This is a genomic window from Pseudonocardia oceani (assembly GCF_019263585.2).
Classification (GTDB): Bacteria; Actinomycetota; Actinomycetes; order Mycobacteriales; family Pseudonocardiaceae; genus Pseudonocardia; species Pseudonocardia oceani.
Map to the genome: position 1 here is coordinate 1,186,972 of NZ_JADQDF010000001.1, position 56,467 is coordinate 1,243,438.

At 75.6% G+C, this 56,467-nt stretch carries 55 protein-coding genes and 2 pseudogenes (2 of these 57 running past the window's edge); 27 read left to right on the top strand and 30 right to left on the bottom strand.

The window, feature by feature from the left end:
• On the bottom strand, positions 1-793 hold the 5' portion of the coding sequence (gene truB / locus I4I82_RS05955) for a tRNA pseudouridine(55) synthase TruB (RefSeq protein WP_226369894.1). It extends 104 nt beyond the left edge of the window; the window shows 793 of its 897 coding nt (coding positions 1-793); its start codon is at positions 791-793; its stop codon lies beyond the left edge, outside the window.
• Positions 794-856: 63 nt separating this feature from the next.
• Here truB and I4I82_RS05960 point away from each other — a divergent pair, with 63 nt between their 5' ends.
• Genes I4I82_RS05960 through I4I82_RS05975 form a run of 4 tightly spaced genes read left to right on the top strand, consistent with a single transcriptional unit; the run spans position 857 to position 5,747 of the window.
• Complete coding sequence (locus I4I82_RS05960) at positions 857-2,107, top strand: S8 family serine peptidase (RefSeq protein WP_218592471.1); 1,251 nt, start codon at positions 857-859, stop codon at positions 2,105-2,107.
• Positions 2,108-2,116: 9 nt separating this feature from the next.
• Positions 2,117-2,356, top strand: a complete 240-nt coding sequence (locus tag I4I82_RS05965) for a hypothetical protein (RefSeq protein ID WP_218592470.1) — start codon at positions 2,117-2,119, stop codon at positions 2,354-2,356.
• A gap of 32 nt (positions 2,357-2,388) precedes the next feature.
• Positions 2,389-4,008 (top strand): ABC transporter transmembrane domain-containing protein, encoded by a 1,620-nt coding sequence (locus I4I82_RS05970; RefSeq protein WP_218592469.1) that lies wholly within the window; start codon positions 2,389-2,391, stop codon positions 4,006-4,008.
• A complete protein-coding gene (locus I4I82_RS05975) occupies positions 4,005-5,747 on the top strand; it encodes an ABC transporter ATP-binding protein (protein WP_218592468.1) in 1,743 nt (580 codons plus the stop codon). Before I4I82_RS05970 ends, I4I82_RS05975 begins: the two co-directional genes overlap by 4 nt.
• Before the next feature lie 18 nt (positions 5,748-5,765).
• On the opposite strand, the gene I4I82_RS05980 is transcribed toward I4I82_RS05975, so the two are convergent.
• The 9 genes from I4I82_RS05980 to rimP form a co-directional block, all read right to left on the bottom strand.
• Positions 5,766-7,082 (bottom strand): MATE family efflux transporter, encoded by a 1,317-nt coding sequence (locus I4I82_RS05980; protein WP_226369895.1) that lies wholly within the window; start codon positions 7,080-7,082, stop codon positions 5,766-5,768.
• Positions 7,079-7,708, bottom strand: a complete 630-nt coding sequence (locus tag I4I82_RS05985) for a class I SAM-dependent methyltransferase (RefSeq protein ID WP_308112769.1) — start codon at positions 7,706-7,708, stop codon at positions 7,079-7,081. The genes I4I82_RS05980 and I4I82_RS05985 overlap by 4 nt, the downstream gene beginning before the upstream one ends.
• A 16-nt stretch (positions 7,709-7,724) precedes the next feature.
• On the bottom strand, positions 7,725-8,711 hold the full coding sequence (locus tag I4I82_RS05990) for a DHH family phosphoesterase (RefSeq protein ID WP_218592466.1): 987 nt from the start codon (positions 8,709-8,711) through the stop codon (positions 7,725-7,727).
• 117 nt (positions 8,712-8,828) lie between these two features.
• The gene (gene rbfA, locus I4I82_RS05995) at positions 8,829-9,278 is read right to left on the bottom strand and encodes a 30S ribosome-binding factor RbfA (protein ID WP_218595422.1); all 450 of its coding nucleotides are present in this window, start codon (positions 9,276-9,278) and stop codon (positions 8,829-8,831) included.
• 57 nt (positions 9,279-9,335) lie between these two features.
• Entirely contained in the window at positions 9,336-9,632 is a 297-nt protein-coding gene (locus I4I82_RS06000) for a DUF503 domain-containing protein (protein WP_218592464.1), read from the bottom strand.
• A gap of 62 nt (positions 9,633-9,694) precedes the next feature.
• On the bottom strand, positions 9,695-12,733 hold the full coding sequence (gene infB, locus I4I82_RS06005) for a translation initiation factor IF-2 (RefSeq protein WP_218595423.1): 3,039 nt from the start codon (positions 12,731-12,733) through the stop codon (positions 9,695-9,697).
• A gap of 93 nt (positions 12,734-12,826) precedes the next feature.
• On the bottom strand, positions 12,827-13,186 hold the full coding sequence (locus tag I4I82_RS06010; RefSeq protein ID WP_218594601.1) for a YlxR family protein: 360 nt from the start codon (positions 13,184-13,186) through the stop codon (positions 12,827-12,829).
• 50 nt (positions 13,187-13,236) lie between these two features.
• Positions 13,237-14,274 carry a transcription termination factor NusA gene (nusA, locus tag I4I82_RS06015; RefSeq protein ID WP_218595424.1) on the bottom strand — a complete coding sequence of 346 codons (1,038 nt, stop codon included), beginning with the start codon at positions 14,272-14,274 and terminating at the stop codon, positions 13,237-13,239.
• On the bottom strand, positions 14,271-14,828 hold the full coding sequence (gene rimP / locus I4I82_RS06020) for a ribosome maturation factor RimP (RefSeq protein ID WP_218594603.1): 558 nt from the start codon (positions 14,826-14,828) through the stop codon (positions 14,271-14,273). The genes nusA and rimP overlap by 4 nt, the downstream gene beginning before the upstream one ends.
• A gap of 189 nt (positions 14,829-15,017) precedes the next feature.
• Between rimP and I4I82_RS06025 the strand changes: the two genes are divergently transcribed.
• A complete protein-coding gene (locus tag I4I82_RS06025) occupies positions 15,018-15,500 on the top strand; it encodes a hypothetical protein (RefSeq protein WP_218595425.1) in 483 nt (160 codons plus the stop codon).
• On the top strand, positions 15,500-15,970 hold the full coding sequence (locus I4I82_RS06030) for a ferritin-like domain-containing protein (protein WP_218595426.1): 471 nt from the start codon (positions 15,500-15,502) through the stop codon (positions 15,968-15,970). Before I4I82_RS06025 ends, I4I82_RS06030 begins: the two co-directional genes overlap by 1 nt.
• Positions 15,971-16,178: 208 nt before the next feature.
• On the opposite strand, the gene I4I82_RS06035 is transcribed toward I4I82_RS06030, so the two are convergent.
• Positions 16,179-17,198: an aminotransferase class V-fold PLP-dependent enzyme gene (locus I4I82_RS06035; RefSeq protein ID WP_226369896.1), complete on the bottom strand. Its 1,020-nt coding sequence runs from the start codon at positions 17,196-17,198 to the stop codon at positions 16,179-16,181.
• A gap of 34 nt (positions 17,199-17,232) precedes the next feature.
• On the opposite strand from I4I82_RS06035, the gene I4I82_RS06040 reads away from it, so the two are divergent.
• Genes I4I82_RS06040 through I4I82_RS06050 form a run of 3 tightly spaced genes read left to right on the top strand, consistent with a single transcriptional unit; the run spans position 17,233 to position 20,928 of the window.
• Positions 17,233-17,643 (top strand): secondary thiamine-phosphate synthase enzyme YjbQ, encoded by a 411-nt coding sequence (locus I4I82_RS06040; protein ID WP_218595427.1) that lies wholly within the window; start codon positions 17,233-17,235, stop codon positions 17,641-17,643.
• Positions 17,644-17,685: 42 nt separating this feature from the next.
• Positions 17,686-19,110, top strand: a complete 1,425-nt coding sequence (locus I4I82_RS06045) for a hypothetical protein (protein ID WP_218595428.1) — start codon at positions 17,686-17,688, stop codon at positions 19,108-19,110.
• Positions 19,111-19,152: 42 nt separating this feature from the next.
• Positions 19,153-20,928: a serine/threonine-protein kinase gene (locus I4I82_RS06050; protein ID WP_226369897.1), complete on the top strand. Its 1,776-nt coding sequence runs from the start codon at positions 19,153-19,155 to the stop codon at positions 20,926-20,928.
• 6 nt (positions 20,929-20,934) lie between these two features.
• Here I4I82_RS06050 and I4I82_RS06055 read toward each other — a convergent pair whose 3' ends face one another.
• The gene (locus I4I82_RS06055; RefSeq protein ID WP_218594842.1) at positions 20,935-21,762 is read right to left on the bottom strand and encodes a protein kinase domain-containing protein; all 828 of its coding nucleotides are present in this window, start codon (positions 21,760-21,762) and stop codon (positions 20,935-20,937) included.
• Between the two features lie 6 nt (positions 21,763-21,768).
• The gene (locus tag I4I82_RS06060) at positions 21,769-23,097 is read right to left on the bottom strand and encodes an FHA domain-containing protein (protein ID WP_225920529.1); all 1,329 of its coding nucleotides are present in this window, start codon (positions 23,095-23,097) and stop codon (positions 21,769-21,771) included.
• Between the two features lie 184 nt (positions 23,098-23,281).
• Here I4I82_RS06060 and I4I82_RS06065 point away from each other — a divergent pair, with 184 nt between their 5' ends.
• Positions 23,282-25,108 carry a serine/threonine-protein kinase gene (locus I4I82_RS06065; RefSeq protein ID WP_226369898.1) on the top strand — a complete coding sequence of 609 codons (1,827 nt, stop codon included), beginning with the start codon at positions 23,282-23,284 and terminating at the stop codon, positions 25,106-25,108.
• 66 nt (positions 25,109-25,174) lie between these two features.
• Here the strand turns inward: I4I82_RS06065 and I4I82_RS06070 are convergent, their stop codons facing one another.
• A complete protein-coding gene (locus I4I82_RS06070) occupies positions 25,175-26,938 on the bottom strand; it encodes a proline--tRNA ligase (RefSeq protein ID WP_218595430.1) in 1,764 nt (587 codons plus the stop codon).
• A gap of 149 nt (positions 26,939-27,087) precedes the next feature.
• Between I4I82_RS06070 and I4I82_RS06075 the strand changes: the two genes are divergently transcribed.
• Both I4I82_RS06075 and I4I82_RS06080 read left to right on the top strand, forming a co-directional pair.
• Entirely contained in the window at positions 27,088-29,169 is a 2,082-nt protein-coding gene (locus tag I4I82_RS06075; protein ID WP_225921094.1) for a serine/threonine-protein kinase, read from the top strand.
• A gap of 13 nt (positions 29,170-29,182) precedes the next feature.
• A complete protein-coding gene (locus I4I82_RS06080) occupies positions 29,183-31,015 on the top strand; it encodes a serine/threonine-protein kinase (protein WP_218595432.1) in 1,833 nt (610 codons plus the stop codon).
• 241 nt (positions 31,016-31,256) lie between these two features.
• Here I4I82_RS06080 and metX read toward each other — a convergent pair whose 3' ends face one another.
• On the bottom strand, positions 31,257-32,393 hold the full coding sequence (gene metX / locus I4I82_RS06085; protein ID WP_218595433.1) for a homoserine O-acetyltransferase MetX: 1,137 nt from the start codon (positions 32,391-32,393) through the stop codon (positions 31,257-31,259).
• Positions 32,394-32,400: 7 nt separating this feature from the next.
• The gene (locus I4I82_RS06090) at positions 32,401-33,714 is read right to left on the bottom strand and encodes a bifunctional o-acetylhomoserine/o-acetylserine sulfhydrylase (RefSeq protein WP_218591348.1); all 1,314 of its coding nucleotides are present in this window, start codon (positions 33,712-33,714) and stop codon (positions 32,401-32,403) included.
• A gap of 180 nt (positions 33,715-33,894) precedes the next feature.
• Between I4I82_RS06090 and yaaA the strand changes: the two genes are divergently transcribed.
• On the top strand, positions 33,895-34,644 hold the full coding sequence (yaaA, locus tag I4I82_RS06095) for a peroxide stress protein YaaA (RefSeq protein WP_218595434.1): 750 nt from the start codon (positions 33,895-33,897) through the stop codon (positions 34,642-34,644).
• A gap of 54 nt (positions 34,645-34,698) precedes the next feature.
• Positions 34,699-35,730 (top strand): hypothetical protein, encoded by a 1,032-nt coding sequence (locus tag I4I82_RS06100; RefSeq protein WP_218595435.1) that lies wholly within the window; start codon positions 34,699-34,701, stop codon positions 35,728-35,730.
• Between the two features lie 6 nt (positions 35,731-35,736).
• Here the strand turns inward: I4I82_RS06100 and I4I82_RS06105 are convergent, their stop codons facing one another.
• Positions 35,737-36,660: an NADP-dependent oxidoreductase gene (locus tag I4I82_RS06105; protein WP_308112770.1), complete on the bottom strand. Its 924-nt coding sequence runs from the start codon at positions 36,658-36,660 to the stop codon at positions 35,737-35,739.
• Between the two features lie 251 nt (positions 36,661-36,911).
• On the opposite strand from I4I82_RS06105, the gene I4I82_RS06110 reads away from it, so the two are divergent.
• The 4 genes and pseudogenes from I4I82_RS06110 to I4I82_RS06125 all read left to right on the top strand — a co-directional run.
• Positions 36,912-37,853: a serine protein kinase RIO gene (locus I4I82_RS06110; RefSeq protein WP_218595436.1), complete on the top strand. Its 942-nt coding sequence runs from the start codon at positions 36,912-36,914 to the stop codon at positions 37,851-37,853.
• 372 nt (positions 37,854-38,225) lie between these two features.
• Positions 38,226-39,545, top strand: coding sequence for a DEAD/DEAH box helicase (locus I4I82_RS06115; RefSeq protein WP_218595437.1), 1,320 nt, complete (start codon positions 38,226-38,228; stop codon positions 39,543-39,545).
• Between the two features lie 113 nt (positions 39,546-39,658).
• On the top strand, positions 39,659-40,396 hold the full coding sequence (locus tag I4I82_RS06120; RefSeq protein ID WP_226369899.1) for an HNH endonuclease family protein: 738 nt from the start codon (positions 39,659-39,661) through the stop codon (positions 40,394-40,396).
• Positions 40,393-40,506 (top strand): annotated as a pseudogene (locus I4I82_RS06125) (RNA polymerase sigma factor SigJ); the annotation flags it as partial. The gene I4I82_RS06120 and the pseudogene I4I82_RS06125, both read left to right, overlap by 4 nt.
• An 18-nt stretch (positions 40,507-40,524) precedes the next feature.
• On the opposite strand, the pseudogene I4I82_RS34375 reads toward I4I82_RS06125, so the two are convergent.
• The 5 genes and pseudogenes from I4I82_RS34375 to I4I82_RS06145 form a co-directional block, all read right to left on the bottom strand.
• Positions 40,525-40,629: pseudogene (locus tag I4I82_RS34375) on the bottom strand (carboxymuconolactone decarboxylase family protein); the annotation flags it as partial.
• 40 nt (positions 40,630-40,669) lie between these two features.
• Positions 40,670-41,077, bottom strand: coding sequence for a YccF domain-containing protein (locus I4I82_RS06130; RefSeq protein WP_218591353.1), 408 nt, complete (start codon positions 41,075-41,077; stop codon positions 40,670-40,672).
• A gap of 25 nt (positions 41,078-41,102) precedes the next feature.
• Complete coding sequence (locus I4I82_RS06135; RefSeq protein ID WP_218591354.1) at positions 41,103-42,383, bottom strand: deoxyguanosinetriphosphate triphosphohydrolase; 1,281 nt, start codon at positions 42,381-42,383, stop codon at positions 41,103-41,105.
• A 20-nt stretch (positions 42,384-42,403) separates the two neighbouring features.
• Positions 42,404-43,102 carry a YdcF family protein gene (locus I4I82_RS06140; protein ID WP_218591355.1) on the bottom strand — a complete coding sequence of 233 codons (699 nt, stop codon included), beginning with the start codon at positions 43,100-43,102 and terminating at the stop codon, positions 42,404-42,406.
• Positions 43,099-44,103 carry an XdhC family protein gene (locus I4I82_RS06145; protein ID WP_226369900.1) on the bottom strand — a complete coding sequence of 335 codons (1,005 nt, stop codon included), beginning with the start codon at positions 44,101-44,103 and terminating at the stop codon, positions 43,099-43,101. The genes I4I82_RS06140 and I4I82_RS06145 overlap by 4 nt, the downstream gene beginning before the upstream one ends.
• Before the next feature lie 230 nt (positions 44,104-44,333).
• Here I4I82_RS06145 and I4I82_RS06150 point away from each other — a divergent pair, with 230 nt between their 5' ends.
• From I4I82_RS06150 to I4I82_RS06160, 3 genes are all read left to right on the top strand, one after another.
• Positions 44,334-45,695, top strand: coding sequence for a hemolysin family protein (locus I4I82_RS06150; RefSeq protein ID WP_218595438.1), 1,362 nt, complete (start codon positions 44,334-44,336; stop codon positions 45,693-45,695).
• Positions 45,692-46,690 (top strand): hemolysin family protein, encoded by a 999-nt coding sequence (locus I4I82_RS06155; RefSeq protein WP_218595439.1) that lies wholly within the window; start codon positions 45,692-45,694, stop codon positions 46,688-46,690. The genes I4I82_RS06150 and I4I82_RS06155 overlap by 4 nt, the downstream gene beginning before the upstream one ends.
• 77 nt (positions 46,691-46,767) lie before the next feature.
• On the top strand, positions 46,768-46,968 hold the full coding sequence (locus I4I82_RS06160; protein WP_218591358.1) for a hypothetical protein: 201 nt from the start codon (positions 46,768-46,770) through the stop codon (positions 46,966-46,968).
• A gap of 23 nt (positions 46,969-46,991) precedes the next feature.
• Here I4I82_RS06160 and I4I82_RS06165 read toward each other — a convergent pair whose 3' ends face one another.
• The 3 genes from I4I82_RS06165 to I4I82_RS06175 form a co-directional block, all read right to left on the bottom strand.
• Entirely contained in the window at positions 46,992-48,389 is a 1,398-nt protein-coding gene (locus I4I82_RS06165; protein WP_218591362.1) for a glycine--tRNA ligase, read from the bottom strand.
• A 257-nt stretch (positions 48,390-48,646) separates the two neighbouring features.
• The gene (locus tag I4I82_RS06170; RefSeq protein WP_218595440.1) at positions 48,647-49,558 is read right to left on the bottom strand and encodes a hypothetical protein; all 912 of its coding nucleotides are present in this window, start codon (positions 49,556-49,558) and stop codon (positions 48,647-48,649) included.
• A 478-nt stretch (positions 49,559-50,036) separates the two neighbouring features.
• A complete protein-coding gene (locus tag I4I82_RS06175; RefSeq protein WP_218595441.1) occupies positions 50,037-50,363 on the bottom strand; it encodes an antibiotic biosynthesis monooxygenase family protein in 327 nt (108 codons plus the stop codon).
• An 89-nt stretch (positions 50,364-50,452) separates the two neighbouring features.
• Here I4I82_RS06175 and I4I82_RS06180 point away from each other — a divergent pair, with 89 nt between their 5' ends.
• The 3 genes from I4I82_RS06180 (at position 50,453) to I4I82_RS06190 (ending at position 51,982) form a co-directional block, all read left to right on the top strand.
• Positions 50,453-50,800 carry an ArsR/SmtB family transcription factor gene (locus I4I82_RS06180; protein WP_218590502.1) on the top strand — a complete coding sequence of 116 codons (348 nt, stop codon included), beginning with the start codon at positions 50,453-50,455 and terminating at the stop codon, positions 50,798-50,800.
• Positions 50,797-51,225 carry a Fur family transcriptional regulator gene (locus I4I82_RS06185; RefSeq protein ID WP_226369901.1) on the top strand — a complete coding sequence of 143 codons (429 nt, stop codon included), beginning with the start codon at positions 50,797-50,799 and terminating at the stop codon, positions 51,223-51,225. The genes I4I82_RS06180 and I4I82_RS06185 overlap by 4 nt, the downstream gene beginning before the upstream one ends.
• Before the next feature lie 100 nt (positions 51,226-51,325).
• The gene (locus tag I4I82_RS06190) at positions 51,326-51,982 is read left to right on the top strand and encodes a hypothetical protein (protein WP_218590501.1); all 657 of its coding nucleotides are present in this window, start codon (positions 51,326-51,328) and stop codon (positions 51,980-51,982) included.
• 7 nt (positions 51,983-51,989) lie between these two features.
• Here I4I82_RS06190 and I4I82_RS06195 read toward each other — a convergent pair whose 3' ends face one another.
• Together I4I82_RS06195 and I4I82_RS06200 are read right to left on the bottom strand one after the other, a co-directional pair.
• Positions 51,990-52,373, bottom strand: a complete 384-nt coding sequence (locus I4I82_RS06195) for a hypothetical protein (protein ID WP_218590500.1) — start codon at positions 52,371-52,373, stop codon at positions 51,990-51,992.
• Complete coding sequence (locus I4I82_RS06200; protein ID WP_226369902.1) at positions 52,370-53,149, bottom strand: isoprenyl transferase; 780 nt, start codon at positions 53,147-53,149, stop codon at positions 52,370-52,372. Before I4I82_RS06200 ends, I4I82_RS06195 begins: the two co-directional genes overlap by 4 nt.
• Before the next feature lie 33 nt (positions 53,150-53,182).
• Between I4I82_RS06200 and I4I82_RS06205 the strand changes: the two genes are divergently transcribed.
• Positions 53,183-53,800: a class I SAM-dependent methyltransferase gene (locus tag I4I82_RS06205; protein WP_218590499.1), complete on the top strand. Its 618-nt coding sequence runs from the start codon at positions 53,183-53,185 to the stop codon at positions 53,798-53,800.
• On the top strand, positions 53,764-54,306 hold the full coding sequence (locus I4I82_RS06210) for a TrmH family RNA methyltransferase (protein ID WP_218595442.1): 543 nt from the start codon (positions 53,764-53,766) through the stop codon (positions 54,304-54,306). Before I4I82_RS06205 ends, I4I82_RS06210 begins: the two co-directional genes overlap by 37 nt.
• Before the next feature lie 76 nt (positions 54,307-54,382).
• Here the strand turns inward: I4I82_RS06210 and recO are convergent, their stop codons facing one another.
• On the bottom strand, positions 54,383-55,162 hold the full coding sequence (gene recO, locus I4I82_RS06215) for a DNA repair protein RecO (protein WP_218590497.1): 780 nt from the start codon (positions 55,160-55,162) through the stop codon (positions 54,383-54,385).
• 71 nt (positions 55,163-55,233) lie between these two features.
• Here recO and I4I82_RS06220 point away from each other — a divergent pair, with 71 nt between their 5' ends.
• On the top strand, positions 55,234-55,968 hold the full coding sequence (locus tag I4I82_RS06220; protein ID WP_218590496.1) for a HugZ family pyridoxamine 5'-phosphate oxidase: 735 nt from the start codon (positions 55,234-55,236) through the stop codon (positions 55,966-55,968).
• A 5-nt stretch (positions 55,969-55,973) separates the two neighbouring features.
• Here I4I82_RS06220 and I4I82_RS06225 read toward each other — a convergent pair whose 3' ends face one another.
• A complete protein-coding gene (locus tag I4I82_RS06225; protein WP_226369903.1) occupies positions 55,974-56,357 on the bottom strand; it encodes a PPOX class F420-dependent oxidoreductase in 384 nt (127 codons plus the stop codon).
• Positions 56,358-56,399: 42 nt separating this feature from the next.
• On the bottom strand, positions 56,400-56,467 hold the 3' portion of the coding sequence (gene era, locus I4I82_RS06230; RefSeq protein WP_218595444.1) for a GTPase Era. Its footprint extends 856 nt past the window's final position; the window shows 68 of its 924 coding nt (coding positions 857-924); its start codon lies off the right edge, out of view; its stop codon occupies positions 56,400-56,402.

A 56,467-nucleotide genomic window follows, 5' to 3' on the forward strand; every position in this document is an offset into this window, starting at 1 on the left:
TCCCGGCGCGGCCGTCGGCGGGCAGGGGGCGGCCGTGGCGGATGTCGGCGGTGGCGTCGTCGTCGAGGTCGCGGCGGGGGAAGGCGACGCAGACGGCGGCGTCCAGCGGCAGGGACAGGGTCGGGTCGGTCTCGAGCTGCTCGAGGGTCCGGGCGTGGCCCAGGTCGAACGGGCCGACGCGGGTGCGCCGCAGCGCGGTGAGGTGCCCGCCCACACCGCGGCCGTCGACGAGCAGGCCGGCGCCGAGGTCGCGGGCCAGGGCCCGCACGTAGGTGCCCGAGGTGCACTCGACGAGGACGTCGAGGTCGTCGCCTCGCCGGGCGAGCAGCGTGAACGCCGAGACCGTGACCGGCCGCGCCGCCAGCACGACCTCCTCCCCCGCCCGCACCCGCGCGTAGGCCCGCTGTCCGTCGACCTTGATCGCGCTGACCGAGCTCGGGACCTGCGCGATGTCACCGGTGAGCGCGGCGATCCCGGCCGCGATCGCCTCGTCGGTGACCGTCGACGCGTCGGCCGTCGAGACCGTCTCCCCCTCGGCGTCGTCGGTGGTCGTGGCCGCGCCGAGGCGGATCGTCGCGGTGTAGGCCTTCGTGTCGAGCGCGAGGTGCCCGAGCAGCTTGGTGCCGCGCCCGATCCCGCAGACCAGGACGCCGGTGGCCATCGGGTCGAGCGTGCCGGCGTGCCCGACCTTGCGCGTACGCAGGATCCGGCGCAGGCGGGCGACGACGTCGTGCGAGGTCAGGCCGCCGGGTTTGTCGACGACGACGAGCCCGGAGGGCGGTGCGGGGGTCACGCGCGCCGATTCTGCCCCGGTCCCGGCGGGACACCGGCGCCCGGGTGCGAAAGGGTCGTGGTCATGCAGCTGCGCACCGACGGTCCGACCTCCTGGCCCGACCAGCTGACGGGGCGACTGGTCCTCGTCCTGTCCGACGACCTCCACGCCGACCCCGACGCCGCCCGCGCCGCGCTCGCCGAGATGACCGGTGCCGCCGACGAGAGCTCCGAGGGCGGGCCGCCGGTGCTGTTCCCGCGGCTCGGGATCGCGGTGGTGCCGATCGAGTCGACCGACACCGACGCCGTCACGGCGATGATCGCCGACCGGCGCATCGTCGCGGCCGAGCCCGAGCGCGTGCACCACCTGCGCGGCGCGCTGTCGGAGGAGTACCTGCGCGGGTTCGCCGACGCCGCGGCGTTCCTGCACGCGCAGGCCGTGGACCTGCCCGTCGAGGAGGCGGCCGAGCCCGTCGCCGAGGACACCGACGAGCTGACGTGGGGCCTGCAGGTCACCCGCGCGGCCACCGTCCCGGAGACCGGCGCGGGCATCAGCGTCGCGATCCTCGACACCGGCCTCGACCTCGAGCACCCCGACTTCGCCGGCCGCGACGTCCTCGCCGAGTCCTTCGTCGAGGGCGAGACCGCGCAGGACGCCAACGGCCACGGCACGCACTGCGCCGGCACCTCGTGCGGCGCGCTGCTGCCCGGCACCGGGCGCCGCTACGGCGTGGCGCACGAGGCCCGGATCCTCGCCGGGAAGGTCCTGAGCGACGCCGGGTCGGGCACCGACGCGGAGATCCTGGCCGGCATGGCGTGGGCGATCGAGAACGGCGCACAGGTCATCTCGATGTCGCTGGGCGCCGACGTCGACGAGGTCTCCGCCGTGTACGAGACGGTCGGGCGGCGCGCGCTCGCCGCGGGCGTGCTCGTCATCGCCGCGGCGGGCAACAACGCCGACCGCGCGTCGGGCGACCCCGGGTTCGTCGGCATCCCGGCCAACAGCCCGTCGATCATGGCCGTGGCGGCGGTCGACAATGCGCTGGCGATCGCCTCGTTCTCCGCGCGCAGCTCGGGCGTCGAGGGCGGGCAGGTGGACGTCGCCGCGCCCGGCGTCGACGTCTACTCCTCGTGGCCGATGCCCGACCGCTACGACACGATCTCGGGCACCAGCATGGCGACGCCGCACGTCGCCGGCCTCGCGGCACTGTGGGCGCAGCGCACGGGAGCCCGCGGTGAGGCACTCTGGGGGGCGCTGGTGCGCGGCGCGGCCCGCCTGCCGCTCCCGTCCGACGACGTGGGCGCCGGGCTCGTGCAGGCACCGCCGGTGGTCTGAGGAGCAGCCATGACCGAGCACGTGACGATCTCCGTCGACGACGCCCACGTGGCGCGGATCCAGGAGGTGGCCGAGCGCCTGCGCGCCGCCGGGATGGACGTGCAGCAGGTGCTCGCCCCGCTCGGGGTGATCACCGGATCCATCGGCACCGGCGAGATGCGCGCCGCGCTCGGCGCGCTGGACGGCGTGGCGGCCGTCGAGCCGCGGCGCACCTTCGGCCCGCGGGCGCCGGGACCCGGTATCGGGTAGATCGTTCGCGGGGAGCGGTTAGCCTCCCCTGCGTGCCCCCACCCAGTGCCGGATCGGTCCTCCGCTCGGCCGCCGGGGGGCAGCGGCGCGGCCTGGCCGTGTCGTCGCTGCTCGTCGCCGGGCACCAGCTGTCCGAGGCGGCGGTACCGGTGGTGGTCGGCGCGGTCATCGACCTGGCCGTGTCGACCGGCGACGCGGGCGCGCTGCTGCTCTGGTCGGCCGTGGTCGCGGGCGTGTTCGTCGTGCTCGCCACCAGCGCCTACTACGGCTACTGGCTGGAGGTGCTGACCGGCAAGCGCGCCGCCCACGAGGTCCGCATGGACGTGACCGCGCGCGTGCTGCACCCGGCCGGCGGCGCCCCGGGCCGCTCGGGCGAGCTGGTCAGCCTGGCCGGCTCCGACGCCGACCGCACCGGCGAGGTCGCCTACGCCCTGGTCACGGCCGTGGCGGCGCTCGCCGCGCTGGCCGGCGGCGCGGTCGTGCTGCTGAGCAGCTCGGTGCTGCTCGGGCTCGTCGTGCTGGGCGGGGTGCCGGTGGTGCTCGTGGCGTCGCGGCTGCTGGCCCGCCCGCTCGTCGGACGCGCGGAGGCCGAGCAGGAGACCCTCGCCGCGGCCACCGGCGTCGCCACCGACCTGGTCACCGGCCTGCGGGTCGTCAAGGGCATCGGGGCCGAGGACGCCGCTGCGCAGACCTACCGCCGCGCCAGCCGCTCCGCCCTGGCCGCCCGGCTCGCCGCCGCGCGCTCCGAGGGCGTCTACACCGGTGCGACCGGCGTCCTGACCGGGCTGTTCCTGGTGCTCGTCGCCTGGGTCGGCGGCCGGCTCGCGCTCGCCGGGACGATCAGCGTCGGCGAGCTCGTGGCCGGCGTCGGGCTCGCGCAGTTCCTCATCGGCCCGCTGGAGCGGCTCACCGCCGTCGGGCCCCAGCTCGCCGGTGCGCGCGGCTCGGCCCGGCGGGTCGCGGCGCTGCTCGGCGCCCCACCCGCCGTCACCGAGGGCGACGCCCTGCTGCCCACCGACCCGCCCGGCGCCGTCGACGTCCGCGACGTCGCGGTCGCCGCGGGCGAGCACCTCGGGGTGGTCACGCTCGCCCCCGCCGACGCGGCGGCGCTGCTCGACATCCTGGCCCGCGACGTCGACGGGCCGGTCGCGCTCGACGGCACCGACCTGCGCGGCGTCGCCCTCGACGACGCCCGCCGCGTGCTGCTCGTGGCGCGCCACGACGCCGTCCTGTTCGAGGGCACCGTCCGCGCGACGATCGGCGCCGACCCGGCCGCGCTGGCCGCCGCCGGGGCCGACGAGGTGCTCGACGCCCTGCCCGGCGGCCTCGACGCCGAGCTGGGCGAGCGCGGCCGCACCCTCTCGGGTGGGCAGCGCCAGCGCCTGGCCCTGGCCCGCGCACTCGCCGCGGATCCGCCGGTGCTGGTGCTGCACGACCCGACCACCGCCGTCGACGCCGCCACCGAGGACCGCATCGCCGACGGCCTAGCCCGCCTGCGCGCCGGGCGCACCACCGTGGTGCTCACCTCCAGCCCCGCGCTGCTGGCCCGCTGCCACCGGGTGCTGCTCGTCGCGGACGGGGCCGTCGTCGCGTCGGGCACCCACGCCGACCTCGTCGACGACGAGCGCTACCGGAGGGCGGTGCTGTCATGACGGGTCCGGCCGTGACGGGTCCGGCGGTGAACCTCCTGCCGATCGCCACCGGCGCGCGCACCCGCGGCGCGGTCACCGGGCTCGTGCGCCCGTACCGGCTGCTGTCGGCCGCCACCGTGCTCACCCTCGTCGCCGCGGCCGTGGCGCTGCTCGCCGTGCCGCCGCTGCTGGGCCGGATCGTCGACGTCGCGATCGCCGGTGCCGGCTCCGTCGACGGCCCGGCGCTGGGGATCCTCGTCGCGCTCGTCCTGCGGGCGCTGCTGGCGGCCGTCGCCGGGGTGCTGGTGGCGCGACTGGGAGAGCAGGTGCTGGCCGGGCTGCGCGAGCGGGTCGTCGACCGGGCGCTGCAGGTCCGCCTCGCCGACGTCGAGCGGGCCGGGTCGGGCGACCTGCTCCAGCGCGTCGGCGGCGACATCTCGGTGATCTCCGAGGCCGTGCGCCAGGCGATCCCGATGCTGGTCATCGCCGGTCTCGACGTCGTGCTCACCCTCGTCGGCCTGGCCCTGCTCGACTGGCGCCTCGCACTGGCCGGGCTCGTCCCGCTGCCGATCTGGATCCTCGCGACGCGCTGGTACGCGCGCGTCTCCGGCCCGCTCTACGCCGCCGAGCGCGTGGCCGAGGGCGACCGCACGCAGTCGCTGCTCGCGGGCGTCGGCGGTGCGGCGACCGTGCGCGCCTACCGGCTGCGCGCCCCGCTCACGGCGCGGATCGACGGGCACTCGGCGCAGGCCGTGGCCGCGTCGATGCGGGCGATGACCGCGCAGTCCCGGTTCGGCGCGGTGCTCAACGGCGCCGAGATGACGGGCGTGCTCGCGATCCTCGTGGTCGGGTTCTGGCTGGTCCGGGCGGACGCGGTGACTGTCGGCGCGGCCACCGCGGCCGCGCTGTACTTCCTGCGCCTGTTCGACCCCATCGGCGCCGTGCTGTTCCTGCTCGACGAGGCGCAGTCGGCGGGCGCAGCGCTGGCGCGGCTCGTCGGCGTCACCGACATGCCGGTGCCGCCCGCCCCGCGGACGCCTCGCGAGCCGCGCGACGGCGGCGTCCGGCTCGTCGGCGTCCGGCACGCCTACGACGGCGGGCCCGAGGTGCTGCACGGCGTCGACCTGGAGATCGCGCCGGGCGAGCGCGTGGCGGTGGTCGGGCCCAGCGGCGCGGGCAAGACGACGCTCGGGGCCGTGCTGGCCGGCGTGCACGCGCCCACGGCCGGCACGGTCGAGATCGGCGGCGTGCCGCTCGCCGAGCTCGACCGGCCGCGGCGCCACGTCGCCGTCGTGACGCAGGAGGTGCACGTGTTCGCGGGGACCGTCGCCGACAACCTGCGCCTGGCCCGCCCGGACGCCACCGACGCGGAGCTCGTCGACGCGCTGGCCCGCGTCGGCGCCCCGCTCGCGCCCGGCGACGAGGTCGGTGACGGTGGCGGCGAGATCGGCGCCACGCAGGCCCAGCTGCTCGCGCTGGCCCGGCTGCTGCTGGCCGACCCGGCCGTCGCGGTGCTCGACGAGGCCACAGCGGAGGCGGGCAGCGCGGGCGCGCGGGTGCTGGAGGTCGCCGCCGACGCCGTGCTCGCCGGGCGCACGTCCGTCGTCGTCGCGCACCGGCTCACGCAGGCGCGGGCGGCCGACCGGATCGTCGTGCTCGACAAGGGCCGCGTCGTCGAGAGCGGCCCGCACGACGAGCTCGTGGAGCGCGGTGGCCCGTACGCGGAGCTGTGGAAGGCGTGGTCGAGCCCGCGGGGCTGAGTCCCCGGGCGGCCGCGCTCAACCCGGCCGCACCGCGCCCGTCACCACCCAACGGCCCGACCGCGTCCGCAGCCCCACGGCCACCAGTCGCAGCAGCATGAACACCGTCAGGCCGGTCCAGATCCCGGCGAGGCCCCACCCGAACACGAGCGACGCCCAGATCAGGGGCAGGAAGCCGAGCACCGCCGCGCCGAGCGTCGTGGTGCGCAGGAACGCGGCGTCCCCGGCGCCGAGCAGCACGCCGTCGAGGGCGAACACCACGCCCGCCACCGGCTGCATCGCCACGAAGAACCACCAGGCCACGGGCACCAGCGCGAGCACGGCGGCGTCGCCGGTGAACACCGGCGGCAAGACGCCGACGAGCGCGGCGAACAGCACCCCGAACCCGACGCCGAGCACCAACCCGTAGCGCGTGACCTGCCCGGCCAGCGCCCGCGCGCGCCCCGCACCTGCCGCGCCCGCCCCCAGCGCCGCACCGACCAGCGACTGCGCCGCGATCGCGACGGCGTCGAGGACGAGCGCCATGAAGAACCACAGCTGCAGCACGATCTGGTGCGCCGCGACGGCCGCCGCCCCGAACCGCGCGGCCACCGCGGCCGCCGAGAGGAAGCAGGCCTGGAACGCGAGGCTGCGGGCGATGAGGTCGCGGCCGAGCACGAGCTGCGCGCGCATCGTGGCGACGTGGGGCCGACCGAAGCCGCGCTCGCGGCGCAGCGCGAGCAGGAACAGCCCGGCGCCCAGCGCCTGCCCGGTGACGTTGGCCGCGGCCGATCCCGGCAGGCCCCACCCGACGCCGTGCACCAGCACCGGGCACAGCACGGCGGACAGGCCGTTGCCCGCGAGGACGTAGCGCAGCGGGCGGACGGTGTCCTGCACGCCGCGCATCCAGCCGTTGCCGGCGAGCGTGACGAGGATGAGCGGGGCGCCGAACAGCGCGATCCGCAGCCACGAGACGGCGGCGTCGGCGATCTCGCCGTCCCCCGAGAACGCCCCGGCCACCGGCCCCGCGACGACCTGCCCGACGACGAGCAGCGCCAGCCCCACGGCGAGCGCGAGCCACGTCGCCTGCCCTCCCTCGGCCACGGCGTCGGCCCGGCGCCCCGCCCCGTGCAGGCGGGCGGCGCGGGCGGTGGTGCCGTAGGACAGGAAGTTCAGCTGGCTCGTGACCTGCGCGAACAGCACCCCGGCGATGGCCAGCCCGGCCAGCGGGACGACGCCCAGACGCCCGACCACCGCGGTGTCGACGAGCAGGTAGAGCGGTTCGGCGGCGAGCACGGGCAGCGCCGGGGCCGCGAGGCGCAGCACCTCGCGGAGCGGGACGCGGTCGCCGCTCACCCGAGGGGGCGACGGCACACGTAGACGAAGGCGGGGGGCACGTTGCGCCACACCGTCGAGCTCACGAGCACCTCCTCGAACGCGCCGCGCAGCTTCGCCCGGAAGCGGTGCGCCGCGGGCAGCGCCATGCCCTGGACGTAGGCGAACGTCGTGAACGCGCCGGTGTCGCCGATCGCGCGGCCGATCTCGGCGAGCACCTCGCTCTGCACGGTGTCGTCGAACAGCGCCCACGGCAGCCCGCAGATGATCGCGTCGACGTGGTCGACGCCGTGCTCGGCCAGCAGCTTCCCCAGCTCGCGGGCGTCGCCGGGCACGACCTCCAGCCCGGGACGGGTGCGGCGCAGGTACGCGACCATGGCGGGGTCGAGCTCGACGGCCAGGTGGCGCCCGCCCGCGGGCAGCCGCTGCGCGATCACCGCGCTCACCGCGCCGGTGCCGGGCCCGAGCTCGACGACGACCGGGGCGCCCGCGCGCGGCACCACCGACGACAGCACCGCCGCCAGCCGCGCCGAGCTGGGCGCGACGGCGCCCATGGTCCCGGGACGGCGCAGGAAGGCGGAGAAGAAGGCGCCCAGGGCCTCCGACCGGGACGGTGCTGCGGACCGGGAGGGTGCGTCGGAGCTCACCGGTGCACCGTAACCGTCAGCCCACGCGGGCCGTGGCGGCCGGGGCGAGCGCGGCGCGCAGGGCGTCGAGGACCTCGTCGGCCGTGCCGTCGACGGTGGCCCCCGCGGCGGCGCTGTGGCCGCCGCCGCCGATGAGCCCCGCCGCCGCGGCGACGTCGACGGCGCCCTTGGAGCGCAGCGACACCGACCAGCGCCGGTCGCCGACCTGCTTGAGCGCCACGGCGACCTCGGCCTCGGCGGTGGTGCGGATGACGTCGACGATCCGGTCGACCTCCTCGGTGCGGAACCGCGCGACCTCGGCGGCCTCCACCCGGGTGTGCACCAGCCCCAGTCCCCCGGCCTCCGCGGGCTCCAGGACGCTGCGGGCCAGCACCGACCCGAGGGTGGCGAGCCAGTCGAACGGGTGGGTGTCCATGATCGGGCGGATGAGGCCCTCGGGGTCGACGCCCGCCTCGATCAGCTCGGCCGCCATGCGGTGCGCGTCGACGCCCGCGGTGCGGAAGCCGCGGGTGTCGGTGACCAGGCCCGCGTAGAGGCAGCGGGCCACGTCGACGTCGAGAGGGACGCTCATCGCCCGCAGCACGCGGCGGGCCAGCACGACGGTGGCCTCGGCGCCGGGGTCGAGCACGCGGACGTCGCCGAAGCCGGGGTTGGAGCGGTGGTGGTCGATCATCACGGTGGTGCCGGCGGCGTCGAGCAGGTGGCGCAGGCTGCCCAGCCGCGACGGCTCGGCGGCGTCGCAGGCGACCAGGAGCTCGGGCCGCTCCGGGATCTGCGACGGCGGGACGACCAGCCCGAGGACGTCGAGCGGGCGCAGCGTCTCGGGCACGGACTCGGGCGTCGCGAAGGAGACGCGGACGACCGCGCCGCGCCGGCGCAGCGCGATGCCGAGGGCGAGCGCGCTGCCCAGCGAGTCGGCGTCGGGCTGGACGTGCGCCAGCAGGGTCACGTCACGGGCGTCGGTGAGCAACGCGGCGGCCGAGCGGACGGGATCGGCGACCACGTGCGGTCCTTCCTGGTCCGGACAGATGTACAGCGACGGAGCGTAGCCGCGTTCACCCGATCTGACTGCACCTCACCACTCTTCCGGGTGGGTGATACCACTCTCCGTTGACATCCGTCACTCTTCGTCGTCGCGCTCCCGGGGCACGCGGTACGGGTCGGGGTCGCCCGCGGGCTGGGCCGTGGCGGCGAGCCGCGCGACCTCCGCGTCGGACTCGCGGGTGCGCGCGAGGAGCTCCTCCATGCGGCGGGACTCGGTGGGCACCACGTCGGCCACGAACGTCAGCGACGGCGTGCGCCGGACGCCGGTGCCCGCGCCCACGAGGGTGCGCAGCACGCCGGTGGCGCTGGTCAGCGCGGCGGCCACCCCCGCGGTGTCCGGGTCCTCGTCGACGGTGTCGCCGATGACCGTGTAGAAGACCGTGGCCTCCTGCAGGTCGCCCGTGACGCGGGTGTCGGTGATCGTCACCATCTTGAGCCGCGGGTCCTTGATCTCGCTCTCCAGCGCGGCGGCCACGATCTGCGAGATCCGCTTCGCGAGCCGCCGGGAGCGCGCCTGGTCCACCATCTGGGTACTCCTCCTGGGGGGTGGAAGGGCCGACGAGGCAGGCCCGGGGCTAGTGGGCTAGTCGTCGTCCGGGCCCAGCATCCGGTGCCGGGCCGAGAGCAGTTCGATCTCCGGACGGGCGGCGACGAGGCGCTCGCACCGCTCCAGGACCTCGGTGGCGTGGGCGTGGTCGGGTGCCACGACGGACACGCCGACCAGCGCGCGCCGGTGCAGGTCGAGGTGGCCCGCCTCGGCGGCGGCCACCTCGAAGCGCCGCCGCAGCTCGGCCACCAGGGGCCGGACCAGCGAGCGCTTCTCCTTGAGGGAGTGGACGTCCCCGAGGAGGACGTCCAGCTCCAGCACTCCTACGTACATGCCGCTCCGCGGCTCGTGAGCGGATACCGGTGCCGGAGCACCGGTATCCGCTCACGAGGGGGTCAGGCGCGGGGCTTCTCGCGCAGCTCGTAGGTCTCGATCATGTCGCCGTCCTTGACGTCGTTGAAGCTGCCGAGCGTCAGACCGCACTCGAAGCCCTCGCGGACCTCGACCACGTCGTCCTTCACGCGCCGCAGCGAGTTGATCGTCAGGTTCTCGGCCACCACGACGCTGTCGCGCAGCAGGCGGGCCTTGGCGTTGCGACGGATGATCCCGTCCATGACCAGGCAGCCGGCGATCGAGCCGAAGCGCGAGGAGCGGAAGACCTGGCGGACCTCCGCGTGGCCGAGGACGGCCTCCTCGTACTCGGGCTTGAGCAGGCCCTTGAGCGCCTGCTCGATCTCGTCGATCGCCTGGTAGATCACGGAGTAGTACCGGATCTCCACGCCCTCGCGGTTGGCCAGCTCGGTCGCCTTGCCCTCGGCCCGGACGTTGAAGCCCAGGACGATGACGTTGTCGGCGATGGCGAGGTTGACGTCGCCCTCGGTGATGCCACCGACACCGCGGTGGATCACGCGCAGCTCGACGTCGTCGCCGACCTCGATCTTCATGAGCGCGTCCTCGAGAGCCTCGACGGTTCCCGAGTTGTCACCCTTGATGATCAGGTTGAGCTGGTTGGTCTCCTTCAGCGCGGCGTCGAGGTCCTCGAGCGACACGCGCTTGCGACGGCTCGCCAGCTCGGCGTTGCGCTCGCGGGCGCGGCGCCGGTCGGCGATCTGCCGGGCCACGCGGTCCTCGTCGACGACGAGGAACGTGTCGCCCGCGCCGGGCACCGACGTGAAGCCGACGACCGCCACGGGACGCGACGGGTAGGCCTCGACGATGTCCTCGCCGTGCTCGTCGAACATCCGCCGGACCCGCCCGGAGGCGTCGCCCGCGACGATCGAGTCGCCGACGCGCAGCGTGCCGCGCTGGACCAGCACCGTGGCGACCGGACCGCGGCCGCGGTCGAGGTGGGCCTCGATCGCGACGCCCTGGGCCTCCATGTCCGGGTTGGCCCGGAGGTCCAGCGAGGCGTCCGCCGTGAGGAGGATGGCCTCGAGCAGCTGGTCGATGTTGGTGCCCTGCTTGGCGGAGATGTCGACGAACATCGTGTCGCCGCCGTACTCCTCGGCCACGAGGTTGTACTCGGTGAGCTGCTGCCGGATCTTGTCCGGGTTCGCGCCCTCCTTGTCGATCTTGTTGACCGCCACGACCACCGGCACGTCGGCCGCCTGGGCATGGTTGATGGCCTCCACCGTCTGCGGCATGACGCCGTCGTCGGCGGCGACCACGATCACCGCGATGTCCGTGGACTTCGCGCCTCGGGCACGCATGGCGGTGAACGCCTCGTGACCCGGGGTGTCGATGAAGGTGATCGGGCGCTCGTAGCCCTCCAGCTCGGTGACGACCTGGTAGGCGCCGATGTGCTGGGTGATGCCACCGGCCTCCCCGCCCATCACGTTCGCCTTGCGGATCGTGTCGAGCAGGCGCGTCTTTCCGTGGTCGACGTGACCCATGACCGTGACGACCGGGGGCCGCACGACCAGATCCTCCTCGCCGCCGGCGTCCTCGCCGTAGGAGATGGAGAAGCTGTCGAGCAGCTCGCGGTCCTCCTCCTCGGGGCTGACGACCTGCACGACGTAGTTCATCTCGCTGCCGAGCAGCTCGAGGATCTCGTCGGACACCGACTGCGTGTTGGTGACCATCTCACCGAGGTGGAACAGCACCTGCACGAGCGACGCCGGGTTGGCGCCGATCTTGTCGGCGAAGTCGGTCAGCGACGCGCCGCGGGCGAGCTTGATCGTCTCGCCGTTACCCCGGGGCAGGCGGACGCCGCCGGCCGACGGGGCCTGCATCGACTCGAACTCCTGGCGCTTCGCGCGCTTCGACTTGCGGCCCTTGCGCACCGGCCCACCGGGACGGCCGAACGCACCCGCGGCACCGCCGCGACCGCGCGGGCCACCGGGGCGACCGCCACCGCCACCGGGACGGAAACCGCCACCGGCGGGGGCACCGCCACCACCGGGACCGCCACCACCGGGACGGAAGCCACCGCCGCCGCCACCGGGACGACCGCCGGGACCGCCCGGGCGTCCGCCCGGACCACCGGGACGTCCACCGGGTCCACCGGGACCGCCGCGGCCACCGGGCGCGGGACGCCCACCTGCCGGACGCGCCGGCATCATGCCGGGGTTCGGGCGCGGGGGCATGTTGCCCGGGTTGGGCGGACGCGGCCCACCGGGACGGGGGCCGGCCGGACGGGGACCGCCCTGGCCGGGACCGCCGGGGCGGGGACCGCCCTGGCCGGGGGCCGGCCGGTCACCCTGTGCGGGCGGGCCGGACGGGGCGCCACCGGGCTGGGCCGGCGGGCCGGGGCGCGGCGCGGCCGGACGGGGCGGTGCCCCGGAGCCGACGCCGAACGGGTTGTTGCCGACGCGCGGCGTGCGCGGACCCGGGCGCGGACCCGAGGTCTTCGGCGGGACGACGGCGGAACCGGCGTCGGCCGCAGCGGGCTGGACCGGCTCGGGGCGGCCCTGGTCGGGACGCGCCTGCGGGCCGGGCCGATCGGCCTGCGGGGCCGGGGCGCGCTCGGCCACGGGGGCCTCGGCGCGGATCGGCTCCGGCTTCGCGGCCGGACCCGGACGCGGGCCGGGACGCGGGCCGCTCGGGCGCGCGGCGTCGCCGGTGCGCTCGGCGGCCGGGCGCTCGGGCTGGGCCGGGGCCGGGGTCGCCGGACGCGACGGAGCCTCGGGGGCCGCCGGAGCGGCCGCCTCGGCGGGGGCCGCCGGCGCGGGCGGACGGGGGCCGGGACGGGGTCCCGGGACGCCGCCGGACCGCGGGGGACCGGGAACGGCGGAGGGGGTGGACGCGCCACCACGGGGGCGACCGCCGCCGCTGCCGCCGGACACGGACTCCCGCAGCTTGCGGGCGACCGGGGCCTCGACGGTGGAGGACGGCGACTTCACGTACTCGCCGAGGTCCTGCAACTTGCTCAGGACCTGCTTGCTGGAGATGCCGAGCTCTTTCGCGAGCTCGTGCACACGGGCCTTGCCTGCCACTGCACTCCTTGTTACTCGGAGGCCGGCGGCTGGTCCCGCTCGACCTCGAACCTAGTGTCGAAGCACGTTCATGGTGCGATCTTCACGACTGGCTCATGACGGGTCGACCTTGCTCTCCTCGATGACGGACCCGGGTGTGTCCCGGGCCCCGGTGACTGCTCCGGCGCCGTCTAGATGCGTCCGGACCGCGGTGGTGTCCAGCGGTCCCGGGACGCGGAGCGCCCGCGGGAACGCCGAGCGCCGCTCGGCACGGTGGAGGCACTCCGGATCGGGGTGCAGCCAGGCACCTCGGCCGGGGAACCGTCGGCGCGGGTCCGGGACCAGGGCCCCGTGCTCCGCGACGACCCGCAGCAGATCGTCGGCCTGCGACCGCGTCCGGCATCCGACGCAGGTGCGGACCGGAGAGTTCTCCGGGGCGCGCCGTGCGGCGACCGGGCCCGGGTCGTGGGCCATTGCTGAGTGTAGCCCACCACCCGGGGGGTGGTCGCCACGGCGGGAGGCGCTCAGCCGACCGACTCCGACTCCGAGCCCGCCGGACGGGCCGGCGCGTCACCCGTGCCGCGGGGGTCGGCGTCGCTGCGGATGTCGATCCGCCAGCCGGTGAGACGGGCCGCGAGCCGCGCGTTCTGCCCCTCCTTGCCGATGGCGAGGGAGAGCTGGAAGTCGGGCACGACCACGCGCGCCGAACGCGTGGCGGCGTCGATCACCGTGACCGACACCACCTTCGACGGCGACAGCGCATTGCCCACGAAGGTGGCGGGATCCGGGTCCCAGTCGATGATGTCGATCTTCTCGCCGGCGAGCTCGCTCATCACGCCGCGCACGCGCTGCCCCATCGGGCCGATGCAGCTGCCCTTGGGGTTGACGCCGGGCACGGTCGAGCGGACCGCGATCTTGGAGCGGTGGCCCGCCTCGCGGGCGACGGCGACGATCTCGACCGTGCCGTCGACGAGCTCGGGCACCTCGAACGCGAACAGCTTGCGCACGAGGTTGGGGTGGGTGCGGCTCAGCGTGATCTGGGTGCCGCGCATCCCGCGCGTGACGCCGACGACGTAGCAGCGGATGCGCTCGCCGTGCTGGTAGGTCTCCCCCGGCACCTGCTCGGCCGCGGGCAGCACCCCCTCGGTCTGACCGCCCAGGGCGACGATGACGACGCCGCGGGCGTTGGCGCGGGCGTCGCGCGAGACGATGCCCGAGACGATCTCGCCCTCCTTGGTGGCGAACTCACCGTAGGTGCGCTCGTGCTCGGCGTCGCGCAGACGCTGCAGGATGACCTGCCGCGCGGTGGTGGCGGCGATCCGGCCGAAGCCCTCGGGGGTGTCGTCCCACTCACGGGGGGCGGCACCGTCCTCGCCCGGCTCCTGTGCCATGACGCGGACCAGGCCGGACTTGCGGTCGATGTCGACGCGGGCGTGCGGCTCGTGGCCGTCGGTGTGCTTGTACGCGGTGAGCAGCGCGGTCTCGATGGCCTCGATCACCGTCTCGAACGGGATGTCCTTGTCGCGCTCGATGGCGCGCAGGGCGGCGATGTCGACGTTCATGCCAGGTCCTCTTCGTCGTCTTCAGTTGTGTCGGCCCCGTCGGCCGCGTGGGCGGTGCCGCCCAGCTTCGTGATCTCCGCCGCGGGGGGCTTGCGGAACTCCACCTGCACGGCGGCGTGCGCGACGTCGGCGTAGCGCAGCTCGCGCAGCGCGCCGTCGACGAGCACGGTGACCGACTCCTCGCCGGCGTCGCCGACGCGCACCGTCAGGCTGTGGCCGTCGGCCGTGCGGACGAGCGCCTGCCGCAGGTGGGCGCGGCGCCAGTGCCGGGGCAGGGTGAGCGGGCGGTCGACGCCGGGCGAGGTGACCTCGAGGGTGTAGGACCCGGCGATCAGGTCCTCGTGCTCCTCGAGCTCCGCCGACGCCGCGCGGGAGACCCGCGCGATGTCGTCGAGGCCCACCCCGGCGTCGGCGTCCACCACCAGGCGGACGGTGTGCCGCCTGCCCACGGTGTGCACGTCGAGCTCGTCGAGCTCGAACCCCGCGGCGCGGACGACGGGCTCCAGCACGCCGTGCAGCGGGCTGCCCTGCTGCGCGGGGCGGTGGGTGGACATGCGCTCTCCTGATCGTCGGGTGCCCCGCACGGGGCGGGGGCCGTCGGCACGGCCGGACGGGCCCGCAAGGGTAGCGCGCCGCCGGCGACCCCACGGCCGCCAGCGCTCCGGCGGCGGGACGCCCCGGGCCGCCTGGCAGGATGGGTGCCCGCCCGGCCGAGGACCGGCCGCGGGCGCCGAGGAGGGGTCGTGCCAGGAGGGCTCGTGCGGGTCGACGCCGTGCCGCGCCGCCGGGTGCTCGCCGCGCTCGCGCTGGCCCCGGTCGCCCTGTCCCCCGTGGCGCTCACGGGGTGCGCCGCGGCCCGCGACGACGGTCCCGACCCGCTGATCGGCCTCGCCGACGCCGCCCGCTCGGACGCCGCGCTGGCCGCGGCCCTGGTCGCCGCCGACCCCGACCTGGCCGAGCGCGTGAACCCCCTCGTCGACGCCCGCACCGCGCACGCGGCCCGCCTCGACGCCGAGATCGCCCGCCTGGCCGGCGACACCGCGCCCGCCGCCGCCGGGCCCGCGCCGGCGGCCCCCGCCGTCACCGACCTGCCCGCCCTGCGCGCCGCCGTCACGGCGTCGGGACGGACGGCGGCTGAGGCCGTGCTGTCCCTGCCCGCCGAGCGCGTCGGGCTCGTGGCCTCGATCTCGGCGTGCTGCGCCACCTACGCGGCGGTGCTGGGCTGATGGAACCCGGCCGGGTGGAGCCGCGGCGCTCCAGCGTCCTCGACGAGGAGTCCACCGACGCCCTGCAGGGTGCGCTGGCCGCCGAGCACGCGGCGCTGTGGTGCTACGGCCTCGCCGTCGCGTTCCTCGGGCCGCAGAACCGGGCGCAGGCCCGCGAGGACGCCGAGGCCCACCGCACGCTGCGGGCGGCCGTCGAGACGACGCTGTCGCAGATCGGGGCGCGGGCGGTGTCGGCGCAACCGGCGTACGCCGTGCCGCAGCCGGTCGTCGACGCCGCGTCGGCCGCGGCGCTGGCGGTCGTCGCGGAGACCGACGCGCTCGGCGCATGGCGGTCGGTCATCGAGCGCAGCACCGACCGCCCGCTGCGCCAGGCGGCCCTCGACGCGATGACCCAGGGCACCCTGCGGTGCGCCCGGTGGCGGGTGGTGGTCGGCAGCCCGCCCGCCATCCCCCTCTTCCCCGGCCTCTAACCGCTTCCCCCGTCCCCCACTTCCCCCGCGAGTCGGGGTGTGACTGCGCCCGAGTCGGGGTGTGACTGCGCCCGAGTCGGGTCGGGAGTCCGGCACCCGTACCTGCCGGCCTCCCCGCGCACCCATCGGCCTCCCGCGCACGGCCGGACGTGCGCGCGGGACGCGACGACGTGCGCGGGAGGGGCGGCAGGGCGCGGTGGATGCCCGGTCAGGCGAGGGCCTCCAGCGCCAGGTCGACGTCGGCGCGCGTGCTGTAGAGGTGGAAGGACAGGCGGGCCGCACCGGCGCGGGCGGCGCAGGCCACCCCGGCCGCCTCGAGCCGCTCCTGGGCGCCCGGCGTGCGGACCGCGACGATCGCCGACCCGGCGGGCTCCAGGCCCAGTCCGGCGCGCAGGGCGTCGGCGAGGCCGGTGCAGTGGGCGTGGACGGCGGCGCGGTCGAGGTCGGCGAGCAGGGGCAGCGCGACGGCGGCGCCGACGTGGCTGAGCCAGGCCGGTGAGGTGTCGAGCGCCCGGGCGTCGGCGGCGAGGCGCAGCGGGAGGCCGTAGACGCTGTCCCAGACCTGCGCGCCGGCGAACCACCCGGCCTGCTCGGCGGGCACCTCCCAGTCGGGGTGCACCGCGAGCCAGGCCGCCCCGCGCGGGCTGAGCAGCCACTTGTAGGCGCCACCGGTGACGGCGTCGGCCCAGCCGAGGTCGGCGTCGAGCCAGCCGGTGGCCTGCGTGGCGTCGAGGACGACCCGGGTGCCGGTGGCGCGGGCGGCGCGCAGGGCGTCGAGGTCGACCAGGGCGCCGTCGGCGGACTGCACCACGGCCACGGCGACGGCGTCGAACTCCGCGGCCCGCGCGCCGACCTCGTCGAGCGGCACCTCGGTGAGCACGTGCCCGCGCGCCGCGAACGGCCACGTCACGCTCGTGAACTCCCCCGCCGCGACGAGCACCCGCGAGCGCGGCGGCAGGGCCGCGGCCAGCAGCGACACCAGCCCGGACACCGTCGCCCCGACCGCCACCCGCTCGACCGGCACCCCCACCAGCCGTGCCCAGGCGGCGCGGGCGGTGGCGACGGGCGCGTCGAAGTCGGCGGGCCGGCCCGCCCCGGTGCGCCAGCCCTGCACGGCGGCGGCCACCGCGTCGGCCGCCTGCACCGGGGGGACCCCGATGCTGGCGGTGTTGAGGTAGGCGGCGGGGACGTCGAACCGGAGACCGAAGGCGTCGCGCGGGGAGATCACGACTGCGAATGTAGTGAGCGGGGAGACTGGTGACATGCGCAGCGAGCTGATCGAGGTCCGTACCGGCACCCGTGAGACCGTCGTCGACCTGACCGCGGAGATCGACGCCTTCCTCTCCTCCGGCGACGGCGGCGACGGGCTGCTGCACGTCTGGGTGCCGCACGCGACGGCGGGCATCGCGGTCATCGAGACGGGCGCGGGCAGCGACACCGACCTGCTCGCCGCCCTGCGCGACCTGCTCCCCGCCGACGACCGGTGGCGCCACCGGCACGGCAGCGCCGGGCACGGGCGCGATCACGTGCTGCCCGGGATCGCCGCCCCGTCGATGACGGTGCCGGTACTGGGCGGACGTCCGGCGCTGGGCACGTGGCAGTCGGTGTGCCTGGTGGACACCAACGGCGACAACCCCGTCCGCTCGGTGCGGCTGTCCTTCCTGGCCGGGTGACCGGCCCGGTTGGGGTCGCCGCGGTGTCCTAGAGTCGCGACCGTGGGGACGCCGCAGGGGGGCTCGCCGGACGACGGTCCGGACGCGGCGCGCGAGCGCCCGGAACCGGACCCGGGCGTCACGTCGTTCGCCTCGCCGCCGCAGGACCCGCCGTGGCCCGCGCCGCACACGGCCACCGATCCCCGGCCCGCCGACCCGGCGCCGTCCGACTCCGCGCCACCTGCCGGTCCCGCACCGGCCGCCGAGCCGCCGTCGTCTCCCGCCGCCAGCTGGCCGCCCCCGGCCGGCCCCGGTGACGCGACGCAGGTCGGCGGTCGGGGTTCCGGACCCGCGAGCCCGTGGGCGAAGCCCGACCCGGTCCCCGAGGCGCCCGAGACGCGCATGGGGTGGACGCCCCCGGCCGTGCCGTCGTCGTGGCCGCCGCCCGGCCCCGGTGCGGCCCCGTCGTGGAACGCGCCGGCGACCGGGAGCGGGCAGGCGCCGTGGGGCGCTCCGGTCGCGGGCGGCCCGCCGACGGCCGCCCAGCCGGCGTGGACGCCGGGCCCGGACCCGTCGCAGCCGGGATGGGCCCCGGGTCCCCCGGCCCAGCAGGGCTGGGCCGCGGTCGGACCACCCACGCAGGTCGGCGGGCCGTGGACCGGCACGCAGCCCGGCTGGCAGCCCCCGACCGGGACGCAGCCGGGGTGGCCGCAGCCCGGGCCCCAGTACCCCGGACCCCAGTACGCGGGGCCCCAGTACCCCGGAGCCCAGTACCCCGGAGCCCCGTATCCCCAGTACCCCGGCGGCCGGTACCCGGGCGGCCCCCCGCGCCGCCGCGGACGCCTGGTGGCGCTCGTCGTCGTCGTCGGCGTGCTGCTGCTCGCCGCGCTGGGCGTCGGCGGCTACCTGCTGCTGAACCGCGCCACCGGCACCGCCGTCCCCGCCGACTTCCGCCCGATCACGACCGCGACGCTGTCCTACAGCGTGCCGCCGGACTGGGTCGACTCCGCGAACTCCGGGTCGGTGCTCGGCGCCCCGCTCGAGGGCCGCGCCGACGCCCCCGGTTACGAGTGCGACGGCAACCAGTACTACCGCGGGGTGATCGCCAGCGCGTTCGTGCCCGGCGAGCGCCCCGCGGCCGCCGTGGCCGCGGCGTTCGCGCGCGAGACCGGCTCGTCGTTCTACGTCTCCGCTGCGGGGGCGCCGCCGCAGGTGGAGGTGTCCGACGCCCGGCCGTTCGAGGTCGACGGCGTGCCGGGCCAGCTCGTCGAGGCCACGTCCCGCACCCCCACCGACGACGGCTGCCTGGCCACCGTGGGCACCGTCCTGATCCTCGCGGTGCCCACGACCGGGCCCGACGGGGCGCCCGGCACGGCCGTGCTCGTCGTCAACGGCGACACCACGGGCGGGCCGTCGACGGCTCCCCCGTCGCCCGACCGGTCGACCCTGGAGGCGGTGCTGGCGAGCGTGCGCCTGCCGTCGGTCTGACCGCCCGGCATACTCGGCGCGGGCGAGGGGAGCGGGAGGGTCGTGGCGGAGGTGTTCGGGCCGTACCGGCTCGAGGGGCTGCTCGGCAGCGGCGGCATGGGCGAGGTCCACCGGGCCTACCACGTCGCGCAGGACCGCACCGTCGCGCTCAAGCTCCTGCACGCCGACATCGGCGAGGACGAGGAGTACCGGCGCCGGTTCCTCCGGGAGTCGCGCGTGACGGCCCGGCTCACCGACCCGCACGTCATCCCGATCCACAACTGGGGCGAGATCGACGGGCGGCTCTACCTCGACATGCGCCTGGTCGAGGGCGAGGACCTCTCCGAGCTGCTCGGGCGCTCCGGCCGCCTGCCCCCCGCCCGCACGGTGGCGCTGGTGTCGCAGGTGGCGCGGGCCCTGGACAGCGCGCACCGGTCCGGGCTGGTGCACCGGGACGTCAAGCCGTCGAACGTCCTGCTCGCCGCCAACGAGGACGGCCACGACTTCGCCTACCTCGTCGACTTCGGCATCGCCCGTTCCCTCACCGGCGACACCACCGGCGCCGGCATCACGCGCGCGGGCACCGCCGTCGGCACGCTCGACTACATGGCGCCGGAGCGGTTCCTGGAGCAGCCCGTCGACGGCCGCACCGACGTCTACGCGCTGGCCTGCGTCCTCTACGAGTGCCTGACCGGGGAGAAGCCGTTCCCGGTGCAGGGGCTGCCCGCGCTCATGCGGGGGCACCTGCGGACGCCTCCGCCGAAGCCGTCGCAGCACCGGATCGCGGCCCCGGCGACGATCGACGACGTCGTCGCGCGCGGCATGGCGAAGGACCCCGCGCAGCGCTTCCCCACCGCGGGCGCGCTCGCCGCGGCCGCGCGCAAGGCGCTCGACGGGTCGGTGACGCTGCCGGCCGGCGTCCTGCGTCCCGAACCGCCGCGCCCCGCCCCGCCCCGGCCGCAGCCCGCGCCCACCGACCGCACCGTGGCCCCGGGGGACGACACGGTGATCCCCGAGGTGCCCGCCTCCCCCGACGCACCGGGCCCGCTGGTCTCCGACCACGCCATGCTGCTCGACCGCGCGGCCCTGCTGGAGCAGGCGCGGCGCCGCGGTCCCCGGCCGGCGCCACCGCCGCCCCGCCCGGCCACGCCCCGCCCGGCCACGCCCCGCCCGGTCACCGGCCCCGGCCGCCCGTCGCCCGCCTGGAGCCCGGCCGAGGGCCGCACGGTCCCCGGAGCCACCGCTCCCCCGCGCGGCGCCACCGCGCGCCCGCGCCCCGCCCCGCCGGCCCCGCGCCGGCGCGCCGCGCTCGTCGTCGCCGGGGCGGTGCTCGCGGCGGTGGCCGTCGTGGCCGGGGTGGTCCTGCTGCGCCCGACCACCACCGCGCCACCCGCGGTCGAGCTGACGCTGCCGCAGCAGTCGCTGCTCGCCGTGCTGCCGATCGGCTTCTCCGCGGCGAACTGCGCGCCCGCGCCGGAGCGCGAGGACGCCGTCGTCGACGCCGCGCTGGCCTGCACCGGCGGGCCGGCCAACGGGCCGGACACGGCGACGTTCCTGCACTACCGCGACTCCGGTGCGCTGTCCTCCGTGCACGCCTCCGACGCCACCGCTCGTGGCCTGTCCACCGGCGACATCACCGGTTGCCGCACCGGCACCGCCACCACCGGCGGCTGGATCCGCAACGCCGAGAACGGCGCCCTGAGCTGCTGGTCCGAGCCCGCCGTGGGCGCCACGATCGACTGGACCGACCCCCGCAACCGGGCCCGGGCGCTGGTCGTCCGCGCCGACGGTGACACGGCCGTGCTCTACGACTGGTGGTCGCTGGGCGGGTTCCTCTAGGAGCCCCTACGAGGCGAGCGCGGCGAGCCGGTCGGCGACCTGCTCCGCGGTGGCCGGGCGGCCGCCGCCCGGCGCCAGGCAGGCGCGGACGAGCGCCGCGTCCTCCGGGTCGAGACCCGGGTCGATCCCGGGGCGCGCGGTCAGCACGATCCGGATCGAGGAGATCGGCTGCGGGGCGGGCAGCTCGCCGTACAGGCCGGTGCCGGCCAGCGCGCGGTGGATCGTGGCCCCCAGCGCCCACACCTCGGTGCGCCGCGACGGCCGGGCCCCGGCGAGCAGGGCGGGGTCGGCGAACTCGACGGAACCGGCCCGACCCATGCCGGTGAGCGTGGTGCCCGGGGTGAGGTGGCGGGCGAGGTTCGGCTCGGCGAGCCGCCCGCCGCACGGCGGCGCGCCGGGGTCGCCGTCGAACAGCACGTTGGCCGGGGTGATGGCCCCGTGGGCGATCCCGGCCTCGTGCAGCGCGTGCGCGGCGCGGGCGGCGTGCTCCAGGGCGAGCAGCGTCGCGACCCGGTCGACCGGGCGGGCGGGGGCGGCGAGCGAGCCGAGCGGGAAGTGCTCGCTGGCGTGGACGAACCCGTGGGCCAGCACCGCCTCGTGCACCCGGACCAGGTGCGGGGAGCCGGCGGCGGCGTAGGCCCGCAGCTCCTGCACGCCCCGCTCGTAGGCCTGCTCCCCCACCGCGTCGGCGAACACCTTGAGCACGACGGGCCGGTCCAGCCCGAGCCGTGCGGGCGGGTGCGCGAGGTAGCAGCGGCCGTGGTCGCCCTCGCCCAGCAGGCGCAGGATCTCGTAGTCGGCCGGTGCGGAGGCGGCCGTCGGCGCAGCGTCCACGGCGTCTCAGCTCGCCCCGGACGTCGACTCGAACGTGAACGTCCGCCCGCCCAGGCGCACGCGCATGCCCGGCAGCAGCCGCCGCGCCTGCCCGGGCGGGACCTGCGACCAGGACGGATCGCCCGGGGCGGCGAGGAACGTGCCGTTGCGCGACCCCGCGTCGAGCAGGACCACGTCCCAGTCCTCGACGCGCACCTCGGCGTGCACGCGCGACACCGCTCCCGACCGGTCCTCGACGACGATCGAGCGCAGCTGCCCGGAGCGGACCCGCTCGTCGGACTCGGGCATGCGACCGGCGAGGTACCCGCCGTCGACGGTGTAGGCGGCGCCGTCGTCGAACACGAGCAGGCCCAGCGGCGGGCGCGCGCCGATGACCAGGACGCCGGTGCGCTCGTTCATCCGCACCCCGCACAGGACGCAGGCCCGCGAGCGGGGATCGTTGAGGTGGCCGCCCGAGCACAGGTGCCCCCGGGCCTCGCCCGGGCCCGGGCCGGTCGGGGTGGCCGAGGACGGGCCGCCCGACGCCGAACGGGTGCCGGTGCCGCCCGCGTCCCCGGCCTCCAGCGGCGGGCGCGGCGGACCGTCGGGCGGCACGCCGTGGATGGCGTCGGAGCGTCGGGCCGCCGTGCGCGGCCCGACGGCGGGGAGCTGCCCGGTGCCCGGTCCGACCGCCGAACCCTGCCCGGTACCGGGGCCCGGGGAGGCGGGGGCGGGCTTCGCCATCGCCACCGCCGCCGCTGCGGGCGCGGCCTCCGGCGGCGCGGGCGCGGTGCCGGCCGCGCGCCCGGTCTCCACCCCGACCAGCGTCGGCCGGGCGTTGATGTTGCCCGGCGGAGCGGTCGCGACCGGGGACGCGGCGGGGGCGAGCTCGATCCCCCCGCCCGCGACCACCCCCTCCCGCAGGTCGAACAGCCCGGCCGACGGCGCGGCCGGGGCCGCCGGGCCGTCGAGGGCGAGCCGGACCGGGCCGGGGGCGACCAGCCGGTCGGTCCAGGCCGCGGCGTCGGCTCCCGACAGCACCGTCCCGCCCACCCGCGCACCGACCGGGCCGGTCAGGAACACCGCGGTGGCCTCCCCCGCGGCGCAGACGGTGCCGAAGACCAGGGCGTCGGGCGGGGCGTCGGGGCCGCCGAGCCACGCGGCGAACCGCCGGGCCAGCGCGCGGCCGGGGTCGGCCCCCGCGACCTCCCGGCACAGGTCCAGCAGCCGCGCGAGCGGGGCCGGATCGGGGCAGCGGGCGACGCAGAGGATCCCGGGGAAGCGCGCGACCACCCCGTCACCGGGGAGCACCACCGCGCGCGGCGCGCCGCCGTCCACGTCCCGACCACCCCGCATCGTCGTCCCTCCCCGGCTCCCGCCGGAGGATCACATCCTGCCGGTCCCGGGACCGGTCCCGGGACCGGGTGTTATCCATTCGGTGCACCGGAGTGGTAGCACCCGTGCCGTCCGCGACGACACGATCCACGATGGGTCGGGTCCACGGTCGCGGGGACGGACCGGCAGAGGTGGGGAGATCGGCGTGCTGGATTCGACGTTCGGGCCGTACCGGATCGAGGAGCTCCTCGGTCGCGGCGGCATGGGTGAGGTCTACCGCGCCCACGACACCGACACCGACCGCACGGTCGCGCTCAAGGTCCTCCCGCCGCACCTGGCCGAGGACCAGGAGTACCAGGAGCGGTTCCGCCGCGAGTGCCGCTCGGCGGCGCGCCTGCGCGAGCCGCACATCGTCCCGATCCACCGCTTCGGCGAGATCGACGGCCGGCTCTACCTCGACATGCGCCTCGTCGAGGGCATGGACCTCGCGACGTGGCTCAAGAGCTACGGCCCGATGCCGCCGGTCGCGGCCGTGTCGGTGATCTCGCAGGTCGCCGCCGCGCTGGACGCCGCGCACGCGGAGGGGCTGGTGCACCGCGACGTCAAGCCGTCCAACGTGCTGCTCGCGGGCGTGCACGGGCCCACCGTCGACCGCGAGGTCTTCGCCTACCTGTTCGACTTCGGCATCGCGCGCGCCCAGGAGGGCGTCGGCGAGGACCCGGCGCTCACCCGCGCGGGCACGATGCCCGGCTCGCTCGCCTACATCGCGCCGGAGCGGTTCGCGGGCGTCGAGGGCGATCCCCGGGCCGACGTCTACGCCCTCGCGTGCGTGCTGCACCAGGCGCTCACCGGCCGTCCGCCGTTCGAGGGCGACATGGCCACGTTGATGAACGCCCACCTCAACGCCCCGCCCCCGCGCCCCAGCACCTCGCGCCCCGACCTGCCGACCGGGCTCGACCAGGTCGTCGCGCAGGGCATGGCGAAGGACCCGGCGCAGCGCCAGTCGAGCGCGGGAGCCCTCGCCGCGGCCGCCCGCGCCGAGATCGGCGGGTGGGCCACCGACCCCAGCACCTCGGGCGCCACCGTCGCGTTCGGCGGCTCGTCGACGCCCGACCTGCGCAAACCGGCCACGGCCGTCATGCCGCCGGCGTACCCGTCGCACCCGTCGAACCCCTCCAACCCGTCCGACCCCTGGGCCGCGCAGCCCGCGTACGGCGCGGAGCAGTCGTGGGGCCAGCAGACGGGCTACGGCCAGCAGCCGGCCTACGGGCAGCAGACCGCGTACGGCCAGCAGCCCGGCTACGGCCAGCAGGGCGCCTACGCGCAGGGCTACGGCCAGCAGCCGCCTGCCGGCTGGGGGCCGGGCTCCTACCCGACCCAGCAGCCGCCGAAGAAGGACCGCACCGCGCTCATCGCGATCGCCGTGGTCGTCACGCTGGCGCTGATCGGCGGCGGCATCGTCTGGTTCGTGACGTCGGGCAGCGGCGGCGGCGCCCCCACGCCGACGACGGTCGCGGCGCCGCCGACCACCACGGTGCCCCCGACCACCACCGTCGCCCCCACGACGGCCCCGTCGACGCCCGAGACCGACCTGCTGCTCACCGAGCTCCCCTCGGGCTACGGGGAGTCGACCTGCACCCCCGACACCCTCGACGGCGCCACGGCGTTCGTCGTCTGCGCGGGGCCGCCGTCCACCGGCACCGGGCCCACGAGCGCCACGTTCGCCCGCTACGCCTCACTCGACGACATGAACTCGACGTTCACCAGCCTCGCCGACGTCGAGGGGATCCCGGGCACCACCGGCACGATCCAGGAGTGCGCGGAGCCGGCGTCGGTCCGGGCGGTCTTCTCCCGGCAGGGCGGCGGGCTCGGCGGGCAGGTCGCCTGCTTCACCGAGACCGACACCGGTACGTCGTACCTGTTCTGGACCGACGAGGCCGCGCTGGCGATCGGCTACGTCGCCGAGTCCTCCGGCGACGCCGGCGCCCTCTACGACTGGTGGAACTCGGTCGACTTCGTCGCCGACCGCTGAGTGCCGGATCGCCGAGGACCCGGATCGCCGAGGACCCGGGCCGTGGAGGCCCGGGCCCCGGCGGCCTCAGCCGGTCACCCGCCCCGCCAGGTGGGCGACCGCGTCGGACAGCGCCACCTCGACCCGCTCGCCGCTGCGCCGGTCCTTGACCTCGATGACGCCGGTGGCCAGCCCGCGGCCCGCGACGACGATCGTCGGCACGCCGATGAGCTCCGCGTCGGCGAACTTGACGCCGGGCGAGGCCTTGCGGTCGTCGAGCAGGACGCGCAGGCCCGCGGCCTCCAGCTCGGCCGCCAGGGCCGCGCCGCCCGTCATGATCTCCTCGTTCTTGCCGGCGATCACGACGTGCACGTCGTAGGGCGTCACGGCGGCCGGCCAGACCAGGCCCGACCCGTCGTGGTTCTGCTCGGCGATCACCGCGACGAGCCGCGAGACGCCGATGCCGTAGGAGCCCATCGTGATCCGGACGGGCTTCGAGTCCGGGCCCAGCGCGTCGAGCGCGAAGGCGTCGGCGTACTTGCGGCCCAGCTGGAACACGTGCCCGATCTCGATGCCGCGGGCGGTGGACAGCGGGCCCGAGCCGTCGGGGGCCGGGTCGCCCTCGCGGACGTCGGCGGCCTCGATCGTGCCGTCGGGGGTGAAGTCGCGGCCGGCCACGAGGTCGACGACGTGGTGGTCGGGCTTGTCGGCGCCGGTGACCCAGGCCGAGCCGGTGACCACGCGCGGGTCGACCAGGTAGCGCACGCCGTTGGCGGCCAGCGAGACCGGGCCGATGTAGCCCTTGACGAGGAACGCGTTCCTCGCGAAGTCGGCCTCGTCGAGCAGCGCCACCTCGGCGGGCTCGAGGGCGGCCTCCAGGCGCTTCATGTCGACCTCGCGGTCGCCGGGGACGCCGACGCCGAGCAGCGTCCACTCCGTCGCACCGGGGGCGCGCGTCTTGAGCAGGACGTTCTTCAGGGTGTCGGCCGCGGTGAACTCGCGGCCCCGTCCCTCCCCGTCGACCAGCCCGGCGCCGTTGAGGAACGCCACCAGCGACTCGATGGTCGGCGTGCCCGGCGTGTGGTGCGCCTGCGCCTCGGGCAGCCCCTCGAGCGGGATCGCGGGGGGCGCGGTCGTCGTCACGGCCTCGACGTTGGCCGCGTAGCCGCCGGGGCTCTGGACGAAGGTGTCCTCGCCGGTGGGCGCGACGGCCAGGAACTCCTCCGACGCCGAGCCGCCCATCGCGCCCGACGTGGCCGCGACGACGACGTAGTCGAGGCCGAGCCGCTCGAAGACCTTCACGTAGGCGGCGCGGTGCGCGGCGTAGGACTCCGAGAGCCCCTCGTCGGTGAGGTCGAACGAGTAGGAGTCCTTCATGAGGAACTCGCGGCCGCGCAGGATGCCCGCGCGGGGGCGCGCCTCGTCGCGGTACTTGTTCTGGATCTGGTAGAGCACGACCGGGTAGTCCTTGTAGGACGAGTACTCGCCCTTGACGACCTGGGTGAACAGCTCCTCGTGCGTGGGGCCGAGCAGGTAGTCGCCGCCCTTCCGGTCCTTGAGCCGGAACAGGTTCGGGCCGTACTCGGTCCAGCGGCCGGTGGCCTCGTAGGGCTCGCGGGGCAGCAGCGCGGGCAGCTGGATCTCCTGGGCGCCGATGGCGTCCATCTCCTCGCGCACGATCTGCTCGACCGCGCGCAGCACCTTCAGTCCCAGCGGCAGCCAGGTGTAGATCCCCGGGGCGACGCGGCGGACGTAGCCGGCGCGGACGAGCAGCTTGTGGCTCGGCACCTCCGCGTCGGCCGGGTCGTCCCGCAGGGTCCGGAGGAACAACGACGACATCCTGGTCAGCACCCGGAGAAGACTAGCGACGCCCCCGGGGCCCGGTCGCGGCGGTTCTGCCGCGCGGGCCCTCGACGGTCGGGCCGCCGGGTCGTAACGTGTGGCCCCGGCCGCACGACGAGCACTGCAGGCACAGGGACGGCCTCGAAGGTGGCGACGTGATGATCCCGCGGCAGTTCGGCCCCTACGAGCTCCAGGACCTGCTCGGCACGGGCGGCATGGGCGAGGTCTTCCGCGCCCACGACACCCGCCGCGACCGGCAGGTCGCGCTCAAGCTGCTGCCCGAGGTGTTCACCGGCGACGGCGAGTACACCCGCCGGTTCGAGCGCGAGTCCTACGTCGCCGCGCGGCTGCGCGAGCCGCACGTCATCCCGATCCACGACTTCGGCGAGATCGACGGCCGCCTCTACATCGACATGCGCCTGGTCGACGGCCGCGACATCGGCGTCATGCTGGCCCAGGACGGCGCGCTGCCGCCGCAGCGCGCGGTGCACCTGATCGGGCAGATCGCCGAGGCGCTCGACGCCGCGCACGCCGACGGGCTGGTGCACCGCGACGTGAAGCCGTCGAACGTGCTGGTCACCGCGAGCGACTTCGTCTACGTCGTCGACTTCGGCATCGCCCGCTCCATCGGCACCGCCCGCACCTCGCTGACGATGACGGGCGCCACCGTCGGCACGCTCGACTACATGGCGCCCGAGCGGTTCACCAACCAGCCGGTCGACTCCCGCGCCGACGTCTACTCGCTGGCCTGCCTGCTCTACGAGTGCCTCACGGCGCGGCGCCCGTTCGCGGGCGACGACCTGCCCGCGCTGATGTACGCGCACCTGTTCACCGACGCGCCCGTGCCGAGCGCGACCAGCGCGTCGGTGCCGCCCGGGCTCGACGCCGTCGTGGCGAAGGGGATGGCCAAGGACCCCGCCGACCGCTACGACTCCGCGGGCGCCTTCGCCGCGGCCGCCCGCGCCGCCACCTCCGGCCTGACGGCCACCCACGACCTCGCCGACTCGCGCCCCACCGTCCGCGTCCCGACCGCGCCGGCGCCGCGGCCGGTGGAGCCGGTGCGGATGCTGCCGGTCGCGTCGCTGGGCCTCGCCTCCGCCGACGGGCGGCACCGCTCGTCCGAGCAGCTGCCCGATCCCGCCCCGCCCGCCCGGGCGTCGAGGCGCAGCCCGCTGCTCATCGCGATGAGCGTGCTCGTGGTGCTCTCGCTGGCCGCGCTGGTGCTCACCGTCGTCCGCACGTTCGGGCCCGGACAGACGGCCACCGCCGCCCCGACCACCACGGGCGGGCCGGTCGCCGAGACCGGGCCGCTGGAGATCCTGTCCGCCGTCGCGATCCCGACGGTGGCCGGCACGTTCCCGGCGGGCGACACCCCCGGCTACGCCCACGTCACCCCGAACGCGCGCACGCTCTACATCTGCAACCGCAACGCCGGCGTCGTCACCGTCTTCGACACGACGATCAACGGCATCGTCGCCACCATCCCGGTGCCGGCCGGGCCGCCGCGGTTCGTGTCGTTCTCGCCGGACGGCTCCGAGGCCTACATCTCCGTCTACAACGACGAGTTCACCGAGAACTTCGTGTCGGTGCTCGACACCGCCACCAACGAGATCACGGCGACGGTCCCGGTCGGGAAGCGGCCGTTCGCGTCGTCGACCAACCCCGACGGGTCTCTGCTGTTCGTGCCGAGCCACGACGACGGACGCGTCGACGTCATCGACCTCGCCACCGACACCGTCGCCCGCGAGATCCCGGTCGCGCGCAACCCGCACTGGGTGGCGTTCGGACGCGACGGCTCGACGTTCTACACCGCCAACCACGAGTCCAACGTCGTGTCCGTGATCGAGCCCGACACGGGCCGGATCATCACCGAGATCCCGGTCGGCACCTCCCCGCACAGCACCACGGTGTCGCCCGACGGCACCCGCGTCGCGGTCGTCAACTACGACAGCGACGAGGTCTCGGTGATCGACACGGCGACGAACACCGTGGTCGGGACCGTGCCGGTCGGGCAGTCGCCGCAGGACATCGCCTACTCCCCCGACGGGCGGTTCTTCTACACGACCGACATCGAGAGCGACATCGTGACGGTGGTCAACGCCGCTACGCTCGCCGTCACCGCCCGGATCCCCGCCGTGGACGGCCCGTCGAGCGTCACCGTGGCGCCCGACGGCAGCCGCGCCTACGTCTCACTGCTGAACACGGGGCAGATCATGGTGCTGGACACCGCCGCCACGTAGGAGCCGCCCGCAGATGCCAGGCACCGATCCGACGCACATCGCCGGGTACCGGATCGTCCGCACCATCGGGCGGGGCGGCATGAGCACCGTCTACCTGGCCCAGCACCTGCACCTCAACCGGCAGGTCGCGCTCAAGGTGCTCGACCCGGAGCTGGCCGACGCCGGGACGTTCCGGGAGCGGTTCGCGCGCGAGTCGCAGATCGTCGCCGAGCTGGAGCACCCGCACATCGTCCCGGTCTACGACGCCGGCGAGGCCGACGGCCTGCTGTACATGGTGATGCGCTACGTCGAGAACCGCGACCTGCGCAGCCTGCTCCCGCCCGGCGCGACGCTGCCCCACGAGCGCGTCCGCACGCTGGTGCAGCAGGTGGCGGGCGCGCTGGAGGTCGCGCACGACGCCGGGCTGGTGCACCGCGACATCAAGCCCGCCAACGTCCTCGCCAGCACCGACCGCCTCGGCCGCGACCACTTCTACCTCAGCGACTTCGGTATCACCAAGCGCACCGACGGCCCCCCGCTGACGGCCACCGGGCAGGTCCTGGGCTCGGCCGACTTCATCGCCCCCGAGCAGATCAGCGGCCGCCCGCTCGACCGGCGCACCGACGTCTACGCCCTCGGCGTGCTCGTCTACCGCTGCCTCACCGGGCACCTGCCCTTCGAGCGGGACCACGAGGTGGCGGTGCTGCTCGCGCACGCCCGCGAGGTGCCGCAGCCGGCGTCGTCGGTGCGACCGGAGCTGACGCCGGTGATCGACGCGGTGCTGGCGCGGGTGCTGTCCAAGGACCCGGGCGACCGGCCCGCCACCGCCCAGGAGTTCAGCGACGAGCTGGGGGCGGCGCTGGACACCCCGGCCCCCGTCCCCGCCCCTGCCGTCCCGGCCGGGGACGCCCCGACGCGGGCGACGACGGCTCCGCCCGAGGTAGCGCCATCCGGGGTGGCGCCCTCCGGGGTGGCTCCGACGGACGCCACGACGGTCTCCCCGCCGCCCACGGACCCGCCGGAGATCGGGTCGTCCCGGTCCGGGGAGGCGGCGGTACCGCCGCCCGCTCCCGAGCCGGCAGACCGCGAGTCCCCCACCGCTTCCGCCCCGGCCGTGGACGACGCAGCACCGGACGACGGGCCGCAGGGGGATGAGGCTCCACTGGAGGAGCCGGCCGACGCCGACGCCACGCCGGCCGATGACACGCCGGCCGACGCCATCACGGCCGGTGGCGACGCGGCCAGCGGGCCGGAACCGGCCGGAACCGTCGCCGGACCGGTGGCAGAGGACACGACGATCGAGGATGCGGCTCCGCTCGGGAAGGATCCTGCCGGTCCGCACTCAGCCGACTCGCCCCCGGCCGGGCAGACCCCCGCCGCCCCCACCGAGGTGACGGAAGCACCTCCCGCCCGCCCCTCCGGGCAGCAGCAGGTCGTGGTGACCGCGGTCCACCCCGGTACACCCGGCACGCCCGGTCCGACCGACGCCGGAGACACCGGCCGCCCGTCCCCCCGCCCCCGCACCACCCCGGCCGCCGCTCCCGTGCCCGCAGGCCGGAAGCCGGCCGCGCCCGCTGCGGAGCCCGCGACCACCCGCCACGACACCGGCACCGAGCCCCCGACCACCCCGACCGGACAGCCGGGCCAGACCGGCCGGCCGCGCACGCTCGTCATCGGCTCCCCGGGACAGCCGGCTCCCGAGGCCTCTGCCGACGCCCCGACCACCCGCACCCCGGCCCCCGACCCGCCGACCCGGTCCGTCGGCCGCGACCGCCGGGCCGAGCGGCGGTGGGCGATCCTGCTCGGTCTGCTGTCCCTGCTGCTGATCCTCGCCACCGTCGCCGTGGCCCTGCTCGGAGCCCGCTGACCCGCAGGCCGCGGACCTGCCGACCGGAAGTGTGACGTGACGGTCGCCCGCACGACCCTGACAGCGCACTCCCGACGATCACCGACCCGGTGATCGCTCCCCGCCGCACGTCACGGTTCCGGGCACGACCGTGGTGTGCGGCCCGCAGCGATCACCTCGCGAGCGACCAGCCGCCCGCCCCCCTCGTGAGTGGGAAACAGGGCTGCAGCCCTGGTTTCCCACTCACAGGCGGCGTCAGCCGCTACTCCGCCAGCAGCTCCCCCACCAGCGCCCCCACCGCATCGGCCTCGATCAGGAACCCGTCGTGCCCGTAGGGCGACTCGATGATCCGTGCCGGGCCCGAACCGGGGATGCCGTCGGCCAGCTCCTCCTGCTGCGCGGGCGGGTAGAGCCGGTCGGAGCTGATGCCCCCGACGATCGTCCGGGCCGTCACCCGCGCGAGCCCGGCCGCGACCCCGCCGCGGTCGCGCCCCACGTCGTGCGCGTTCATCATCTCGGTCAGCCGGACGTAGGAGCCGGCGTCGAAGCGCCGGACCAACTTCGCGGCGTGGTGGTCGAGGTAGCTCTCCACCGCGTAGCGCCCGCCGTGGCGGGGGTCCTCGCCGTCCTGGGCGTCGCGCCCGAACCGCTCGGCCAGCTCGAACCCGCTGCGGTAGCTCAGGTGCGCGATCCGCCGCGCGACGCCGAGCCCCAGGTGCGGGCCCTGGCCGGGGGCGGCGTGGTGGTAGTCGCCGCCGTGCCAGCCCGGGTCGGCGCGGACGGCCGCGATCTGGGGCGAGGCCCAGCCGATCTGGTCGGCGGAGGTCGCGGCGGGCCCGGCGAGCAGGCACAGCCGGGCGACGCGGTCGGGCTCGGTGGCGGCCCACTCCAGCGCCCGCATCGCGCCCATCGACCCGCCGACGACGCACGCCCACCGCGCGACGCCGAGCTCGTCGGCCAGCACCGTCTCCGCCGCGACCGCGTCGCGCGGGGTGACGATCGGGAACCGGCTGCCCCACGGCCTCCCGTCCGGCGCCGTCGACGCCGGGCCGGTGCTGCCCTGGCAGCCGCCGATCACGTTGGGCGCCACCACGAACCAGCGCAGCGGGTCGAGCGCGCGGCCGGGGCCGACGAGGGTGTCCCACCAGCCCGCCGTCGGGTGCCCGGGCCCGGCGGGGCCGGTGACGTGGCTGTCGCCGGTGAGGGCGTGCAGCACCAGCACCGCGTTGGACGCGTCGGCGTTCAGCTCGCCCCACGTCTCGTACGCCAGGCGCACGCCGGGGAGCTCCGCGCCGGACTCGACGCGGAGCGGGGCGGGCGCGGTCCAGAGCCGCCCGCCGGGGTCGTCCCCCTCCCGCCACGCACCCGTGGCGGGAGGGGAGTCGAGTGTGGTCGTCACCCGTCGATCATGCGCCCTTGGACGCCCGGAAGCCCGCGTCGAGGTCGGCCTTCAGGTCCTCGATGCCCTCGAGGCCGACCGACAGCCGCACCAGGCCCGGCGTGACGCCGGTGCTGGCCTGCTCGTCACCCGACAGCTGCGAGTGCGTGGTGCTCGCGGGATGGATGACGAGGCTGCGCACGTCGCCGATGTTGGCGAGGTGGCTGAACAGCTCGAGGGCGTCGACGAACTTCTTGCCCGCCTCGACGCCGCCGCGCAGCTCGAACGCGACGATCGCGCCGCCGCCCTTGGGCAGGTACTTCTGCTGCAGCGCGTGCCACGGGCTGCTCGGGAGGCCGGCGTAGTGGACGGTCTCCACCTCGTCGCGCCCCTGCAGCCACTCCGCGAGCGCCTGCGCGTTCTGCACGTGGCGCTCCATGCGCAGCGACAGCGTCTCGATGCCCTGGATGAGCAGGAAGCTGTTCTGCGGCGCGATGGCCGGGCCGAGGTCGCGCAGCAGCTGCACGCGCAGCTTGATCAGGTACGACACCGGGCCGAGCGCGTCCCAGTAGTTCAGGCCGTGGTAGCTGGGGTCCGGGGTGGTGAGCCCGGGGAAGCGGTCGGCGTGGTCGCCCCAGGAGAAGTTCCCGGAGTCGACGACGACGCCGCCGATCGACGTGCCGTGGCCGCCCAGGAACTTGGTGGCCGAGTGGATCACGATGTCGGCGCCGTGCTCGAGCGGACGGAGCAGGTAGGGCGTCGGCACGGTGTTGTCGACGAGCAGCGGCACGCCGACCTCGTGCGCGATGTCGGCGACGAGCCGCACGTCGAGCACGTTGCCGCGCGGGTTGCCCAGCGTCTCGGCGTAGAACAGCTTCGTGTTCGGGCGGACGGCGGCCTTCCACGCCTCGGCGTCGTCGGGGTCGTCGACGAACGAGACCTCGATGCCGAGCTTGGGCAGCGTGTAGTGGAACAGGTTGTACGTGCCGCCGTAGAGCGAGGCGCTGGAGACGAAGTGGTCGCCCGACTCGGCGATGTTGAGGATCGCCAGGGTCTGCGCGGCCTGGCCGGACGCGAACGCCACGGCGCCGATGCCGCCCTCGAGCGCGGCGACACGCTGCTCCAGCACGTCCTGCGTCGGGTTCATGATCCGCGTGTAGATGTTGCCCATCTCGGCGAGGCCGAACAGCGCGGCGGCGTGCTCGGTGTCGCGGAAGGTGTAGGACGTCGTCTGGTAGATCGGGGTGGCACGGGCGCCGGTGGCCGGGTCGGAGGTGGCGCCGGCGTGGACCTGCTTGGTCTCGAACGACCAGTTGGCGGTCGGATCGGGCGTGTCGGACACAGAGTTCTCCCTGGGAGTGGACGTGCGAGGTGAGCGGCGGGGGTCGCGTCAGGCGCAGCGACAGGCGGCGCTCGTGACGCGCATGTAGTCCACATGCCGGCGGGTCACGAGGCGGATCACGCCGCGACCGTAACCGGCCCGACATCCCGCCACAACAGCGCCCGTCGTTACCGTTCGGGTGTGCTCGTGCTGCTCCCGCCCTCGGAGACCAAGATCGACGGCGGTGACGGCCCTCCCCTGCGGCTCGACGCGCTGCGCCACCCGGAGCTCGGCCCGCTGCGGTCGGCCCTCGTCGACGAGGTCGTGGCGCTGTCCGCCGACGTCCCGGCGGCGCGCGCCGCGCTCGGCCTGTCCCCCAAGCAGGACGCCGAGATCGCCCGCAACGCGGCGCTGCGCGGGTCCCCCACGACGCCCGCGCTGCTGCGCTACACCGGCGTCCTCTACGACGCGCTCGACGTCCGCAGCCTGCGCGGCACCGCGGCGGCCCGGGCGCGCGAGCGGCTCGCCGTCGGCTCCGCGCTGTTCGGCCTGGTCCGCGCCGACGACCCGATCCCGGCCTACCGGCTCTCCGCCGGCTCCGCCCTGCCCGGGCGCGGCACGCTGGCCGCGGCGTGGCGCCCGCTGCTCGAACCGGTGCTGCGCGCGATCGCCGACGGCGAGCTCGTCGTCGACCTGCGCTCGGGCTCCTACGCCGCGCTCGCCCGCGTGCCGGGTGCCGTGGACGTCGACGTCCTCGCGGAGCGCCCCGACGGCACCCGCACCGTCATCAGCCACTTCAACAAGGCCCACAAGGGACGCCTCGCCCGCCTGCTCGCCGGCACGCGGGCCGAGCCGGCCGACGCGGGCGCGGTGGCCGCGCTGGCCCGGCGCGCCGGGATGCGGGTGGAGCGGCCGGCACCGGCCGTGCTGCACGTGGTGGTCCCGGCCTGATCAGGCCGCCTTCGGCGGATTGACCGGCCGCGCACGGGGCCAGACGATCGCGCGATGAGCGGACGCCGGATCCACGCCATCGGGAGCTACCCGGCACCGACCGCGCAGGAGGCGATGCGCGAGCTGCTCGAGCGCGCCGGGCCGCACCTGGCGTACCTGCCCGACGGCGAGACCGGCGAGCGCCGCGACTGGATCGTGCACATCATCGAGGGCCTGCGCGACCACCCCGACCTCGCCGTGCGCCGCGAGGGCGGCTGGACCGCCTACGACGACCAGCTCAACTACAGGGTCCGCCGCGGGCACCGGCTCTCCGGCGACGGCCTCGACTTCGGCCACACCGCCACCCACGCCGCCGCGCGGCCGGTGTTCGAGGCGCTGCGGGCCGAGCTCGGGCGCCCGGGGCTCACGTTCCAGGTCGGCATCCCCGGTGACCTCGACATGGCCATGTTCACCCTGGGCCCCACCGGCCCGTTCACCCACCGCCGCCCGTTCACCGACGCGGCGGTGCGGGAGATCACCGAGATCCACGCGCAGGTGGGGTCGGACGTGCTGTTCCAGCTGGAGCTCCCCGCGGAGCAGGTGTTCGTCGCGATGGCCCCGGGGCCGCTGCGCAGGGCGGTGGCGCGCTGGGCGGGCGGCGGGGTGGCCGCGCTGGCCCGCCGCGCGCCCGAGGGCGCCCGCTTCGGGCTGCACCTGTGCCTGGGCGACCTCGGGCACAAGGCGCTCACCCGCGTCGGCGACGCGTCGCCGCTGGTCGCGCTGGCCAACGCCGTGGCGCGGGCGTGGCCCGCGGGGCGACCGCTGGAGTACGTGCACGCCCCGCTGGCCGCGGGCGACGAGCCGCCCTCGCTCGACGAGGCCTTCTACGCCCCGCTGTCGGGCCTGCGCCTGCCGGTCGGCACGCGGTTCGTCGCCGGGCTGCTCCACGAGGGCGGCAGCACCGACGAGCTGCGCGGCGTCCTCGCCGCCGTCGACCGGGCCGTGGGCCACCCGGTCGACGTCGCCGCCGCCTGCGGGTACGGCCGGCGCAGCCGGGAGGACGCCCTGCGCACGCTCGAGCAGGGCGTCGCGCTCTGCGCCGGCTGACCGACGTCAGGCGATCTCGACCACGACCTTGCCCCGCGAGTGGCCCGCCTCCACCGACTGCAGCGCGGCGGCCGCGTCGTCGAGCGGGAACACCTCGGTGACGTGCGGGTCGAGCTTGCCCTGCGCGACGAGCGCGACCACGGCGTCGAGCACGGCCGCGGTGCGGGCGCGGGCGACCAGCGCCCCGCCGACCTCCTCGGCCGTGGCGGGGTCGCCCGCGGACACGATCCGGGAGGGGTCGCGGGACAGGCCGGCGACCGCGCGCAGGGCGTCGCCGCCGACGAGGTCGAGGATCCCGTCGACGCCGTCGGGCAGGATCTCGCGGACGCGGTCGGCCACGCCGTCGCCGTAGGGCACCAGGATCGCGCCGAGGGACTCGACGAGCTCGCGCTTGTCCTCCGACGCCGTGCCGACGACGGTGAGGTCGCGGTCGCGCGCGATCTGCGCGGCGGCCACGCCGACTCCCCCGCCGATGCCGTTGACCAGCAGCGTCGCGCCCGCCTCCAGGCCCAGCTGCTCGAGCCCGTCGTACGCCGTCGCCGCGGCCACCGGAAGGACCGCCGCGGTCGTGAACGGCAGCCCGGCGGGCTTGTGCGCCGTCGCGCCCGCGGTGAGCAGCGCCTGCTCGGCGAACCCGCCCGACGTGGGCGCGGTGTTCCCGAAGACCTCGTCGCCGACCGCGAACCCCTCGACGTCCCGCCCAACGGCCTCCACCACGCCCGCGGCCTCGTTGCCCAGGACCGAGGGCAGGTCGAGCGGCATGACCTCGCTGAGGTGCCCCTCCCGGACCTTCCAGTCGACCGGGTTCACCCCGGCCGCCCGCACCGCGATGCGCACCTCCGACGGGCCCGGCTCGGGCGTCGGGAGGTCCTGGATCTCCTGGTTCTCGGTGCCGCCGTACTGCGTGAACACGAATGCCTTCATGGTCATGACGTGCCCGGTCCCGTCCCCGGCCAACCCCGGCGGGAAAACCGGTTGTGGCGCGCGGGCCGGCTGCGGGAGGGTCTGCGTCGACCGGCCGGGTGGCCGGGTGGCCGGGTGGTAGCCGAGGAGAGGGAGGTGCGTCGTGTCCATCGCTGTCACGGACGTGCCGCGAGCCCGTCCCCCCTCCGCCCCCGGTCCGCGCTGAACTGCTGACGCTGAGCTGCTGACCCCGGGGCACCTCACCAGGAGAACCCCCGTTGTCCCAGCACCACGAGCCCCTCCGCAAGCGCCGTCGCTTCGACGACGACGAGCCCCGCCCGCGCGGCCGCGCGAGGATCGACCTGTCCGCGCTCGACGAGCGCGGCGGCGCCGATCCCGACGGCCCGCCCGAGGGCGACCGCTGGTCCACCTGGGACGGGGCCGACCACGGCCCCGCGCCCCGGCCGGACTGGGTCGTCACCGACCACGCCGCCGTCGACACCGATCTCGGCGCGCTGAAGTCGGGCAAGGAGGCCGACGTCGGCCTGCTCGAGCGGGCGGTGCCCGGCACCGACCGCCGCGCCCTGATGGCCGTCAAGCGCTACCGCACGGCCGAGCACCGCATGTTCCACCGGGACGCGGGCTACCTGGAGGGCCGCCGCGTGCGGCGCTCCCGGGAGACCCGCGCCATGGCGCACCGCACCGCGTTCGGCCGTGACCTGCTCGCCGGGCAGTGGGCGGGCGCGGAGTTCGCGGCGCTGTCGCGGCTGTGGTCCGACGGCGTGCCCGTGCCCTACCCGGTGCAGTGCACCGGCACCGAGCTCCTCATGGAGTTCGTGGGCGACGCCGACGGCACCGCCGCGCCGCGGCTCGCGCAGTGCCGGCCCGACCGCGACGAGCTGTGTGATCTCTGGCACCAGCTCGTCGACGCCCTGCTCGGGCTGGCCCGCCGCGGGCTGGCCCACGGCGACCTCTCCGCCTACAACGTGCTCGTGCACCGCGGTCCCGACCGCTCGCCCCGGCTGGTGCTCATCGACCTCCCGCAGGTCGTGGACGTCGTCACCAACCCGCGGGGGCCGGAGTTCCTGGCGCGCGACGTCGCGCGGATCGGCGAGTGGTTCACCGCGCGGGGCCTGCCGCCCGAGGTCGGGCAGCCCGGCACGCTGCTGCCGGAGCTGCTGGTGGCGGCGGGCGCGGCAACGTCACAGCCGGAGTGGTGAGCCGTGGTCGGGCCGGCCCGCTAGACTCGATCACGAGCGCCCGGCCCGACCACGGTCCTTCCCCTTCGCCTGGCGCACCCGCTCCACCCCATTCAGGGCGCAACGTCTGCGCCCGGGCTCGTCCCTCGAGATCTCAGCCGCCGCCATCTCGGCGCTGCCTCTCCGTGCTGACGTGCCACGTCCCGGAGGTTTCCTTTCTTGTCTTCCCCCAGCTCTTCTCGCCGTGCGAACTTCTCGTCGGCGAGCTCGCGCCCGCGCCGCTCCGGCGGTGGCGGGCGCCCCGCGTCGAGCCGCTCCCGCGGCCCGGCGCGCCCCTCGGCGCCGAGCACCCCCGCTCCGCCCGAGGTCCTGTGGACCGTGCCGGAGTCCGGCATGCCGTCCTTCGCCGAGCTCGGCCTGCCCGAGCCGGTCGTGAAGGCCCTGGCCTCGGAGGGCTTCACCGAGCCGTTCCCGATCCAGGCCGCCACGCTGCCCGACACGATCGCCGGGCGCGACCTGCTCGGCCGCGGCCAGACCGGCTCCGGCAAGACGCTGGCCTTCGGGCTCGCGCTGCTGTCGCGCCTGGCCGGCGGCCGCTCGCAGGCCCGCCGTCCGCGCGGGCTCGTGCTGGTCCCCACGCGTGAGCTCGCGACGCAGGTCGTCGACGCGCTCACCCCGTTCGCCCGGGCGCTCGGCCTCACCACCACCTCGGTCGTCGGGGGCATGTCGTTCAACCGGCAGGTCGCCGAGCTCAACCGCGGCGTCGACCTGCTGGTCGCCACCCCGGGCCGGCTCACCGACCACACCACGCAGCGCACGTGCGACCTGTCCGGCGTCGAGATCACCGCGATCGACGAGGCCGACCGCATGGCCGACATGGGCTTCCTGCCCCAGGTCCGCAAGATCCTCGACCTGACCCCGGCCGACGGCCAGCGCCTGCTGTTCTCGGCCACGCTCGACGGCGAGGTCGGCACCCTGGTGCGCCAGTACCTCACCGACCCGGTCACCCGGTCGATCGCGTCCTCCACCGCGCAGGTCGAGACGATGGACCACCACGTGCTGCACGTGGACCTGGCGTCCAAGCCGCGCGTCGTCACCGAGATCGCGGCCCGCGACGGGCGCACGATCCTGTTCGTGCGCACCAAGCACGGCGTCGACCGGCTGGTCAAGACGCTGCGCCGCGACGGCGTCAACGCCGGCGCGCTGCACGGCGGCAAGGCCCAGAACGCCCGCAACCGGGCGATCGCGGAGTTCAAGGACGGGCAGACGCCCGTCCTGGTCGCCACGGACGTCGCCGCGCGCGGCATCCACGTCGACGACGTGTCGCTCGTCGTGCACGTCGACCCCCCGGCCGATCCCAAGGACTACCTGCACCGCGCGGGCCGCACCGCGCGGGCGGGCGACTCCGGCGTCGTCGTCACCATGGTGACGCCGCAGGAGCGCCGCGACGTCGACCGGCTCACCCGCCTGGCCGGCGTCCGCGCCACCAACACCGACGTCGCCCCCGGCGACGCGGCGCTGACGCGCATCACCGGCGCCCGCACCCCGTCGGGCGTGCCGATCATCGAGCCGCCCAAGCCGGCGCAGCAGCCGCGCGGCTCCGCCCGCCGCTCGCGCACCGGCGGCGGCGCCCCCCGTGGCGCCGGCGCACCGGGCGGCGGCCGCAGCGGCGGCGGTCGTCCGCGCACCGGCGGACGGCGCTCCGCAGCCTGATCCACCGACGCACCGCACGAGGCGCGGCTCCCCACCGGGAGCCGCGCCTCTCGTCGTCGGACGGTCGGCGCGCCACCGGGACCCGGAGGCACCGGAACGGCATCCTGGGACCGGTGCGACGGCCCCTCATCCCGATCCTGCTCTCCGTCCTGCTGCTCTCCGGCTGCGCCGGTCTCGAGCTCCCGGACCTCCACGACCTCCCCGACCTGACCGTCCCGGCGGCCCCCGCGGCCCCCGTCGGCGACGCCGCCTCCGCACTGGCCGCCCTGCCCGTCAAGGGTCGCGCCCCCAAGACCGGCTACGAGCGCGAGCAGTTCGGCCAGCGTTGGGCCGACGTCGACCGCGACGGCTGCGACCAGCGCAACCAGGTCCTCGCCCGCGACCTGACCTCCGTCGAGTACAGGCCCGGCACGCGCGACTGCGTGGTCCTGTCCGGCGCCCTGCTCGACCCCTACACCGGTGACGGCGTGCCGTTCCTGCGCGGCGAGCGCACCAGTGCCGACGTGCAGATCGACCACGTCGTCGCCCTCTCGAACGCCTGGCAGACCGGCGCGCAGCAGCTCGACGAGGACACCCGCGAGCTGCTGGCCAACGACCCGCTCAACCTGCTCGCCGTCGACGGCCCGACCAACGCCTCCAAGGGCGACGGCGACGCCGCCACGTGGCTCCCGCCCTCGCGCGGCTACCGCTGCGCGTACGTGGCGCGGCAGGTCGCGGTGAAGGCGACCTACGGTCTGTGGGTGACCGCCGCCGAGGCCGACGCCATCGCCCGGGTCCTGGACGGCTGCCCCGGCGAGCCCCTCCCCGTGTCGACGCTGCCCCTGTCGACGCTGCCCGTGGCGGCGGGCTGACCGCGGGCGCGGCGGATCCGGCGGCCTTCGAGGCCGAGCGCGCCCACCTGCTGCGCATGGGCTACCGGATCACCGGCCGCCCCGCCGACGCCGAGGACGCGGTGCAGGAGGCGTGGCTGCGCCACGCCGCGCAGGACGTCGAGACCCTCCAGGCGTTGCAGCATCGTGCCGAAGTCGACGCACCACGCGCAGCCGACGACCGTCGCGACCCAGTACACCGCGAGGTCGCGCAGCCCGGCCCGCTGCGCGGGCACCGCCTCCGGCGTCACACGCTCAGGCGGCCACGCGGTAGCCCGGGACATCGGCGCGGTCGGCGTCGACGACGCGCGTGCCCAGCGGCACCAGCGCGAGCCCGGCCATCTTGAACGAGGCGATCCCGAACGGGATCCCGACGACGGTGACGCACAGCAGCAGCCCCGCGACGACGTGCGCGAGGAACAGCTCCCAGCCGAACAGCACGATCCACAGCACGTTGCCCAGCAGCGACGGCACCCCGGCGCCGCGGTGCACCTCGACGCGCCGCCCGAAGGGCCACAGCGCGTAGCCGGCGAGCCGGAACGACGCGACGCCGAACGGGATCGTCACGACCAGCACGCACGCGATGACGCCGGCCAGCGCGTAGAGGATGGCCAGCCACCAGCCGGCGAGCAGGAACCAGAGGACGTTGCCGAGGGTGCGCACGACGTCCACTATGCCCGTTCTGCGCTCACGCCGGTCGTGCGTCGGCGCCCGCCGTGAGCGCGTGGTGGCGGGCCACGGCCTGCTGGTCGGTGAGCAGCGCGACCTGGTCGATGACGACCCGGCGCCGGGCCGCGTCGTCGGCGGCGGCCGCCCAGTCCTCGGCGAGCACCGGGTCGAGCGCGGCGGGCGCTCCGGCCAACAGGGCGTCGGCGAGCTCGGCGAGCAGCTCCCGCTGGCGCCGCTGCATCGCCAGGCGCTGCGGGTCGCTCATCACGTACCGCAGGGCGACGGCCTTGAGCAGCGCCACCTCGGCGGCCGCGCGGGGCGGGACGACGAGGTCGGCCGCGTAGCGCACGAGCGGGCGGTCGCCGTGCGCCGCCCGCGTCGCGTCGACGGCGGTGAGCACGAACCGGCCGACGAGCTCGCTGGTCAGCCGCTTGAGCGCGACGTGCGCCGAGGTCGTGGCCGTGGACGGGCGGAACCCCCGCACCGCGTCGACGACGGGTAGCGCGAGCAGCACGGAGCCGGCCTCGTCGAGCGCACCGGGGTCGGCGCCGAAGTGCGACACCGCGGCGGCGGCCAGCGCGGCGCGCTCGGTGGGCGAGCCCAGCGCAGCGAGGTCGATGCGCCCGGACAGGATGCCGTCCTCGACGTCGTGCACGGAGTAGGCGACGTCGTCGGACCAGTCCATGACCTGCGACTCCAGGCACCGCCTGCCCCCGGGCGCGCCGTCGCGGACCCAGGCGAGCACGGCCGCGTCGTCGGCGTAGGCGCCGTACTTGGGCGTGTCGGGCCGGCGTTCCCACGGGTACTTCGCCGACGCGTCGAGGGTGGCGCGGGTGAGGTTGAGCCCGGCCGCGACGTCGCCGTGACCGATCTTGGGTTCGAGCCGGGTGAGGATCCGCAGCGTCTGGGCGTTGCCCTCGAACCCGCCGCACGACGCACCCCACCCGTCGAGCGCGACCTCGCCGTTGTGCCCGAACGGCGGGTGCCCGATGTCGTGGGCCAGCCCCGCGGTGTCGACCACGTCGGGGTCGCAGCCCAGCTCCTCGGCGATGCCCCGCCCGATCTGCGCGACCTCCAGGGAGTGCGTGAGCCGGGTGCGCGGCACGCCGCTGATCTCCGCCCCCTCCCCCGGCCCGACCACCTGTGTCTTGCCCGCGAGCCGCCGCAGCGCCGCGGAGTGCAGGACGCGCGCGCGGTCGCGGGAGAACGGGGTGCGCCGCTCGCTGCCGGTCTTGGGCGGCTCGGGCAGCAGCCGCTGCCGGTCGTGCGCGGAGTAGTCCTGCGCAGGGTAGTCGGGCACGGGGTCCGGGTCGGGCACGCTCAGCCGAGCCCCGCGTCGTCGGTGCCGGTGTCGACGGAGGCGTGCGTCAGCCGGTAGAACAGCAGCGCCGCGGTCTCGCGCAGGATGTAGCGGAACTGCGTCTCGCGGGTCTGCACGGCCGGGCCGCTGCGAGTGGGCGAGCTCCACGCCTCGAGCCCGGCGTCGCGGGCCATCGTGCGGGCGCGCAGCGAGTGCCACGGGTCGCTGACGACGAGCGCGGTGCTCCAGCCGTCGGCCTCGGCGCGGGCGGCGACGGCCTCCAGGCTGCGCAGGGTGTCGGAGCCCTCCCCCACCGCGACGATCGCGTCGGCGGGCACGCCGCGCTCGATGAGGTAGTCGCGCCCCGCCTGGGCCTCGGTGAACGCGTCGCCGACGGCCGAGCCGCCGGTGGTGACGATCAGCGGCGCGACGCCCTCCTCGAACAGCACCTGCGCGTGCCGCAGCCGCCACGCGAAGATCGAGCTGGGCTCGCCGTCGTACTGGGCGGCGCCGAGCACCACGACGGCGTCGACGGGGCGGCGGTCGTCGACGCGCGCCACCTGCCACACCCGGAACGCGGTGCCGCCGACGATGAGCGCGGCCAGCACCAGCGCCCCGGCGACGAGGCGGGTGAACCAGCCGGCCCGGCGGCGTGCGGGCGGGCCCAGGCGGACGGTCGGCGCCTCGTCGCGGTGGTACGGCGACGCCGGGACGCTCATGCGCCGATCCGGCCCGGTGCCGCGGCCAGCGCGGCGCCCGCACGACCGGCCCGCTCGGCCACGACCTGCGCGACGATCGACACCGCGGTCTCGGCCGGCGTGCGCGCGCCGATGTCGAGCCCGACGGGACCGTGCACGCGGGCGAGCTCGTCCTCGGTGACGCCCGCGGCCAGCAGCCGCTCGCGCCGCGCCGCCTGCGTGCGCCGCGAGCCGAGCGCGCCGAGGAACCCGCGACCGTGGCGCAGGCCCGCGAGCAGCGCGGCGTCGAAGGCGGGGTCGTGGTCGAGCAGCACCAGGACGTCGGCGTCGGTGAACGCCTCGACGGCGGCGACGGTGGCGTCGAGGCCGGACTCGGAGCGCGCCGCCCAGCCCAGCAGATCCGCCTGGCGGGCCAGGGCGTCGCCGATCGCGCCCGCGCCCACGACCAGCACCGACGGCACCGGCACCCACAGGTCGAGCAGCAGGTCGCCGGCCTCGGTGGGGACCACCTCGGTGACGGTGGCGCCGCGGCGCAGCAGGGCGCGGGCGGCGGTGACGGCCGACTCGTCGAGCACGCCGTTGCCCAGCCCGCCGGTGACGGTCTCCAGGCCCGGCCCGGTGAGCACGAGGACCGTGGCGCCGTCGGCGGTGGACACGAGCGCGGCGGGCGCGCCGTTCTGCAGTGCCGCGCCCAGCACCTCGGCGTGCCCCGCGGGCAGCGGGTGCCCGAGCAGCGTGGCGCCGCCCGCGCAGGCGAGCCCGGCGTCGATCGCGGCGGACTCGGCGACGTGCGCGTCGCGCGTGCCGGGGCCGGCGGCGGACGCGGCCACCAGCGGCAGCGCGGAGTCGTCGAGCGCACCGCGGTAGAGCTCGCCCGCGCGCTCACCGCCCGCCGTGCCGATGACCATCTGCCCGCTCTCGACGGTGCCGAAGCCGTGGCGCGACAGCACCCGCACGACCCCCACACCGGAGCCGGCCAGGCGGCGCAGGGAGGAACCGAGATCACGCAGGGAGGCACTCACAGCCGTCAGGGTAGCGGTGCCCCGGAGGGTGAAGCCGGTGACAGCGGCCCGCCTGGGCGCGACGGCAGGCCACCGCGGCCCGTATCCTCGCGGAGATCGCCGGGCGCCCCGGGAACCACCGGGAGGCGCTCCGCGTTGAACCGGGCGAATCGCCCGAGTTCGGGCCCTCCGAAGACAGGAACCATGGACCCGTCCGACAGTACGTGCACCGCTCTCGCAGGGCGGTGCACGTGATCAGCACGATCCTCTCCCTCCTCCTCGGCATCGCCGTCGTCCTCGCCATCACCGCGCTGACCGGCTACTTCGTCGCCCAGGAGTTCGGCTACATGGCCGTCGACCGCTCCCGGCTCAAGGCCCGCGCAGGCGCGGGCGACGCCGGCGCGCAGCGGGCGCTCGGCATCACCGACCGCACCTCGTTCATGCTCTCGGGCGCGCAGCTCGGCATCACCGTCACCGGCCTGCTGGTCGGGTACGTGGCCGAGCCGCTGATCGGCGAGAGCGTCGGCACCCTGCTGGGCGGCGTGGGCATCCCGCAGGGCGTCGGCATCGCGATCGGCACGGGCCTGGCCCTGCTGTTCGCGACCGTCGTCCAGATGGTGTTCGGGGAGCTGTTCCCCAAGAACCTCGCCATCGCGCGCCCGGAGCCCGTGGCCCGCGCGCTCGCGCTGTCCACCGCCATCTACCTGCGCGTGTTCGGCTGGCTCATCCGCATCTTCGACGCGGCCTCGAACCTGCTGCTCAAGGCGCTGCGGATCGAGCCCGTGCACGACGTCGAGCACTCGGCCACCCCGCGCGACCTGGAGGCGATCGTCGACGAGTCCCGCGACAGCGGCGACATCGACGAGGAGCTCTCGGTCCTGCTCGACCGCGTCCTGGACTTCACCGACCGCACGGCCCGCGCCGCGATGATCCCCCGCCCGCGGGTGGCGTCGGTGCAGGCCGACCAGACGGTGGCCGAGCTCGTCGAGATCATGGCGTCGGGGCACTCCCGGCTGCCGGTGCTCGGCGACGGCGCCGACGACGTGGTGGGCGTCATCTGCCTGCGCGACGTGCTGGCGCTGGAGGGCCCCGACGGTTATGGGCAGAGCCTCACCGCCATCCGGGTGGCCGACGCCGCCCGCACCCCTGTCCTCGTGCCCGCGTCCCTGCCGCTGCCCGCGGTGCTGGAGCGGCTGCGCGAGGCCGACGACGAGTTCGCCTGCGTCGTCGACGAGTACGGCGGCCTCGCCGGCGTCGTCACGATGGAGGACATCGCCGAGGAGCTCATCGGCGAGATCACCGACGAGCACGACCCCGCCGGCCGCGACGCCATCCGCGTCGGTGACGGCGACTGGACCGTGCCGGGCACGCTCAACATCGACGAGGTCGAGCGCCTCGTCGACGCCGACCTGCCCGACGGCGACTTCCACACCATCGGCGGCCTGGTCATCGACCACCTGCAGAGGCTGCCGAAGGTCGGCGACACCGTCGTCCTGGAGGCCGACGAGGGGCGGCGGCTGTCCGTCACCGTCGTCACGGTGGAGCGGCGCGTGCCGGCCACCGTCCGCCTGGCCTTCGTCACGGCCGGCGTCGACGCGGAGGTGCCGGCATGAGTGTCGCCGTCTCCCTCTGGATCACCGTCGCGCTCGTCGCCCTGAGCGCGTTCTTCGTCGCCATCGAGTTCGCACTGGTGGCGGCCCGCCGCTACCGCCTCGAGGAGGCCGCCGAGACGAGCGCGGCCGCCCGGGCCGCGCTGAAGAGCGCGAAGGACCTCTCGCTGCTGCTCGCGGGCTCGCAGCTGGGCATCACGCTGTGCGTGCTCGGCCTCGGCGCCGTCAGCAAGCCCGCCGTGGAGTCGCTGCTGGCCCCGCTGTTCGGGGGTCTGGGCGAGTCGCTGGCGGGCGTGCTGTCGTTCGTGCTGTCGCTCGTCGTCGTCACGTTCCTGCACCTCGTGGTGGGTGAGATGGCCCCGAAGTCGTGGGCCATCGCGCACCCCGAGCGCTCGGCCACGCTGCTCGCGCTGCCCATGCGCGGCTTCATGGTCCTCACCCGGCCGCTGCTGGTCGCCCTCAACGGCATGGCGAACTGGTGCCTGCGCCGCGTGGGCGTGGAGCCGGTCGACGAGCTCGGCGAGGGCCGCAACCCCGACGACCTGCGCGAGCTGGTCGACCACTCGGCCAGCACCGGCGCGCTGGACTCCGACCAGCGCGACCAGATCCTCTCCGCGCTCGACCTCGACCGCGCCCCGCTGCGCGACATCGTGCGTCCGCGCGCGGAGGTGGCCGGCGTGCCGGCGACCGCCACCGTCGAGCAGATCCGGGAGGCCTCGCGCAAGAGCGGGCACCTGCGGCTCGTCGTCGGTGACGCGCAGGAGCGCCCGGTCGGCGTCGTGCACGTCCGCGACGCGCTGGCCGGCCCGGCCGGCACCACCGCGGCCGACCTGATGCGGCCGGTGGCCACCCTGTCCGCCGACACCGCCATCCACGACGCGCTGCGCGCGATGCGCGAGGAGCGCAACCACCTGGCGCTCGTGGAGTCCGACGGCGAGCTGCTCGGCCTGGTCACGCTGCAGGACCTGCTCGACCGGCTCCTGCCCGCGCCGGCCTGAGCCACCCGGCTCGAGCCACCCCGGTCGGGGGTGCCGCGGACTCGCGGCACCCCCGCCGGCGGCCCTACGATGCCGCGATGACCGCACCGACCCTGCGACCGGCCGAGCTCGACGACACCGCGCTGGCGAAGGTCCGCGCACTGGAGTCACAGCTCGGCGTGCCCCTCGTCGCGTACGCCCCGCAGACCCCCTACGCCCCGCTCACCGACGCGCAGGTCGCGGAGCTGCAGCGGGCGGAGGCGGAGCTGGGCGTCCAGCTCCTCGCCTACCGCCCCTGACGCGCTCGTCCGGACGGACCCGCTCAGCAGCCGAGCAGGCGCGTCGCGAGGTAGGGCTCGACCTGGTCCAGGGCCACGCGCTCCTGGGCCATCGAGTCGCGCTCGCGGATGGTCACGGCCTGGTCGTTGAGGGTGTCGAAGTCGACCGTGATGCAGAACGGCGTGCCGATCTCGTCCTGGCGGCGGTAGCGACGACCGATGGCGCCTGCGTCGTCGAACTCGATGTTCCAGTTCTTGCGCAGCGCAGCGGCGAGGTCGCGGGCCTTGGGCGAGAGGTCGGCGTTGCGGCTCAGCGGCAGCACGGCGGCCTTGACCGGCGCGAGGCGGCGGTCCAGGCGCAGCACGACGCGCTTGTCGACGCCGCCCTTGGCGTTGGGCGCCTCGTCCTCGGTGTAGGCCTCGATGAGGAAGGCCATCATCGATCGGCCGACGCCCGCCGCGGGCTCGATCACGTACGGCTTGTAGCGGGTGCCCGACGCCTGGTCGTAGAACGACAGGTCGACGCCCGAGTGGTTGCTGTGCGTCGTCAGATCGAAGTCGGTGCGGTTGGCGATGCCCTCGAGCTCGCCCCACTCCTGCCCCTGGAAGTGGAACTTGTACTCGATGTCGACGGTGCGCTTCGAGTAGTGGCTCAACTTCTCCTTCGGGTGCTCGTAGTGCCGCAGGTTCTCGCGCGCGATGCCGAGGTCGACGTACCAGTCGGTGCGCTGGTCGATCCAGTACTGGTGGATCTCCTCGTCGGTGCCGGGCTCGACGAAGTACTCCATCTCCATCTGCTCGAACTCGCGGGTGCGGAAGATGAAGTTGCCGGGCGTGATCTCGTTGCGGAAGCTCTTGCCCATCTGGCCGATGCCGAACGGCGGCTTCTTGCGCGAGGTCGTCTGCACGTTGAGGAAGTTGACGAAGATGCCCTGCGCGGTCTCGGGCCGCAGGTAGTGCAGGCCCTCCTCGGTCTCGATCGGGCCGAGGTGCGTCTTGAGCATCATGTTGAAGTCTCGCGGCTCGGTGTACTGGCCGCGGGTGCCGCAGTTGGGGCACGGGACGTCGGAGAGGTCCTCCTCGGTCGCCGCCTTGCCGGTGCGCTCGACGTACTCCTCGGCCAGCTGGTCGGCCCGGAAGCGCTTGTGGCAGCTCTGGCACTCCACCAGCGGGTCGGTGAAGACGCCGACGTGCCCGGACGCGATCCACACCTGCCGGGGCAGGATGACCGAGGAGTCGAGGCCCACGACGTCGTCGCGGCCGGTGACGACGGTGCGCCACCACTGCTTCTTGATGTTCTCCTTGAGCTCCACACCCAGGGGCCCGTAGTCCCACGCCGACCGCGTACCGCCGTAGATCTCGCCGGAGGCGAAGACGAATCCGCGGCGCTTGGCGAGCGCGACGATGGTCTCGATCTTGGCGGAACTGGGCGAGCTGGCCACGGGGTTGTACTCCTGGACTGCGGGGACGAACGGAAGGGTCCAGCGTAGCGACCTCCCCCGACCGGCCTCCCCGCCCCACCAGCGCCGGACCCTCCCACGCGCTGTCCGGCTCCCCGCGCGCCCTGCGTGCTCCCGCGCGGCCTGGGTGCTCCCGCGCGGCCTGCGTGCTCCCGCGCGGCCTGCGTGCTCCCGCGCGGCCTGCGTGCTCCCGCGCGGCCCCGGGGGCGCGCGGGAGCCGGGAACGCGCGCGGGACGGGTCAGACGGTGCCGAACGCACGGCGGATCCTGCGGTCGACGGCGTCGAACGGCCGGATCTCGGCCCAGGTCCAGCGCACCACGCCGCGGGCGACCTCGCGCAGCGCGTCCTCCCGCACCTTCTCCGCGAACACGACGTCGCCCGCGCTCTGCCCCGGCCGCAGCAGGCGGCCGTACTTCACGAGCCCGTCGAACTCCCCGACCACGCCCTGCTCGGGCCACCAGAAGTCGACGCGCCCCAGCGCGATGCCGTCGGCCGAGTGCAGCGGAACCTGCAGCACCGGCGCCGGCAACCCGGCCAGCGCCACGGCCACCCGGCTCCGCGACTCCCCCGGGCTCTCCGCGCGCCCGTCGGCGAAGGCCAGGACCCGCAGGGCCGCCGCCGTGCCGCAGCGGCGGCCGGGGCGCCCGACGGCGGCCGCGAGCGAGGCCGGCGTCACCAGCCCGCGGTGCAGGGCGTCGTCCGCGACGACCACGGCGTGCTCGAACGGCAGCGTCCGCGCGAGCGCGGCGACCGTCACGGCCGCCGACGTCACCGCGATCCCGTCGACCGTCACGACCTCGTCGGCGTCCAGGGGTGCGACGTGCAGGTGCAGCTGCGCGCTGCGCCGGCCGCCGGACCGGCCTTCGCGGCTGACGTGCACCCGCGACAGCGGCACGTCCCACAGCGCGATCCCGTGCAGGACCGCGGCGGAGGCGTGGCTCACCACGGCGCCCTCGCCCAGCTGCTCGACCGCCGCCCGCACCGCGAGGGCGTGCCGGTCCTCGGGCCGCCGCAGCCGCTCGTCGCCGGGCTCGACGTACGCGCCGCGCCGCACGGACACCAGGCCGCGGCTGCCGCACAGCCGCCGGACCTCGTCGTCGCTGTAGCCGTGCGCAAGGAGCTGCGACCGCAGCACAGGTGGGCGTCCCATGACCACGAGGATCCGGGGAGCGGACCCACCGCGACACCCCCTCCGCCCGACCTGTGGACAACTCCCCCGCCGCATCCACTCGCTCCCGCACGCGTTCCGGGCTCCCGCGCACCGAACCAGCTCCCGCGTGCCCCCGGGACCGCGCGGGAGCAGGAAACGCGCGCGGCAACCGAGAACGCGCGCGGGAGCGTCACACAAGCCGGAACCAGAGCCCAGCCGCCTGTGGACAAGGCGCCCGCCCGGTCCTGCGCGCTCTCCGGCTCCCGCTTGCGTTCCACGCTCCCGCGCGCGTTCTGGGCTCCTGCGCGCCGAACCTGCTCCCGCGCGCCCCCGGGACCGCGCGGGAGCAGGAAACCCGCGCGGCAACCGTGAACGCGCGCGGGAGCGGCGTCACCGCGCGCCCAGGAACCGCGGCCCGGCAACCGCAGGCGGGCGGGGGCCGGCCGGGCGCGGCCGGGCGCGGGCGGGCGCGCGGGCGTCAGGCCAGCAGGCTCGGGTACTCCACCGTCGACCCACCCACCCCGTCGACCAGGGTCTCGTAGGTGGCGGGCTCGTCGGCCAGCGCCTCGGACAGCAGCGGCACCACGTGCTCCCGCACCGGGAACGGGGAGAGCGCACGGCGGTAGGCGTCGACCCCGGTGAAGCGGACCGACAGCACCCAGCGCCCCGGGTCGTCGACGGCGCGGCCGAGCTGCCCGCCCAGCGCGCCCTCGGCGGCCGTCAGCAGCTCCAGGGCGCGGGTGCCGCGGGAGAGGAAGGCGGGGGCGTCGGCGGGGTCGACGGCGAAGCGACACAGGAGCAGCACGACCCGGAACGTAGCGCGGGCCTACCATGGGGGCGCGGCCGACATCGATACTCGATACCGACTGGCGGGCCGCAGGATGGGGAACACCGATGTCGATCGTGGCCGAGGACTCCGCGCACGAGGCCGGGCGGGCCGCGCCCGCTCCCGTGCGCACGCCACGCACGCTGGAGGCCGCGGGCGACCTGCTGCGCGCGCTCGCCGCGCCGGTGCGGATCGCGATCGTGCTGCAGCTGCGCGAGTCGCCGCGCTGCGTGCACGACCTCGTCGACGCCCTCGGCGTCACCCAGCCCCTGATCAGCCAGCACCTGCGCGTGCTGAAGTCCGCCGGGGTCGTGCACGGCGAGCGGCACGGCCGCGAGGTCGTCTACGCGCTGGTCGACGACCACCTCGCCCACATCGTCGTCGACGCCGTGGCGCACGCGGAGGAGGGCCGGTGACCCAGCCGACCGCCCAGCACGGCCCCGCGACGCGCGTCCTGCGCGCCACCCGCCAGCGCGCCGCCGTGTCGGCCCTGCTCGACCGGCTCGACGACTTCCGCTCCGCGCAGGAGATCCACGAGGAGCTGCGCCGCACGGGCGACGGCATCGGCCTGACGACGGTCTACCGGACGCTGCAGAACCTGGCCGACGCCGGCGAGGTCGACGTCCTGCGCACGGGTTCGGGCGAGGCGGTGTACCGGCGCTGCGAGTCCGCGCACCACCACCACCACCTCGTCTGCCGGCGCTGCGGCGCGACCGTGGAGATCGAGGGGCCCGACGTCGAGAGCTGGGCCCAGCGCGTCGCCGAGCAGCACGGCTTCTCCGAGCTCAGCCACACCGCGGAGATCTTCGGGCTGTGCCGGGAGTGCTCGGCGAAGGTGTGAGACCTGCGTCTCAGACTGAGTCATCGGGATCAGCGGGACGGCGTTAACGTCCGGCTCCTGCACGGTCGATGTCGCAGGTGGAAGCAAGGAGACGCCCCCCATGAGTGAGCCCGGAACCAACGGCGACGAGGCCGCTGCGGACGAGACGAACGGGGCTTCCCCGAACGCGGTCCGCAAGCTCGACGCCCCCGAGTCCGAGGAGCTCGCGCAGCTGGCGGCGGTCTTCGAGGATCTCCAGTACGTGCTGCGCTGTTGCGAGCACCTCGTCACCGCGCTCGCCGCGCCCGACGCCGGGCCCGTCCAGGTCGCCACCGACGACGCGCTGGTCGAGGCGCTGTGGACCGGTGCGCTGATCGGTTACGTCCGCTGCTTCTCCGCCCGCATCGGCATCCTCTCCGACGACGACGTCAAGGAGCTGGAGCTGCCCGGCACCGAGATCACCGCGGCCGACTTCCACGCCATGCTCAAGAAGCTGCGCGACCACTACGCGTCGCGGCACGTCAACCCGCGCGAGGCGTTCACGATCGGCGCGGCGCAGGCCAACGACGGCTCGCTGATGGGGGTCGCGGTCGTCTCGGCGCCGCGCCCGATCGTCGACGACACCACCGTGCGCCTGCTCGGCCGCATCGCCTACTCGCTCTCGGGCTACATCGACGGCCGCATGCAGGAGGCGCAGAACAAGGTGCTCGGCGTCGCCCGCGACATGAGCACGCTGCAGCTCAGCTCGCTGCCGCTCGTGCACCTGGCCGAGGTCTAGTCCCCTCTCAGGAGCCCACCAGCTCCGCCCGCAGGCCGGACGCGCTGCTCACGACGAGCATGAGCAGCGTGCCCATCGCCTTCTCCTCCAGCCCGCTGGCCGGGAACGCGTAGCGCAGGGTGACGTCCCAGCCGTGCTCGCCGCGGATGACCTTCGGCGTGCCGAACAGCCCCTCCCCCGCCCCGAGCGCGATGCGGGTGGGGACGTCCTGCTCCAGGGGCAGGTCCCAGGCCACGACGCACATGAGGTTGAGGACGGGCAGTCCCTCCTCCAGGTCCATGCCCTGCACCACGCACAGCACGCCGCCGTGGGCGAAGGTGAGCGAGCCGTCGTCGTCGACGGTGACGTCGTGGTAGTTCTCCAGCGCCTTCTGCGCGACGGCGAGGCTCATGATGCGGACTCCGGGGTGTCGAGCGCGCCGCCGAAGCGGCGGTCGCGCCGGGCGTAGATCTCGACGGCCTGCCAGAGGTGGCGGCGGTCGAAGTCGGGGAACAGGGTGTCGAGGAAGACCATCTCGGCGTAGGCCGACTGCCAGAGCAGGAAGTTCGACGTCCGCTGCTCCCCCGAGCTGCGCACGAACAGGTCGACGTCGGGCATGTCGGGCTCGTCGAGGTACCGCGCGATCGTGCGCTCGTCGATCTTGCCGGGCATGATGCGGCCGTCGGCGACCTGCTGCGCGATCTGGCGCACCGCGTCGGCGATCTCGGCGCGGCCGCCGTAGTTGACGCACATCGTCAGCGTGAGGACGTCGTTGTCGCGCGTCTTCTCCTCCGCGACCTCCAGCTCGCGGATGACGCTGCGCCACAGCCGCGGGCGCCGCCCGGCCCAGCGGACGCGCACGCCGTGCTCGTGCATCTCGTCGACGCGGCGGCGGATGACGTCGCGGTTGAAGCCCATGAGGAAGCGCACCTCGTCGGGACTGCGCTTCCAGTTCTCCGTGGAGAAGGCGTAGGCCGACAGCCAGTGCACCCCGACGTCGATGCAGCCCCACGCGACGTCCATGAGCGACGCCTCGCCGCGGCGGTGCCCCTCGATCCGCGGCAGCCCGCGCGCGTTGGCCCAGCGGCCGTTGCCGTCCATCACCAGGGCGACGTGGTTCGGCACGAGCTCGCGCGGGATCGCCGGGGGGCGCGCGCCCGTCGGGTGCTGCGGCGGGGGTGAGACCACGACCCGCACCCTACGGAGGGGATACTCCTCGGCGTGCAGGAGCACTACTTCACGTCGACCCCCTCGACACCCAGCCGTCCGGATTCGGTCCGCGTCGTGCTGCCCGACGTCGACCTGACGCTGGCCACCGACAGCGGCGTCTTCTCCGGCTCCCGGCTCGACCGCGGCACGCGCATCCTGCTCGAGCACGCCCCGCTGCCGCCCCGGCGCGGCCCGCTGCTCGACCTGGGCTGCGGCTACGGCCCCATCGCGATCACGCTGGCCACGCGGCGCCGGCGGCTGCCGGTGTGGGCCGTCGACGTCAACGACCGCGCGCTCGACCTCACCCGCACCAACGCCGCCGCCCTGGGCAACGTCACCGTCGCCCGCCCCGACGATGTCCCCGACGACGTCGCGTTCGCCGGCATCTACTCCAACCCCCCGATCCGCTCGGGCAAGGGCGTGCTGCACGGGATGATGGAGCGCTGGCTGCCGCGCCTGGCGCCCGAGGGCCGCGCGTACCTCGTCGTGCACAAGCACCTGGGGTCCGACTCGTTCGCCGACTGGCTCACCGGCCGCGGCTGGCCCACCACCCGCCTGACGTCCGTGCAGGGCTACCGCATCCTGGAGGTGTCGTGCAGCAGCTCGGAGGCACCGCGCTCAAGCGCCTGAACCGCACGTGGCGGCGTCGCGCGACCATGCAGGTCGGGCTGATGCTGCAGGACGTGGAGTCGCCGTTCAACGTCGGCGCGATCGTGCGCTCGGCCGCCGTGCTGGGCGTCGACCACCTCTACCTGATCGGCCGCTCCGCCGACCCGACCACGCCCAAGGCGCAGAAGCTCGCCATGGGCACCGACCGGTACCTGCAGGTGCGGGGCTGCGGAGGAGTCCGCGAGGCCGTCGACGCCGCGCACGCCGACGGCTACCACGTCGTCGGACTGGAGCTCACCGACACGGCGAAGCCGCTGCACGAGCTCGACCTGCGCCGCGACGTGTGCGTGGCCGTGGGCAACGAGGCGCGGGGCATGTCGACGGAGATGCTGAACGCCTGCGACGGCGTCGGCTACATCCCGCAGCTGGGCAAGGTCGGCTCGTTCAACGTGGCCTCGGCGGTGAGCATCGCGACCTACGAGGTGCGGCGCCAGGAGTGGGCCGACCCGACGGGCGAGGACGACTAGCTCGCACACAGGCTGCGGGGCTCGCACACAGGGCCGGACCTGTGTGCGACCTCCGCGGACTGTGTGCGAGCCGGGCTCAGTCCTGCGCCACCGGCAGCGGGCCCTCGGGGGTGGGCGCCGCCGCCGCCCGCCGCTCCACGAACGGCAGGGAGCGGAGCTGGCGCTCCAGGTGCCACTGCAGGTGCGCCGCGACCAGGCCGCTGGTGTCGCGGCGCGTGGCGGGGCCGGTGGCGTCGGCGGTGGCCCAGTCGCCGTGCAGCAGAGCGTCGAGCAGGCGGTAGGTCTCGGGCGTCGGCAGGACCGAGCCGGGCGGGCGGCAGCGGGGGCAGACGGCTCCGCCGGCGGCGATGTTGAACGCGGCGTGCGGCCCGGGCTCGGCGCACCGGGCGCATTCCGTGATCGCGGGGGCCCAGCCGGCGTGGGTCATGGCGCGCAGGAAGAACGCGTCGAGCACCAGGGACGCGTCGCGCTCGCGCGCCGAGAGCGCCCGGATCGCGCCCACGACCAGCAGGTACACCCGGACGGCCGGCTCCCCCTCCTCGGCGACGAGCCGGTCGGCGGTCTCCAGGACCGCGCAGCCCGCCGTGTACCGGGAGTAGTCGGCGATGATGCCCGCGCCGAACGCGTCGACGGTCTGCGCCTGCGTGACGATGTCGAGCGAGCGCCCGGTGTAGCACTGCACGTCGACGTGGTTGAACGGCTCCAGCCGCGCACCCCACCGCGACTTCGTGCGGCGCACCCCCTTCGCGACGGCGCGGACCTTGCCGTGCCGGCTCGTGAGGATCGTGACGATGCGGTCGGCCTCGCCGAGCTTCTGCACGCGCAGCACGACGCCGGTGTCGCGGTACAGGGTCACGCGCCGAGCCTACGGACGTCCGGCCGCGCACGCACTTGACGCAGGGCACCCTTACCGGGTGGAGTGCCCGCATGGGCACCCCGCAGAGCGCGACCGAGGCCACCGACGCCGAGCGGGCGCGCACGCTGGCCGCGACCGTCCACACCGGGGCGCTGTCCACCGTCGGCCGCGGCGGATTCCCGTTCGGGTCGGTCGTCACGCACGCCGTCGACGGGCTCGGACGGCCGTTGCTGCTGCTCAGCGACCTGGCCGAGCACACCGGCAACCTCACCTCCGACCCCCGGGCGTCGCTGCTCGTCGCGCAGCAGGACGTCGGCGACCCCCTGTCGCTGGCCCGCGTCACGCTCGTCGGGAACGTCGGCCAGCCGCCCCCCGACGAGCGCGACGCCGCGCTGGAGGCCTACCGCGCCGTCCACGACGCCTTCCTCGGCACCGACCACGGCTTCCGCGTCTACCGCATGGAGATCAACTCCGTGCGGTACGTCGGCGGGTTCGCGCGGATGAGCTGGGTGCGCGCCGAGGACTACGCGGCCGCCGAGCCCGACCCGCTGGTGCCGCACGTCGCCCGGATCGTCGAGCACATGAACGACGACCACGCCGACGCCCTCGTGACGTTCTGCCGCACCTACGGCGAGCGCCCCGAGACCACGGCAGCCGAGATGACGGGCTGCGACCGCTACGGCTTCACGGTCCTCGCCGACGGCGCCCCGCTGCGCCTGGCGTTCCCCCGCCGCGTCGACACCCCCGACGAGGTGCGCGCGGCGATGGTCGAGATGGTGCGGGCGGCGCGGGCGCTGTCGACCTGACCTCCTCAGGCCACGTCCCGCGAGAACGACGTGAGCGCGTGCGGCTCGACGTCGGGCTCGCTGATGCCGAAGCTGACGATCCGGGCCGGGTGCAGCCGGATGAGGTCGCCCACCACCTCGGCCCGGCCGCGGACCTCCAGGCACCGCACCCGCCACGGGTCGCGCGAGGCCAGGTCGTCGACGACGAACGCCGCCCGCCCGTTCTCGGCGACGTTGCGGTACTTGCGACTGGCGGTGTTGTCGAAGCCGCCGATGTCGATGGTGCCGAGCTCGGCGTTGTAGGTGAACCCGACGGGGCTGTTCTGCAGCGTCCCGTCGGGCCGCTGGGTGGCGAGGCGGCCCAGGTCCTGGCTGCGGAGGTAGGCGATCTCGAAGTCGTGGAAGGTCACGACGCCCATCCTCGGAGCTGCACCAGGGTTCAGGTCAAGGGATCAGAAGCCCAGCTTGCGGAGCTGCCGCGGATCCCGCTGCCAGTCCTTGGCGATCTTCACGTGCAGGT

Coding starts and splice junctions, on each gene's coding strand:
- I4I82_RS05960 (WP_218592471.1), top strand. CDS start 857: ATGCAGCTGCGCACCGACGGTCCGACCTCCTGGCCCGACCAGCTGACG.
- I4I82_RS05965 (WP_218592470.1), top strand. CDS start 2,117: ATGACCGAGCACGTGACGATCTCCGTCGACGACGCCCACGTGGCGCGG.
- I4I82_RS05975 (WP_218592468.1), top strand. CDS start 4,005: ATGACGGGTCCGGCCGTGACGGGTCCGGCGGTGAACCTCCTGCCGATC.
- rbfA (WP_218595422.1), bottom strand. CDS start 9,278: ATGGTGGACCAGGCGCGCTCCCGGCGGCTCGCGAAGCGGATCTCGCAG.
- I4I82_RS06000 (WP_218592464.1), bottom strand. CDS start 9,632: ATGTACGTAGGAGTGCTGGAGCTGGACGTCCTCCTCGGGGACGTCCAC.
- I4I82_RS06010 (WP_218594601.1), bottom strand. CDS start 13,186: ATGGCCCACGACCCGGGCCCGGTCGCCGCACGGCGCGCCCCGGAGAAC.
- nusA (WP_218595424.1), bottom strand. CDS start 14,274: ATGAACGTCGACATCGCCGCCCTGCGCGCCATCGAGCGCGACAAGGAC.
- rimP (WP_218594603.1), bottom strand. CDS start 14,828: ATGTCCACCCACCGCCCCGCGCAGCAGGGCAGCCCGCTGCACGGCGTG.
- I4I82_RS06030 (WP_218595426.1), top strand. CDS start 15,500: ATGGAACCCGGCCGGGTGGAGCCGCGGCGCTCCAGCGTCCTCGACGAG.
- I4I82_RS06040 (WP_218595427.1), top strand. CDS start 17,233: ATGCGCAGCGAGCTGATCGAGGTCCGTACCGGCACCCGTGAGACCGTC.
- I4I82_RS06060 (WP_225920529.1), bottom strand. CDS start 23,097: ATGCGGGGTGGTCGGGACGTGGACGGCGGCGCGCCGCGCGCGGTGGTG.
- I4I82_RS06075 (WP_225921094.1), top strand. CDS start 27,088: ATGATCCCGCGGCAGTTCGGCCCCTACGAGCTCCAGGACCTGCTCGGC.
- I4I82_RS06080 (WP_218595432.1), top strand. CDS start 29,183: ATGCCAGGCACCGATCCGACGCACATCGCCGGGTACCGGATCGTCCGC.
- I4I82_RS06100 (WP_218595435.1), top strand. CDS start 34,699: ATGAGCGGACGCCGGATCCACGCCATCGGGAGCTACCCGGCACCGACC.
- I4I82_RS06105 (WP_308112770.1), bottom strand. CDS start 36,660: ATGACCATGAAGGCATTCGTGTTCACGCAGTACGGCGGCACCGAGAAC.
- I4I82_RS06115 (WP_218595437.1), top strand. CDS start 38,226: ATGCCGTCCTTCGCCGAGCTCGGCCTGCCCGAGCCGGTCGTGAAGGCC.
- I4I82_RS06140 (WP_218591355.1), bottom strand. CDS start 43,102: ATGAGCGTCCCGGCGTCGCCGTACCACCGCGACGAGGCGCCGACCGTC.
- I4I82_RS06155 (WP_218595439.1), top strand. CDS start 45,692: ATGAGTGTCGCCGTCTCCCTCTGGATCACCGTCGCGCTCGTCGCCCTG.
- I4I82_RS06160 (WP_218591358.1), top strand. CDS start 46,768: ATGACCGCACCGACCCTGCGACCGGCCGAGCTCGACGACACCGCGCTG.
- I4I82_RS06170 (WP_218595440.1), bottom strand. CDS start 49,558: ATGGGACGCCCACCTGTGCTGCGGTCGCAGCTCCTTGCGCACGGCTAC.
- I4I82_RS06180 (WP_218590502.1), top strand. CDS start 50,453: ATGTCGATCGTGGCCGAGGACTCCGCGCACGAGGCCGGGCGGGCCGCG.
- I4I82_RS06190 (WP_218590501.1), top strand. CDS start 51,326: ATGAGTGAGCCCGGAACCAACGGCGACGAGGCCGCTGCGGACGAGACG.
- I4I82_RS06195 (WP_218590500.1), bottom strand. CDS start 52,373: ATGAGCCTCGCCGTCGCGCAGAAGGCGCTGGAGAACTACCACGACGTC.
- I4I82_RS06220 (WP_218590496.1), top strand. CDS start 55,234: ATGGGCACCCCGCAGAGCGCGACCGAGGCCACCGACGCCGAGCGGGCG.